We start from the raw sequence: 56,729 nt of genomic DNA, 5'->3' as shown, positions 1-56,729 counted from the left end.
AGCAGGCCGTTATCAACGAAGATACAATGCAGGTTTTTGCCGATGGCCTTGTGAATAAGCATGGCAGCCACTGAGGAGTCCACTCCGCCGGAAAGCCCCATGACCACCTTATCGTTGCCCAGTTTGGCTTTCAATTCAGCCACTGTGGTTTCGACGAAGATGTCTGGTGTCCAGTCCTGGCTACAGCCGCAGATGTGCACCACAAAATTGCGCAGCAGCGTCTTTCCCTCGGTTGTATGCGTCACTTCCGGGTGGAACTGAATACCGTAAACTGGCTCATTCCTCAACTTGAAAGCCGCCACATTCACCGACGGGGTACTGGCAATCACCTCATACTTCTCAGGTATGCTTGCTATCGTATCGGCATGCGACATCCACACTTGCGAGTTAAGCGTAATTTCTTTCAGCAGGTCGTGGTGCGAATCCACCTTACTAAGCTTGGCCCTGCCATATTCTCTGATTTCTGAGGGAAGAACATTGCCTCCACTCTTTTTTGCCATGAGCTGTGCACCATAGCAAACGCCTAACAATGGCACTTTTGAAGAATAAAAATCAATATCTATGTCGGGCGAGCCTTCGTCTCTTACAGAGCACGGACTACCGGAAAGAATGACACCTTTGATGTCGTCGCTCCACTCGGGAAGGTGGTTGTAAGGGTGTATTTCGCAGTAAACATTGAGCTCCCGAACCCGGCGAGCGATGAGTTGTGTGTATTGAGATCCGAAGTCGAGGATCAGAATCATTTCAGCCATCCGCAAAAATAATACGGGGGGTTAGTTTAAACTAGTTTTTGAGTGGGAAAGTCGGGAGGAAAATGGAAGTGGGAAGTGGGAAGTCTGGAGACGGGAGACGGCGTCGGTACCGCTAGTGGGATCGGCGCTGGGGCGGTCAGCCCCCGTTTTAGAGACTGAACCGGTGGCTGAAGGTTCTTACTGAGGAGCCATCGGTCATAGTGCTACCTGCACAAGGCAAACAAAAATCTCCCTTTTATTATAAAATTCTATATTTAAGCATGAAAAGTTTGCTGTTTTTTATTGCAGGTGCCTTGTACATGATGCTTACCTCTAATTCTACACCAGAAGTATATTCCTGTAAGGATGAAGTAAAGAAGCTCATGGTGGCAAATGACTCATTGAGGGCAGAAGTTCAAAAGGCCCAGGCTATTGCCGAGGCCAGGAGACATGAAGCGAAGCAACAAACTCTAATAGCCGAAACGCAAAGAACGATTGCAGACCGGTCTCAGGAAGAAGCAATCATTCAGGCAGAAAGAGCAGTAGAGGCGGCCACTGAAGCCACCCGGCAAAAAGCCTTAGCCAATGACTATAAAAAACAACTTGAAGCTTGTCAGAAGAAAAACTAAAATCAAACCATTATGAAACTCTGGGCTAAAATTGTCATAGGTGTACAAACCCTCATTATCGTATTTTTCTATGTCTTTTCTAGTATTAAAGCAAATGAAGCCGAACGCTCTTCAGTCCTTCTGATAGAACAGGAGGCTCTGGTTATCCAGGCACAGCAGGAGGCTGAGATACAAGCAGAATTGGCCCTGAAGAATGCTGCTGTAGCTCAAAGACAAGCTGAACTTGCCAGGCAAGCAATTGAAGCTTGCGAGAAAAGCAAGTAGAAACATCACCACTAAACCATTAACACAATGAAACTTTGGGCAAAAATCACCATCGGCATCCAAGTGCTCATTATTATCTTTTTTGCTATTTACTCTTCTCTTAAAGCGAATGAAGCATCCACGTTCCTGAACCTATTGAGGGAGCAAGAGGCCCTGCTCGTTCGGGCTGAGCTGGAAGCCGAGAGGCAAACTGAAATAGCAGTAAGTGCTCAAGCCGAGGCCGAACAACAACGAATGATGGCCGAACAACAAGCTGCAATCGCAATGCAGACGCTTGAGGCATGCGAAAGCAAAAAGAAGTAACTTGCCGTCAAAGGACTTTCTCATGAAAAACTTCCCGCTGATCATTATTGTCATCTTATCCGCCGCCCTGATTCTTTTAATCATCTATGCCAAAATGCAGGCTTCCAAAGCTGAGCTTAACTCGCTAATGGCCAACAAATACCAGGAAATGATGTTGCAAGAGAAAGAGGTGAGTGAACAGTTGATGGTGGAGTTGTTGGAGTGTAGGGAGGGGAATAATGAGGAGAATGTAAGTAGTAAGGAGTAGGCAGTGAATCAGTTGGTCAGGCGGCTGATCTTCATGATAGGGATTATGAAGAATAGCAAGGCTTTTGCGACCTGAAGCAGCAGAAACGTCAGGATATTATTGGAGTTATTTGCCATGTCAAAGAGAAAAAATGGGATTATTTAGAAATTTACTAAGAGCGAAGGAAACACCGATCAAGTCGAACAAGGATTTTTGGAGTTGGTTTCAGAATAATGAAAAAGATTTCTTCAAAGTCATAAAGAGCCAGGGCAATATTGAGCGAGATGTGTTTAATAAATTATCTACACAACTCAATCAACTAAGGGATGGATACTGGTTCCTGGTTGGAATGTGTGATGATAACACTGCGGAATTGATACTAACAGCTGACGGGGTTTGTAAAAACATCGTCTTTGTTGAAGAATTGGTGAGCGGCGCCCCTGTACTTGATCACTGGAAATTCACTGCATTGAAACCTGCACTGAATATTAATGACGTTTACATCAGCATGGGTGACCTGAAATTTAATAAGGAGAATTTATTCTTCTATTCGAATGAACGTTCTGAATATCCCGATGAAGTCGACATTACGGTTGTCCATTCGGACTACCAAGAAGCATTGAAGGAGCCAATTACAAATGGGGTGTACATCTTCATGGATAATTATTTAGGTGAACTCAACTCGTTGACTGCTATCGATAATATGCAGATTGTAGGTACAGAAAATGCTAACAAGGAGTTAATCCCTATAGAGAAACTTAAAGATTACCTTGTTTGGAGAGAAAAAGAATTTGTAGAAAAATATGAAGGAACGAGATATGATACTGTTAGTGATAGCTATAACTCGCTTGAGGCAACGTTAAGTAACGGGAAACCTCTAATAGCTATTATAAATTCTGCTTTACTTAGCTGGGATAGCAAAGCATCTCACCCTTGGGTTGTAAAGGTAGAGATTATATATAAAGGCAATGAAAACGGAATGCCTGACAAACAAATTTACGATCTAATGAATACGTTTGAAGATCAGCTAATGCTTGAATTAAAAGACTCAGCAGGGTATTTGAATATTGGTAGACAAACCGCAGATGGCGCAAGAGAAGTTTATATGGCCTGCAAAGATTTTAGACTGCCTTCGACGGTTCTGGATAGATTTCAATATGATTTTAGAGGCAGATTGAATTTTGACTATGTGATTTACAAAGACAAATACTGGCGATCATTCAACCAATTTAGGCCAGAGATTAACTAGAGCCTAATCCAGTGATTATCACATTTAGTCTGTCACAAAAATTGGAAATCATCTATCCCTGGGAAACAAAAAAGTACCCGCCACCATCCCCAAAGCACTGGCCCCAAACCCAATGAACATAGCGGGGAATTCGAAATGAAACACATGTTCGGCTAGGAACCAACTTACCAAACCCAATATCATAGACAATACCGCCCCGCCCCGGGACGACTTCTTCCAAAACAGTGCTGTTACCATCGGCACAAACAGCGTAACCAGCCCCAAAATTGATGATTCTGATACCAGCTCGTAAATATTGGTTCGGAAAGCGGCTAGCCAGGCGGCCAGGATGGCCATTGCCACAACCGATACTCTCAGGATAATCAGGAAGCGCCTGTCTGGCATGTTTTGATCCACCAAGGGCCGGATGATATTCTCCGATAAAATACTGGCGGGTGCCAGCACCGCTCCACTGCATGTACTGAAAATCGCCGACAACAGGGCCCCGAAAAACATCACCTGTACCCACATGTCAGTATGTGCCATCACCATCGTGGGCAGCACCTGTTGTGTATCTCCATCAATCAGTTCCGGGTAAAGCACCTTCCCTGCCAGGCCAATGAACAAGGGTAAAATGGCAATCAGGCCATACATGCCAGCTCCGAGCAAGGTAGATCTTACTGCAGTCTTCTCACTTTCTGCCGAGTTAGCCCGTTGAAAAATATCCTGAGAAGCGAGCGAACCGAGGCCCAGTGTGAGCCATGCCGCCATGTAATGAACCCAGGTCATAGCGTCTCCATCGGTCGGTACAAAGGAAAAGAAGCCCTCCGGCGCACCATCCAATACCGGTGACATTCCTCCTGCTTTGCTAACAATAGTAACCGCCACAATCACCAACCCCACGACAATGATGATACTTTGCATAAAATCGGTGATAGTAATGGCCCACATCCCTCCCATCAGTGTATAAATTGTCACCACACTTGCACTGATTAGGATGCCGTAAATGGTGGGCAGTCCGGAGATGATCTGGATGATTATGCCAAGCGCCACCAGTTGGGCAGCGATGTAACCAAAAAAGGTAAGCAGCATGCAAGCGCTGGCAATCAGCTCCACGCTTTTTCCGTAATGATTGCGGTATAGGTCACCAAGAGTAAGCAGATTTAACCTGTACAACGGTTTGACGAAGATGAGAGCGAATAAAACAAGACAGAGCACGCCTCCGAACGGGTCTTCTATCACCCCCTGCACGCCGTGCTTCACAAACTCGGACGAAGCCCCGAAAATTGTCTCTGAGCCAAACCATAGGGCAAAAAGAGCCGAAGCAGAGAGAAACATGGGCAGCTTGCGGCCCGCAAGCATGAAGTCTGTGGACGTTTTGATATACCTGGAAGCGGCTATACCTACAGCCACAGTCAACAACAGATATATCACTACAAAAACTCCAAGCATTAGCCCCGCTGAAACGTAAAGATGAGCAGCAAAAATAGGAGTAGAAAAATGGAATACAATACCGTTAAAAACACAAGACCCCACGGGCAAACGCTCGCAGGGTCTTCAAAAAGGACTAATCAAAACTATGCTTAATAGTTATTCTCTTTTACACAGTATCTATATCTATACTCCTGAAATATCCCTCAGCCAGCTCGTTAAAAGGCATAATGACTTTCAAGAGCTTTCCTTCACACAGGGCAGTGATGCTATCCAGCTCCACGTCGAATGGGATAGGCATCAAATGTACAATATTTGGTGCTCCCTCCTGTTCATTCGTGTGGTTGGGTGCCATATAGTTGAGGTAATGGAACACACTCAAGTGCCTGTTGTGAATTTCAATTTTGAGATTTTCCACCGAGAGTCCCGGAGCAACCACATCCAATTCGTAGCAATCTTCCAGCTTCCTCATTTTTGTGGAAGGAAGACTCATACCTCCATTGATCGTATTCAGCAAATCGGCCGTCACAACCATGTTTTTTACTAAAGAGTCAGATAACTTCATTTTCATATATCCTAAATTCCCACATTAGTCATCAATCAATGTACCAACGCATTATTCAGGCATTTATGTCATGCTTTCTTAATAAAAATTCACAGAATCGGTCAAATTGTCTTTTTGTCTGACAGGTTAATCCGTAGTTTCGAAAAAAAGCCTTCCGATGTTTCAAACCGAGCTCAACCACTACCTTCAAAGTTTCGACAACCCTGCCGTTTACTGGCTTATGGACGCTACCACCAGGCTCGGGTACAACTCCGCCTTCATTGCCGTGGCTGTTGTGTTGATTTTTGGTGTGCACATGAAGAAGGCCTTCCTCGCCACACATATGCTCATCTGGACAGGTTTTGCAGGTGCACTTTTGAAAGATTTCTTTGCCCTGCCCCGGCCTGAAAACGTCGATTCGTCATTAAAGCACCTTGTAAATGAGTTCAATGCACCCTCTCCTTTTTTTAGGCAAGGAGCGCAAAGCTTTTTCGGTCTGCCTGCACTAGAAGCCATTGAATACTACAGAGAGAACAAGCTTGACTCTCATGGGTTTCCTTCAGGCCATGTGAGTGGCTCGGTGGCATACTGGGGAGGTATTGCGTTGTTGTTTAACCGAACCTGGCTGAAGGTAGCAGCCATCATTATCATTGCACTGATGCCGTTCTCACGCATGTACCTCGGCAGGCACTTCCTGGCCGATGTGCTGGGTGGCCTTGTTCTCGGTGGTATCACCGTTTGGCTGGCATGGTTCTTCCTGATCAAAAAGGACAAACTTTCGGCCTATCTCTCCCTCAGCGGGCTGCGACTTCAAATGAATATGCCTACCCTCATTTTCATTTCTTCCTGCGTTATACTTCCCATCGTTTTTATTTTCCTGGGCAACAGCATAGCCGCTCAATTCCTGGGGCTCAACCTGGCCTTTCTGTTAATTGGTTTACAGGGCTTCCCTTCGGATGAGGGCAAGTGGTTGATTAGGGTTTCAAGGGTGGTATTGGCCATTGCCGTGCTGGTGGGCAGCAGCGTGCTCCTTGATCAGTTGATCAGGGCCGTTGGGTTAAAAGGCAACGACATAGTCCTTCTGGCCAAACGAGCCCTGGAGATGTTTTTACTGATTTGGGGGACTACTGCGATAGCTAAGAAGTTGGGGTGGTATAAAAGCCAAGCAGGGTAATTGATTATTTTTGACTTTTTATATTAGAGGTGCAGAAGTCTCTTTTTGAATAGAAAATCATGCGAACCAATAAAGAATCAATTTAAAAACATCTATAGTAGAAATTACAAAGATTTTCATCCCCGACCGACTCCTTTAATAAACGGATGCTACCAGAAATGATTGATCATAAAAAAGCAAAAGGTCCAAGCGGACGCATTGAACCAGTTTTGCTTTTTTATTGAGCCAAAATCGAAATGTTCACCATCAATTATCCTGCTCTTTGAACACCTTTTTCAGCAACTCCGTAGTTCTGGCACCTGGGTTGTTTCTGATGTTTGCTTCTTCCTGAGCCACCAGCTTGAACAGGCCATCTATGGCTAAGGTTGTCGCATAGTCATTCAAATCGGGGTTGACCTTGTCAACCAAAGGAATCTTATTATAAGTATTGACCAGGTCGCCATAATATTTGGTGGCGTTTACTTTATCGAGCGCCTTCTGAATCACCGGCTTGAATTTGGCTTCCAATTGGCTGGTGGTAGTTTTTTGCAAGTATTGAGTAGCAGCATCTTTGTCGCCTTTCAGTATATTCCAGGCATCATTGATTGTCATTTGCTTAATAGCGCTCACAAAGATAGGAGCAGCCTGCTTGGCCGCTTCTTCAGCTCCTCTGTTCAGTGTTTCGATGAATTGATCCACTTGTTTGTCCATTCCCAACTGACGAAGCTTGGTTTCCACTTTTCTCACATCTGGAGGAAAAGGAATCTTTATCGCTGGATTTTTGAAATAGCCATCAACAGCGGAAGCTTTTTTTGCCCCATTAGTGATTCCTTTTTCCAGCGCCTCTTTCAGGCCAGATGCCACTTCTTCAGTGGTTGGCTTTGCATCTTTCAGGTAACCATCTACAGTTTTCTGTATTTGCTGAACCGAGCAAGCTGAAATTGCAAGGATGATAAAAGCCAATATTGTCGCAGACAAGAATCTCATTATGTAGCTGTTTTAAACTTTTTCAAATAAAACCACTTTATGTGTTTATAGCTAAAAATCGAGGTGACAAATTTGGCAGGAATTTAAAGTAGCTGAACCCGGTTTGATAATACTGCTATCTATTAACTTTCGACCTGACAACGAACAACATTCTATTCATGCATATCAACGCAGAAATACTCACCATCGGCGACGAAATCCTCTACGGACAAATCAACGACACCAACTCCACCTGGATCGGGCAGCAGCTCTCGGAGCGTGGCATCAAGGTCATCCGCAAAACCACGGTAGGTGATGTGGAAAGCGAAATGATGACGGCCTTTGCAGAAGCAGAAAGAAGAGCTGATATTATCATCATCACTGGCGGCCTGGGCCCAACAAAGGATGATCTCACCAAACCACTATTGGCAAGGTATTTTGGTATGGAGCTGGCATTGCATGAAGAAGCATTGGCAGAAATCACTATGCTTTTCGAGAAACGAGGCTTTCAAATGACTGACACCAATCGCCAGCAAGCGTGGTTGCCAGTTGGAAGCACAAAGCTGACCAACCGCATGGGCACAGCGCCTGGGATGTGGTTCGAAAGAGGCAATAAAACCTTTGTGTCGCTACCGGGCGTGCCTTATGAAATGAAGGTGCTGATCAGCGAACAGGTCATACCCAGGCTTAGGGAGAAATATACCCTACCGGTCATCTATCACAAAATGATTCGTACCATCGGCATTGGCGAATCGTGGTTGTCGGACAAAATTGAGTGGTGGGAAACCAGCCTGCCTCCTCATATCAGGCTTGCCTATCTCCCGAGCCCCGGAGAAGTTAAGCTGCGTTTGACAGGCGCTGGCCCCAACCTGAAGTCTCTAATAAAAGAAGTACAGGCTGAAATAGACCGGGTGCTACCCGACATCCAGAAGTATGCGTATGGTTACGACCAGGAAACAATTGAATCAGCCATTGGCAAGCTGCTGCTGGAGCGCAAGCTGACCGTGTCTACGGCCGAGAGCTGCACAGGCGGCTACCTTGCCCATCAGATCACAAGTGTGCCTGGAAGCTCCTCTTATTATATAGGCAGCATTATCTCCTACGACAACCGTATCAAAACCGATGAGTTGGGTGTGAAGCAGCAAACACTCGACACAGTTGGCGCAGTGAGCGAAGAAACGGTGCGACAAATGGCCGAGGGAGTGAGAAAAAGGCTAAAAACGGATATTGGCCTGGCTACCTCGGGCGTGGCGGGGCCTGACGGAGGCACACCTGAAAAACCGGTAGGCATTGTGTGGATTGCCTGTGCTTTCGAAGGCCAAACTTTTACCAGAAAACTGCAACTAACCACCGACAGGCAAATCAATATCCACGCCAGTGCGTTGCACACACTCAATCTTTTGAGGACGTCGCTGATGGAAATGGAAGCACTGGCCTAATAGAAACAAGTGAGATAGCGGTAGTTTGGCAAAGCTTGCGACACTACAAGGAAAAATTGCACATCATTCCCATTAAAATGTTAACTTAGAGGCCGTGAACGCTATTTTGTAAACAAATGATTCTTAGGTTTTCGTCTATTAAAAGACGATGAATTAGAAGAATGTTTTGAAAAGCAACAAACAACAATACAAATAACCTATTACCCAAAAGGATACGAAATACTTAGTGAGATGGCAGTAGTTGAAATGGTGATGCCCAAAATGGGTGAAAGTATAATGGAAGGAACCATCCTTTCATGGTTGAAAAAGCCAGGAGAGACCATTGAACAGGATGAGTCAGTGCTGGAAGTGGCTACTGACAAAGTGGATACGGAGGTGCCCGCCACCCACGCTGGCGTGTTGAAAGAGATTTTGGCCAAAGAGGGTGAAGTAGTGCAGGTGGGCAAAGCCATTGCTATCATAGAAATAGAAGGGAGTGGCGAGAACGGCCATGCTACCGACGCTTCGGAGAATGGGAAAGACGCTGTGGCGCTCGCTACGGAAATGGTCGATGCCGCTGTAGCAGCAGTGAGCCACGCCCCCGTGGCAAAGCCTAGCTCCGACAGGTTCTACTCTCCCCTCGTGATGAGTATTGCCAAAGAGGAAAAGATCAGCACTTCAGAATTAGAAGGAATTCCCGGCACTGGCAAGGAAGGCCGTGTAACCAAAAATGACATCCTCGCCTACATTCAAACCAGAGGAAAAGGTGCTGCTCCTAAAGTAGCCGAACCTGTAAAAATCACCTACAGCGGCGACGATGAAATCATCGAAATGGATCGCATGCGCAAGATGATTGCAGAACGCATGCTAAGCAGCAGGCAGATCAGTGCCCACGTGACCTCGTTTGTGGAAGTAGACGTGACCAACGTGGTGAATTGGAGAAACAAATGGAAGCGCCCTTTCCTGGAAAAAGAAAAGGCTGCCCTTACCTACACCCCCATTTTCATTGAAGCCATTGTGAAGGCCATTAAGGACTTTCCGATGATCAATATCTCAGTGGATGGCACAAAAATTATCAGACACCAGGCGGTACACATTGGCATGGCCGTAGCCCTGCCTTCAGGCAACCTGATCGTGCCTGTGATCAAAAATGCAGACAAGCTGAGCCTCCTCGGCATCACCCATGCTGTGAACGACCTGGCTGAACGTGCCCGCACCAACAGTCTGAAGCCGGATGAGTTATCGGGCGGCACTTATACCATCTCCAATGTGGGCGGTTTCGGTAATATCATGGGCACGCCTATTATCATGCAGCCGCAGGTGGCCATCATGGCCGTGGGTGCAGTGAAGAAAAAGCCAGCGGTAATCGAAACCCCACAGGGCGACTTTATCGGTATCCGCCACATGATGTTCCTCAGCCACAGCTACGACCACCGGGTGGTAGATGGCGCACTAGGCGGCATGTTTGTGAGAAAGGTAGCAGATTATTTGGAACAGTTTGATACGACTCGTTCTATTTGAAGATAACTAAAGTTAAAGAAAGAGCTCGCCGGAAATGGCGAGCTCTTTTCGTTTATTTAAGACTAATCTCCCTCTTCACTTTCCCTCCTTTTTCTGAATCAATCGTAATGGTGGCTTTGGCAGCGCTGCCGGTCACTTTGAATACATACTCAATCGTTCTAGTACGGTCTGCACTTTCACCATCTCTGCGGCCCGCAAGGTTTCCCAGGTCTGTTCTCATCTTGCCACTGACAAGCTCAGCGCCGCTTAACTCAACAATCGCCCTTACCGGCTTGGCTATCTCCAGCTCTATGGCCCGTTCGGTGATGTTGGTCGGTAGGTAACCATCATTTTCTACAGTGAGGCTCACCTTCACCAGCTTGCCTTTTTCCAGCACTTCTACTTTCGGTTGCGAAACGGCAATCTTAGGACTGGTTTCTGCCAGCCATAGCATCCACTCCACATACTTTTCTATTTCTCCCTTCAGGTATTTCGTGGGTGGGTTCTGGCGGGTAAACTTATAGTCCCAGCCGCCTATTTCAACTTTACCCAGTTGCGGGTGATCGTAAGTCTGCCAGTTCACAAAGCCCTTGCCGCCCAGTTCGGCGTCGTTCCATTGCATGCGCTCCAGGTCAGATACCCGGCCGTCTTTATTAGCGTCGGCCTGGAAGGCGCCCCAAAACTCCGGCACAAAGCCCACCACACCATAATCCCAGTAGCCCCAGCTAATAAGTGTGCCATGGCGGTGCAGGCGAGGGTTGCTGTAGCTGGGCACCACCTTCTGGCTGGTGGTAGTAGCATATTTGTCGGAGAGCTCCAAAATAAGTCGCTGGTCTTCCATATTGAAATTATCCCAATTAGTAGTTGAAGGCAATCGGTAAAGGAAGCCAGCCGCTGTGTGACCATGAAAAATACCAGTGATGTTGCTGTGCGAAGTGAGAAACTCGATGGTAGCTCGGGTTTCAGGCTCCGACAGCGGATAGGGCCCGGCTCCCTTTTGCTCCGACTCCAGTCCCCAGTTGCGGGGGAAGTTGCGGTTCATGTCAATGCCGCCAATGCCGTCTTCGTTGTACAATCCGTCGTTGTCATCGTCAATACCTTCGTCATACATGTCATAGAAGTCGCCACTCAGGTCGTTGGGCTCTCTTTCCACCATAATACGGGAATCTTCCAGGCTGATTTTCCATTTGCCTGTCGGGTTCTTCACCCGCATATCGGTGATGAAATTGTCATTGTTCAGGTCGTTGCCCGGATCTTCGTCGAGCAGCCCGTCGCCATCTTGATCGTAGGGTCGGGGTGTGCTGCGCAGCGCCTGAGGCGTTGTCAGGGCAATGTCCGCTCCATCGGGGTTGAATTTGGGCCGGATGTAAATGGTGCGGGTATCAACCAGGTTGGTGATGCGTGGGTCTTTGCCATAGCTGCTGAGCAGCAGCCAGGTGTAGTGCAGCGCTACTTCGGCCCCCGTAAGCTCCCCTGCGTGGATATTGCCATCGTAATAATAAGCTGGCTTGTCTTCAGCAGTACCGGTGCTTTTGTTGGTGATTTCCAGGACCATGAGCTGGGTGCCTTTCAAGGTTTCACCTATCGAATAGAGGTTGGTCAGATTCGGATAGGCTTTGGTCCACTCCTGGAGCAAATAGTAAGCATCGGCAGTGGTGTGATACTTCGCCCAATTAGGGTTTTTAGGATCTTCCTTCTGTGCCTGGGTGAACTGAGCGCTGGCTACGAGGATGGTAATGAGGAGCAACTTTTTAAACATGGCTTTCGGTTTGATTGATGCAATAAGATACCGACGCCATATGAGCCGTTGAAAGGGAATGTGATGGAAGGGAGGTTTCATTGCTGAACGATCAACCCTACATTTAGAATGTTTCACTAGATTGAAGCATGATACGCCCGAAAGTTTTCAAGGTAGTGCTCCTTCTGCTGATCAGCACAGTCATCTCCTCCTGCAAAGAAAAACCAGCAGGGCAAACCACAGCCGGTTTACCCGATCAATTCATTATGGTGCTTGGAGTTGCGCAAGACGCTGGCTATCCTCAAGCTGGCTGCACCAAGCAATGCTGCATGCGATACTACAACGGCGAACATGAGGCCGAGCGGGTAGTTAGCCTCGGCATAGTTGACCGAGCGGTCCGCAAGATCTGGATGATCGAAGCCACGCCAGACTTCAAAAGCCAATGGCACGATTTGAATGAAAAGTCTGGTCTGAACAAAACCGCTCCCGATGGCATTTTTCTCACCCATGCCCACGTGGGCCACTACACCGGCTTGATGGAACTGGGTAGAGAGATCATGGGTACTTCGAATGTGCCAGTCTACGGCATGCCTGTCATGCGGTCTTACTTGACAGAGAATGGCCCCTGGAGCCAACTCGTAAGCCTCGGTAATATTGGTCTGCAAAAGTTGGTGGCAGACTCTACGGTTCAATTGTCACCTGAGATTTCCATTACTCCTTTTCTTGTCCCGCACAGGGATGAGTTTTCGGAAACCGTGGGCTACCGCATTGAGAGCGGAAGTAAGAGCATTATCTTCATTCCTGATATTGACAAATGGAGTAAGTGGGACAGAGACATCCGAAAGGTGGTGGCGTCAGCCGATGTAGCTTTTTTAGACGCCTCCTTCTTTCGCAATGGAGAAATCGACCGGGACATGAGCGAGGTGCCCCACCCTTTTTTAGAAGAATCGATGGTGCTATTTGAAGACTTGCCCGAAAATGAAAGAAGCAAGGTGCATTTTATTCATTTCAATCATACTAACCCGCTGATTTGGGATGAAGAAGTGAGGCAGAGTGTGAGAGCAAAGGGATTTGGTGTGGCCAGTGAGGGGGATGTTATTCCTTTCGGCGATTAAGAAGTCTTCTGGGTCTTCTTAGTGTAAGTATTTTTGAGGCGCTACCTTTATAAAACGGCTAGCTTGTTGATTGAATCTCAAGTTAATGCAATGTTTTGACCGCTCAGAGAAACTGAAATTGTGTTGAAATCGTTACCTTCATACAAAAATCTTATATGACCGAGATTATTTTCATAGTCGAAGAATCTCCTGAAGGAGGATTTGAGGCAAAAGCCTTGGATCATTCTATCTTTACAGACGGCAGTGACATGGATGAATTAAAGTCCAACATCCGTGAGGCCATCCAATGTCATTTCGAAGTTGATGCTCCCAAAATTGTGCGCCTGCACTTTGTTAGAGAAGAAGTCTTTGCAGCGTGAAAATTCCCCGAGATATTACTGGGAAGGATCTAATCAAAAAGCTTGAAATATTAGGCTACACCCCCACTCGCCAGGTGGGGAGCCATGTTCGGCTAACTACACAAGAGAACGGACAGCACCATATTACTATCCCTTATCACAATCCGATTAAAATAGGAACCCTATCTGCGATCTTAAAGGACATCGCCAGCCACTTCAAAGTTTCTAAAGAGAGTATTGCCGAAAGAGTATTTTAATTCAGTGCTTCCTGAAAATTACTCCAAGGGGAATAAAGTAAAGAGGTTACTACTTGCGCTCCCGCAGATAGTAACCTCTTTACTTTCGTTCTACATCTCCTTAGCCGCCATGTACTCGTAGTCGGCAATTACCGTGTACAAAAACTTCACATCAGGCATCGGGGTTTCTATGGACAACAGCCCTTTGATTTTTTGTGACACCAATATCACCGCCTGATCGTTGAGGCCCTCCTTTCGCAGGTTCAGCGCATTTCTTATGATTTCAATCTGACTATCATTCAGCACCCTGGCGGTTGGAAAAGTCACCTGATGATTCTCATCCACTTTCGCTATCAAATCTGCATTAGAAACCTCCTTCTGCAGTCTGATCACCACCGTGCCAGCCGCCAGATCGCCGAGCCTTTGCCCGTTTTTGGTGGCGATGATTGTGATAACAGCTACGCCTCCACTCATGAAGTAAATATCTACGAGTCGGAGTACCCACCTGAGTAAGTAGTTTACAATGCCTGCCGGGCTGCCGTCGGCCTTCACCACTTTGATGTTCATGGCCTTTTTGCCAATACTTTGCCCCTGAAAAAGCGACTCGAAAAGCAGGGAGTAAAACATGACCAGCACCCATGGAATGAAATAGAACTCCGGTCGGTCAAAGCCAGAGGAAATGATCCACAAGCACAGCACCATGAATACAAAAATCACAAACATGTCGATCAGAAAAGCCAGTATGCGTTCGCCAAGGCTGGCCAGCTCAAGGTCGATTTCTATATTCTGACTGGTGACAAATTTGGGCATTTCCCTTCTAGTGATTATGTTAACGCATATTTGGGCGGAAGATAATGAAGCAGTCAATATTTGTAAAAAATAATCAGGCTAAATGGAATGAATTTGAGTCAAAGCTGACAAATACTGGTACACTTTCTTCCGACGAACTTTCGCTTATCTACATCCACCTCACCGAAGACCTTGCCTTTGCCAAGGCGAATTACCCCAACACCAAACTTTTCACTTATCTCAATGCCCTGGCACTGAAGGTGCATACCATCGTGTATAAAAACAAGAAGGAGGAGAAAGGGCGTTTTGGTAAATTCTGGGCATATGAGGTGCCTTTAGAGATCCGGAGGTCATACAAATACATCCTCATTGCCTTCCTCATCACGGCGCTGGGTGTTTCTATAGGAGCCCTGTCATCTGCCAACGACGAAACCTTCGTGCGCCTGATTATGGGCGATGCCTATGTGGACATGACATTGAACAATATCAAAGAAGGCGACCCCATGGGCGTTTACAGTTCGATGGACGGCAACTACATGTTCATGGCCATTACCTCCAACAATATCCGGGTGTCATTTGTGGCTTTCGCCCTCGGTCTTTTCTTTAGTGTTGGAGCTGGCTGGGTGCTGTTCCAAAATGGCGTGATGCTCGGAGCTTTTCACTACCTCTTTTTCAAAGAAGGGCTTTTCGACGATACCATCCTCACCATCTGGCTCCACGGCACTATCGAAATTTGGTCCATTATCGTGGCTGGTGCCGCAGGCATTGTCCTCGGCAATGGCTTTTTGTTTCCCGGCACTTATCCCCGAATTCATTCTTTTCAGCGAGGCGCAAAGCAGGCGATTAAAGTAGTGCTTGGCTTGTTTCCTTTCTTTATCGTTGCGGGGTTTATTGAGTCCTTTGTTACACGGCATACCGAATGGCCACTTTACCTGAAGCTTTTGATCATCAGCCTGTCGCTGCTGCTCATTCTATTCTACTTTTTCTATTTGCCTCTAAAAACCAACCCTCATGACCACGCCAAAAATTGAGTTGTACAAAATGCGTGACTTCGGTCAGAAGCTGAATGCGACCATCGAATTCATAAGAGCAAACTTCAAAAAGCTTTTTACCACGTTGCTTTTTGTTGCTGGCCCCACTGCCCTCATCATGGGCATAGTGATGAAACAGTTTATGGGGTTTTTCATGGGCATGTCCGCCAACCCAGAGAACCCCGCTATACTGGATGATCTCCCCACACTTTTCACCAATTACTTTGTCATGTTTCTGGTGTCCATTTTTGCCAGCATTATGTTATCGCTTACAACATATGCCTTCATGGAGCTTTATAGTCAAAAAGAAGCGTCGGAGTTTAGTGCCATGGACGTGCTGCGCAATGCCCTCAGCAGGTTTGGCTCCACGTTCCTACTGAGCATTCTCGTGGGCATAACTCTTTTCATTTCAGTCTTCTTCTTCTTTCTACCAGCCCTCTATTTCGGCGTGGTACTGTCGTTGGCTATTCCTATTCTCTATTTCGAGAAAGTGAGTCCGGGGGAAGCCTACAAAAGAGCTTTCACTCTTATCAAGGACAAATGGTGGAGCACATTTGGCCTGCTTTTCATTTCTGTAATGATCTCATATGTGGTATCGATGATTTTCTCGGTGCCGTTTTACGCCGTATACATGTTTGAGTTGGTGGGCGTGGTGGACAAAATCAACACCGACCCTACTGCCTTTACCAATATTTTTTCAAGTTGGTACATGGCCATCAGCATGGTAATCCTGGGAGTTGGAGGCTACTTGTCCTACTCCATCCCCCTGATTGCACTCGGCTTTCAGTATTTCAATTTGGCAGAACGAAACAGCGCCCCTGGCTTGATCAACAAAATTGAGGACTTTGAAAATATTCAGTAAAGCGGCGTTTGCTGTTGTCTCAAGCTGCATAGCGTTCGGTAGCACGCTGTACGCCGAAGCCAGATGGTTAGCGGGAGAGAGAGCCTTTGACCAGGTGGCTATGGAAGGTTACAAGGCCGATCCAGCTTTTGACTACGTCAATCTTCGACCGGAAGGCATTTCGCTGTGGGATCAATTATGGCTTTGGATTTTTAGCCTGATCGGCAGGTTGTTTGGTGGGCCCAACGGGCAAAACATAGGCCAAATCCTCTGGTTACTTTTTCTTGTGGCTGTGGTTGTAGGAGCGGCCTATTTGATCATTAAAATGCAATATGGCTCTGTTTTTTCTAAATCGAATGAGGCTGGCAGTTCAGCCTTTACCGTGTACGGCGGCAGCCAGCAGGTTGATTACAATAAACTCATCAATGAGGCACTGGAAGCTGGCGACCTTAAAATGGCCATTCGGTATTTGTATATGAAAGGCCTGACAAACCTGAGTGATCAAAGCCTGCTGAAGATTCGCTCCTGGAAAACTGGCGCCGACTATGCCAGTGAGTTGAGTGGAGACCAAAAATCAAAGTTTATTCAGCTTAAGCAGGTGTTTGAGTATACCTGGTACGGAGAATTTGAGCCGGACGAGACCGACGTTCAACTGTGCAAAGCAACGGTGGCTGACCTGGAAAAGAAAAAGGCATGAACAAAAAGGACAAAATCTTTCTTTGGGTTTTTATCGGCCTTTTTGTTGGCTATGTGATCGTGCAATACACAGCACCCAAGCCGCTCGATTGGACAATCACCTTTCATGAAGATGACAAGAATCCATTTGGAGGTTTTGTGCTGGGAAAAAGGCTGCCTGACATTTTTCCCGAACTGGAAACCAGCTACTACAACTTTACACAGCTTTACACGGACAATGAAAATGTTGTCGTTTTGGCGCAGGAAATGGCGCTAAGCCCGACCGATGAAGAAAGCATCAATGAGATACTGCACGCAGGTAGCTCCGTTTTTTTGGCAGCCCATCAATTTCCCCAGGCATGGCTCGATTCCCTGGGTCTGAAGGTGGCATTCAACTACAGCTTCGTCAATGAGGAGATATTCGGTGAAGATCAGATTCAATTAATCAGCCGCACAGATTCCTCTTCAGCAAGCTACCCCCGACAGATGATACAGGCGGTGTTTGAGGAAGTTGAAGCCGACAAATGGGAAATCATCGCCACCGATGAAAACAGCCAGCCCGTGGTGATAAAAAAGACAATTGGTGAGGGCGAATTGATTTTGTGCAGTTCACCTTTAATCTTCACCAATTTCGGGTTGCTCTATCAGGACAATTACCGGTTTGCAGCGAGCATATTGAACCTGCTCCCTGAACAGCGCACCCAGCTCAGCTACTTCTACCAGCTGGGCCGACCCGAAGTTCAAACCCCGCTACGGTATATACTTTCGCAGGAGGCACTTAAGTGGGCGCTTTACCTGGGATTGGTAGCGTTGCTGGTCTTTCTGATCATCGAAACACGAAGGAGACAACGAGCTATTCCAGTGATGACACCACCAGAAAACACCACATTGACTTATGTGAAAACGCTGGGTAATCTCTACTTTCAGGAAGGCAACCATAAAAACCTCGCAGAAAAGATGATCAGGCACTTCATACACAGGGTAAAGGAAAAATATTATTTAACCTTTGAGCCGACTGAGCATTTTAACCACATGCTGTCGGTGCGAAGCGAAGTACCTATTGAAGAGATCAAAGCTACGTTGGCAGCCTTGATCGCTATCAGGCAAAAGGAACAGATAAAAGGCAACGAGCTGGTGATGCTAGCTGAAAAACTTAACAGGATAGTGAGTTGAACAATTTTAAAAAGGAATCAGAAGTTGATATACAAATAGCATGAGTGAATTTGAAAACAGAATTGATCTGAAGCTTCTCAACGAGAAAGTAGATAAAATAAAAACCGAAGCGAGAAAAGCCCTGGTTGGTCAGGACAAAATGCTAGACCTGATACTGGTAGCTCTTTTGGCGGAAGGACATGTGTTGATTGAGGGCGTGCCCGGCGTGGCCAAAACGCTGACAGCCAGGCTGACAGCCCGAATGATTGACGCTGAGTTCAAGCGCATTCAGTTCACTCCCGACCTGATGCCGGCAGATGTGTTGGGCACCTCTATTTTCAATCCCAAAAAGGCAGAGTTTGACTACAAAAAAGGGCCTATTTTCTCCAACCTGGTGCTCATCGACGAGATCAACCGGGCACCCGCCAAAACCCAAGCCTCACTTTTCGAGGTGATGGAAGAAAAGCAGGTCACCAACGACGGCATCACCTATCCGCTGGATCCCCTTTTCATGGTGCTGGCTACCCAAAACCCCATTGAGCAGGAAGGAACTTACAGATTGCCGGAAGCCCAACTAGACCGATTCATTTTCAAAATCAAGGTAGACTACCCAAAGCTGGAGGAAGAGTTTCAGGTATTGCACCTGGTCAACGGCAACTTTGGATTCAAGCAGCTGAGCTTTATTGAGCCGGTGATCAACCGGCAGGAGGTAATAGAAATAAGAGAAAACCTGCGGCAAATATTGACCAAAAACTCGCTGGTGGAATACATTGCTCATCTGGTGGGCAAAACGAGAAGCCACCCTTCCCTCTACCTCGGTGCGTCGCCGAGAGCTTCGATCGACCTCCTGCGCTCCTCTAAAGCTTACGCTGCGATGCAAGGCCGTGATTTCGTCACACCGGAGGACATTCAGTACCTGTTCAAACCAGTGGTTGACCATCGAATTATTCTGAATCCTGAGGCAGAAATGCAAGGGCTCACGACCACGGAGGTATGTCAGCAAATTATTGAGCAGGTCACTGTGCCCAAATAAGATGAAGCTATTCGCCACCAAACGGTTCTATTACAGCATAATTATCCTCACCATTGGGTTTGTGGCGAGTTACTTCTTTCCCGCCCTTTTTGTCCCGGTTAAGCTTGCCTTCTTTACGTTTTTGGTGCTGTTCTTTGCCGATTTCATGCTCCTTTTCATCACACGAGGCGAGTTAACTTGCGACAGAGAATTGCCGGAACGGTTCTCGAATGGCGACGACAATGCCGTAGTGCTGAAAATCAACAATAGTTACTCTTTCAACTTGCAGGTGACCGCACTGGACGAGCTACCCCCTCAATTTCAGATCAGGGACCTGGCTATCAGGCTTACGGCTAGCAAAGGCGGAAGTCGTATGGCATCCTACTCCGTGCGCCCGACGGAACGAGGAGAGTACGACTTCGGCAATACCAACCTGCTGGCTGCCTCAAAAATCGGCCTGATCAACCGGCGCTTCATTGTGAACCACCAACAAACCGTGAAGGTGTACCCGTCCTTTCTGCACTTGCGCAAATACGAGTTGATGGCCTTTTCACAGCAACAGTCGATAGAAGGTCAACGCAAGCTTCGGAAGATTGGCCACAGCATCGAGTTTGACCACATCAAGGAATACACACCGGGCGACGACCCACGCCACCTCAACTGGCAGGCAAGCGCCAGAAGAGGCCACCTGATGATCAATCATTACATCGACGAAAAGTCGCAGCCTATTTACAATGTGATTGATAAGAGCAGGCCAATGAAAATGCCTTTTGAAGGCATGACACTGCTCGACTATGCCATCAACGCCTCGCTGGCCATCAGCGATATTGCCCTAAAAAAGGGAGATAGGGCCGGTCTTGTTACTTTTCAGCACAAACCCGACACCATCGTGTCCGCACAAAAGGGTACTAAGCAAATGTATGTGCTGATGGAAAGCCTGTACCATGAGAAAACAGCCTTCAACGAGCACAACTTCGGGATGCTCTATGCCCAGATAACTGCGAAGATTGCTTCAAGAAGTCTGCTGCTGCTGTACACTAACTTTGAGTCGTTGTATTCGCTGGAGCGACAATTGAAATACCTGAAGCTACTCAACCGCAAACACCTCGTGCTGGTCATCATTTTCAGAAATACAGAACTCGACGGATTGATCGCCAAAGATGCCGGTGACCTGCGGGAAGTTTACCATCAGGCCATCGCCCAAAACATGCTCAACGAAAAGTTTGCCATCCTGCAATTGCTTCGTCAGCATGGCATCCTGAGTCTTTACACCACCCCACAAAGTCTGACAGCAGACGTAGTGAATAAGTACTTGGAGCTGAAAAGCAGAAGGGCGATTTAACGCACTTTCAAGGGGTTTTCAAAATGTTTTGTCAAATAATAAAGTCTACTTAGAGCTGTATACAATTGATATTTTAATCATACATTGTATTTACAAAATCAACTGGAAGATTATCATGAATAAAATACCACCAGATGCCTACCTGATTCCTGCCATTTTTCAGTTTGCGATTATCCTTACAGGTTGGCTTGAGCCACGCTTTATTACCGATTGGGGAGTAAGCGTATTATCTTCTGTGTTGGCTGTCAGGCTGGTTGCTTTAGTGTTTTACGTAATTCACGTGCGGAGAAATGAAAATTTGAACCTACAAGGAAAGTCGCAGTGGATATTGACACTCATCATTACTGGCTTGGCAGGAGAAATCTTCTACTGGTTCAAGCACGTAAGAAGACCCGAGCTGGCTTAAGCTGGGTCAGTTTGTAATAAAAACTCCTCAATAGCTTCATACACTTTTGCCAACTCATCTTCCTTTACCACATATGGTGGCAATACATAAATCACATTCCCCAGCGGTCTTAGCAAAATGTTTCTTTCCAGAAAAAAGGGCATCACTTTGGTACGTATATTATTGAAATAGGACGTATCACCGGTATTGATATCAAGCGCCAGAATTGTTCCTGTAACTCTTACATTTTTCACTCTCAAATTGCTGCTGATCCTTTCGGTAAAAGCCCGATGACTTCTTTCAATCATTTCACGCTGCCTATGACACGACTCATCCAGCAATAGCTTCATGCTGGCTATGGCAGCGGCACAGGCCAGCGGATTGGCGGTGAAAGAATGCCCATGAAAGAAGGTCTTCGAAAGCTCGGAGGTCGCAAAGGCTTCAACGATAAAATCAGCCACTGCAGTGACGCCCAACGGCAGAAAGCCGCCAGTGATGCCTTTCGACATGCACATCAGGTCGGGCTTATGGGTGGTTTGATCGGTAGCGAAGATAGTGCCAGTCCGGCCAAATCCCGTCATCACCTCATCTGCAATACAGATCACTTTGTTGCGCTGAGCAATGGACATTAGCTCATTCAAAATTGCGGGAGAATACATATTCATGCCTCCGGCCCCCTGCACCAGGGGCTCAAAAATAAAGGCGGCGACCTCGCCTGTAGCGGTAAGCTCATTCAGACGTTCAAACACCTGAAGCTTATTCTGTTCAGTCGGAAACGGAATAAAGTCGACATCAAACAGAAGGGAACCAAACGGGGCTGTAAACCCTCCTCTGTCTCCCACTGCCATGGCCCCAAAGGTGTCACCATGGTAAGCGCCTTCTACGGCGACTAGTCGCTTCTTAGGTGTACCCAGGTTATGCCAGTATTGAAGTGCCAGCTTAATAGCCACTTCTACCGACGTGCTGCCGTCGTCAGAATAGAAAACCTTAGAAAACTTGTCGGGTAATAGGGAAAGAAGGCTTTCAGCCACTCGAACGGCAGGTTCGTGTGTGAAACCGGCAAAGATCACCTGCTCCAGCTTCATGGCCTGGTCGGCTATGGCCTGGGCTATATCTGGCTGTGCATGGCCATGGATGTTTACCCACCACGACGACACAGCATCAAGGATTTTTCGGCCATCTTCGGTGTACAGGTAGGCGCCCTCCCCTTTCGTAACAACAAGTGGTGCAATAGCTCCCTCCAGCGGCGTGAAGGGGTGCCAAATGAGGGATTTGTCTATTTCCTGAAGCGATTTACTCATTTCCAGTTCTTATTCAATTGTGCTGCATACTTCTTCACCACCTCCGTGTCTATTTCCTCTTCCTGATGGATATGAAGTAGCACTGGCCATCCTGTTTTAGCTTTAATGATGTGCTCACTCTCAGGATTAGTGGGGCCATTGAAAATAATACCCGCTACGGGTACCTTGTGAGCCTTGAGGTATTCTGCTGATAGCAAGGTGTGATTGATGCTTCCCAAATAAAGGTTGGCGACAAGGATAACCTCTGCTTTTAACTCGATAATCAAATCGCCTATAAAATCGTAATCATTGAGAGGCACCATAAGACCTCCGGCTCCCTCGATGATCAGGCAGTTGTCAGTTTTGGGGAGCTTAACTTTTGTCAGGCTAATTTCCACGCCATCCGCTTTGGCCGCCGCATGGGGTGAAGCTGGTGTGTTCAGCAGGTATGCCTCTGGATGGAATTGTGTCTTTTCATTGCTCACCAGCGACTGTACCGTATCAGTGTCCCTGGGTAGTCCGGCCTGAATCGGCTTCCAGTAGTCGGCGTGAAGCGCTTCACAAACAATGGCACTCACCAGCGTTTTTCCGCTATCGGTACCGATAGCCGTCACAAAATACCTGCTTAAAATGGCTGGCTTAAAGTCTGACATAGTGCGTTTATTTCTTCTTCTGTGTTGTAGGTATGCAAACAAATTCGCAGCCTCTCCTCTCCTTCTTTCACCGTAGGTGCTAAAATCGGGCGGACGTCAATCCCATTATTCTGTAAGGCTTTTGCCATGGCTTTTGCCTTCTCGTTACCGGGCACAACTATCGGCTGAATGGCTGTGTCGCTTGGTAGCCTCGTTAGCTTGGTGCTTACCGGAAACTGACGCACAAAAGAAACTATTCTCCGCTCCAGCAGCGCCTGCAAATGCTCGTTTTGCGATAAATAGTCGAAGGCCTGCTCAATAGCCACAAGACTATGCAGCGGCATCGCAGTTGTATAAATGAATGGCCTGCCAAAATTCACCAGGTAATCGATCAGCACCTGGCTGCCCACCACCGCTGCGCCGTGAACCCCCATCGCCTTACCAAACGTGTAAACTCGGGCAAAGAAGGCTTCTTCCAAACCAAGAGAGCAAGCCAAGCCGCTGCCACCTTCTCCAAAAACGCCGGTACCATGCGCTTCATCTATGATTAACCTAGCTTCATATTTTTTACAAAGCGTCGCTATCTCCTTCAAGGGGGCAACATCTCCATCCATAGAATACACCGACTCAATCACTACAAAAGTGTTTCCTTCAACAGTTTTCAGCCTTCGTTCAAGGTCAGCAAGGTCGTTGTGGAGAAAGGCAAAAGTCTTCGCTTTGCTCAGCCACGCTCCCTCCTTGAGGCAAACATGGGAAAGCTGGTCGTAGAGAATGGTATCGCCTTTTTGTGCTACAGCAGATATCAAACAAAGATTGGCCTGGTAGCCCGAGTTAAAAACCAGGGCAGCTTCACCTTTAAAAATGCGGGCCAGCTTTTGCTCTAACTCCATGGCAAAGTCACTATTGCCGGAAAGCAACCTGGATCCTGTGCCTCCGTGGGCCGGAGCTCCCAGCTCTCCAAGCCTTCGGGCTATCATTTGTCCAAGCTCCGTTGATCTGGCCAGCCCCAGATAATCGTTTGAAGTAAAGTCGTGTGGCAAATGGATGCCGGGCAGAGCACGTAAATTGCCTTTGGCCTTACGCTCGTCCAACCTTTGCTGCATTTGAGGGGTGATGCTCTTCATAGCCATCACAAAAGTGGATGCTAAAGGCGGCATGCGCAAGAGATTGACAGAATTGTTATTCGTTCACTCCTGTTTCCACAAACACCGGCGCCTGCTGATACAGCGTATCGAATGTTAGTCTTTCAATTGTTTTCTCGTCGTAGTTCATTAGGAAAATATCATAGTTCACTATTGTGTCTGTCCTGATATACCCGTCAAAAACCAGCCACCTGCCGTCGGGTGACCAACTATGCCAGGTAGCATGTAAACTGTCTGGAGTAATTTTCCTCTGGTTCGTTCCGTCAGGTTTGATTTCAAAAATGCTGCTATTACCTTTTTGCACAGAGGCGTAGGTAATAATATCCCTGTTGGGCTCCCATATAGGTGGCGCTGCGTTGTATTGGTACCACATCGACAGTGTATCGTCGGGTGGATAATGAGTCAGCTGCCGAACTCCGCTTCCGTCTACATTGATGATATATAGTTCGTCGACATAACCATTGTCTTTTTTAAAGGCCATATCTGCTCCTCTAAATACAACACGGCCGCCGTCAGGCGAGAAACAGGGGTCATTGTAAGAGCGTTTATCGGTGTAAATTTTACTAATGAGCTCGCCTGTTTGAGTACTTAATATATAGAAAGCACTATCTCCTTCTACTCTGGGGTTGATGATAATTTCTTTCCCGTCGTTTCTGGTGCTCATCCAGCTATCCTTTAGTCTATAATCAGTAATTTTTCGATGGTTTTTACCATAGGCGTCGGTTTCATATAAGAAATAATAGCGGTGCGTCGTGTCCTTATCAGAAATGTAAAAAAGCCGGTCGCCCCAGGCGTCGTAAGTCCATTCAACTCCAGGTTGATTTGTTACGTTCACCCTATTTTCTCCATTGAGGTCCATGGTAAATACCTCATAGTTATCGTTGGGTTCATCGACAAGCACGTTGAAGGCTATTCTCAGAACAACTGCTGTTTTTTCACCCTCAGTTTGTTGATCACTTGCTGATGAACAACCGGTGAGCGTAGTATGCAGTAACAACATTACTCGCAAATATCTATCAAGTCGCATAGTGTAATATCCTTAATAAAATCGACTTTTCATTTGGTAATAAGAGGTTTCTGGTTTCATGTTTGGCAATGGCTATATTAGCCACCAATGAAAACCCGAATATGTCTGCTGCTCATTGGCTTTGTTTGCCTGCTCACCAAAGCCCAATCACAGTCGCTCAGAAGCGAGGTAAACCTCACCATTGACAACGATGCGTTCCTGTTTTCTGCTGTAGACAGGTACTATAGTTCCGGAATATTTGCCACGCTCAAACGAAAAGCGAACCGAAGGTCAGCATTAGCCGCCAGGTTATTTAAAAAGGACAGTACCTCCCGGGAGCACTTCTACTACCAGTTTGCTCATGTATTTTTCACTCCCTATAACCCCAAATGGACGAATCCCGATCAATTTGACAGGCCCTATGCTGGTTGGATCTACCTTCAAACCGGATGGCAGGGCACAGGAAAAAAATCTGTACTCAGGCTATCAGCGGACCTGGGCATGGTAGGACCAGCCACCAAAGTCCAACCGTTGCAGTCATGGTGGCACGACGTGCTCGGCTTCAGAAAACCAAGGGGTTGGAATCATCAAATCAATAACTCACCGTCGCTTCACGCTTCGTTGTACTATCTCCAGCGACTCGTACACCATGAAAACGCCGAGATATACTGGGAAACAACCAACAGACTGGGCACCGTCCTTACCCAATCTATCCAGGGCGTTGCCCTCCGAATTGGGGAGCTGAAGCCAGTAAAGGAGTCGGTTTGGGGAGGCAATAGATTGAGCAATTCGGCAAATCGTCGTCAAGGGATGGAAGAGTTTTTCATCTTCATAAAAGAAAGCTTTCGATACAGATTTTACGATGCTACCGTGGAAGGCAATTTTATAGGCCAGCCAAGCCAATATACCGAAACCCTGGAACCTCTTCTTGTCCACCACCAGGTCGGACTAGGGATGGCTTTCAATACATTCGATCTCTTGATGGCCCACAATGTGACATCAAAAGAAACCCCCGAAGCGACGTTCCATCAATACATCACGCTTGATTTATTCTTCCGCTTCTAATAATGCAGCTGCTTTTGTCGTTATTTGCATTCAGGACAAAAAATTTACGAAAATGATCAAAAAGACACTTTTCCTACTAGCTATTGTTGCCATGGCGGCATCCGCCAATGCGCAAGACATTAAGATTGGGCCAAGAATAGGGCTTACTTCATCGTCCATAAAAGTGGACAAGGAATCAACCGGAGCATCATTGGGTGCTCAATTTGAAAGCGGCGATGCCAAAATAGGCTTCCAGGGTGGCGCATTTGCCCGGCTGGGTATAGCAGGCTTTTATCTGCAGCCAGAACTCCTGTTTTCTGCAACAGGTGGCGAAATACATGTGAAAGACGTTTCTGCATCTTTGGACGAAACAAGAGAGCTTTCCTTTAAAAAATTGGATGTACCAATCATGTTTGGAAAGAAGTTTGCCAAAATTGTTCGTGTCAACGTTGGCCCGTCGTTTAGCTACCTGCTAAAAGCTGAATCAAAAGTAGGTGACATTACGACTGACGTGAAAAATAACTACAGCAACGCCACCGTTGGCTTCCAGGCTGGTGCTGGTCTTGATCTTGGCCCTCTTATACTTGACGTAAAGTATGAGGGCAGTCTCAGCAAACTTGGCGATGCAGTTGGCGGCTACAACACCGACCAGCGTCAAAGCATGTGGGTGGTAGCATTGGGATTCTCTTTCTTATAGAGGAAGAAACGATTTTAGGAACCAAAAGGGGTGGAATTGACAAAGCACTGGTCGATTTCCACCCTTTTCTTTTTGCCTACAAATGAATCTTCAATCCACCATAGTAATTTCTGACTGGTGCTGGCTGGTAATTCCTTCCTCCAAAAGCGTTGAGATCATTTCCCCAGCTAAACTCCTGATCCAACAGGTTGTCCACCCCTGCAAACAATTCCAGACTCCATTTGCCTGAAGCGAGTTGCTTCTTCCAACCCACTCGGCAAGTTACATTGCTGTAAGCATCGGCGTAAACGGTGTTATCGTCCCTCAGCGGTATTTTATCGCTCCAAAACCAGCTTATATTCGAATAGAAGTTGCCCTTAAAAGCAATATCCAATACTGTGGCCATCGTATTTGGTGCCACGCCGGTCAGCTTGTTGCCTGAGAAGTCGTCTTCTCCTTTTTGATAATCTTCAAATCGAAAATGATAGCCTGTGTAGGCCACCTGAAGCTTGGAGGAGGCTATAAATGCCGTCGGATTTTCTGACAAAACGCCATTCACCTTCAACTCTATACCTTTTTGGTTGGTATTCCCGGCATTGTCAAACAGCACCACTCCGTCCTGATTTGTACGGGTCACGATGGTTCCTTTGAGCTTAAAATAGAAAGCAGTAGCATCCACAAACCATCTGTCGGCAATAATCGATGCACGGTAGCCCAGTTCATAGTTAGTACCTTTTTCGGCTGTCAAATTCTTGTTAATACTCCCTTCGTTCGTTCGGACCTCGTCGATAGTCGGCGGCGAAAAACCGTTACTCAAAGAAGCGTAGATTGACTGGCGATCAGATAGCTTTTTAAGTACTGCCAGCCTGGGCACCCAAATCGGGTCAAACGAGTTGCTGTAGGTAAACGCAGGGCCAACTTTCGACTGATCTCTGTCAATATCAAATACCTGGTAGTTTCTGCTCAAGCCACCTGTCACCACCCATTCGCCTGGCAGGTCTACATCCAGCTGGGCAAAGGCAAAGTATTGTTTGATCAACAAGTCGTCGTGAAAGCGCAGTGTGTCGGCCTTCCCCATCACGTTGCCAAAGTTGTAAGCGTTGCTCCACCCCTGCTGCCACTCGCCACCAAACGACAAGTGGGCCTGTGCTTCGCCTGCACTCTTGTGCCAGACAAATTTCGTCCTGCCTCCCAGTCCTGAGTTAAATTCCCTTTTATAGTCGAGGTTGAATGGATTCTGGAAATCGACATAGGAATAAAGTAGGCTCGTTTTATTTTCAAAATTGTCGGAAATGACAATGTCATTCACCACTCCCACATAAACTGACTTCTGGTCAATAGATGCGTTCCTGTCCACACTGCCCGGTCTGGCCTGGCGTCTGTCTTCGTTGAGTTGATCCAGCGTAAGGCCACCCGGAATGCCGTAATTAAGGTCGCTGAAAAATGAATGAACGGAAACTGTGTGGTTGGCCGACGGGAACAAATGCGCCGACACCTGTGCCACTTTTCTGTCGGTAAAAGACTGCTCCCGGTACCCGTCCGACTTAAGAGAAACACCTTTTACCTCTATCAGGCTCTTATCACGGCGAGCGGTTCCGGAAAACTGGTGCTTCCACAGGCCGTAGCTGCCAGCCATGCTTTGCCAGGTCAGGCCATTGCCTTTGATGTCTCTCGGATTAGCACTGCTAAGCAAAAGCGTCCCACCTGTTCCAGCGCCATACACACTTCCCGAAGGCCCTTTTAGCACCTCTACTCGTTCTGTGTTCGACAAGTCTAAGATGTTCAGTGGCGTGGTTCCGTTGGCCTCTGTAAAAGGCAGGTCGTTCCAGTATACTTTCACATTTCTCACCCCGAAAGGTGACCTGATGGAGCTCCCCCTTATGGAAATCCGGTAACTTGACGGTGCCCGCTCTTCCATCCGCACACCCGGTAGGGTGTTGAGCGAAGGCACAAGGGAGGTTTCGTTGAATTTGGCCAGATCGGCAGGCTGTAAGTAGGCTATTGGCGCTGCCTGATCGATCAGCTCCCTTTCAAAATCAAAGCCTGTTACTTCTACAGCTTGCAGCATCTTTTCCAACGGCTGCATGTAGACCGTTTGGCCTGCCTTGCTTATCACCATTTTAGTGGATATATAACTGACATGGGAAAGCAGCACTTCCACAGGTAGTTCAGTTGTGAGTACAGCCTCACCATTTTGTGCTGCGACCGCCTGGCCAGACTTCAGAGTCACTACAGCTCCCTCTATCGGCAGGTTAGTTTCAGCGTCTATCACAAAAACCGTCGACTCCTGTACCTGTTGACGAGCACATACTACTCCCGGAAGTAAGAGAAAAGCCAGATATAGTTGTTTCACTTTTATCAGTTTTAAATTTATCTACTGTTTGTAAGAGGTTTCGTTCAAAAGTAATCACTTGAAGTCCACATTACTCAATAATTTATACAGACGAGGCTTTTTAATTGTCAAAAATTGTTTTTCGCCAGCTCATTGACGGCCATTTTTCGTAATTTCATTGAAAATAGCTTACCACCATAAAACGTATCATACCTATGAAAACATTTTTTACTTTCAACCGCTTTATCGCCACATCAATAGTGATCGTGCTTCTTTCGTCTTGCGCTGCCAACAAAACGGCCTCCACCACAGAAAGTAGTGATGACAGCGATACAATATCTATCAAAATGGACGACTCGTCTGACACAAAAGCCGGCAGTGTCTCGTCGATGAACAATAACAGCATGCAACTGGTGGATTACTTGCGCAGAATTCCGGGTTTGCAAATTGACCAGCGAGGCAGCAGCGTAAATGTAATGGTGAGAGGAATGTCCTCTGTTGGAGGAAACAACAGCCCATTGTATGTTATCAATAACACAGCCATAGGCAACAGCTATGCCGACGCTGTGAGTGCTGTTGATGTGAATGACATCAAAACTGTCAATGTTATCAAAGGTGCTGAAGGCCAGCAGATGTATGGCATGCGGGGATCCAATGGTGTGATTCAGATTTTTACCAAGAAAAAATAAAGCAACGACAAAGTTGACTTCTATTTCAGGACGGTGAATCTTTGTTCTATGCAAAAAGATTCACCTTTCTTTGTTTCCGGGGTTCACCACATCGCCATTATTTGCTCTGACTACCCGGCCTCAAAGAGATTCTATACCGAAATTCTGGGGTTTGAAACGCTTAGAGAGGTTTACAGAAAAGAAAGAGATTCCTGGAAGCTTGATCTAAAAATAAACGGAGTTTATCAAATAGAGCTGTTTTCCTTCCCGAACACACCCGAACGGCCTTCAAGACCTGAAGCTTGCGGCCTAAGGCACCTGGCTTTAAAGGTAAGCAATATAGAGTTGGCCAAAAGCTATCTTGAATCTAGGGGCGTTGATTGCCAAGACCTTCGGGTTGATCCGCACACCGGCAAAAGGTTTACGTTTTTCAGTGATCCGGATGATCTTCCCATAGAGTTCTACGAAGACTGATCAATGCACCTTCTCGTAAAGCTCTCTTTTCACGTCCTCTTTAAGTGGGCGTTCATCCAATAATATCTCAAACACATTGTTCTTTATGTTATGAGCGATGTCGCCGGTGGGTAAGTCATTACAGTCTATACCAAAGGGCTCCTCCACCTCCTCCGCCATTAGCTCAAGGCCGAGCAAAGCGAAGAAAATCACCATGACAAGCCCTATTGTGTGGTAGCCAAAATCGGCGATCATGCCATAGGGAAGCATTACTCCATAAATCGTTATAAAGAGTTTGATATGCACCGCATAGGAAAAAGGAATAGGCGTTTTCTTGATTCGTTCACAGGCACCCAGTATATCGAGCAGAGCGTTGTGATGAATTTTCATATTTATCGCATCAGCCTCCGACAAAACGCCGGATTTTTGCAGCACAACCATTTTCTTGTTCAGCCATAGGGAGATGTGATTAGGCTTGTGCTTCTTAGGTTCCAACTCATTCAATTCTTCACTTGAAAGCATCAAAAGGGCGTCTGTCCGCACTCCGTCTCTGAGATGATCCCTCAAAGCAATACAAAAGTTGGCGATATGCTTCGCAAAGAATTTGCGGGTATCCTTGTCATCCGCCGGCAACAGACTCTCCACCATGATAGCATAATTGCGGCAGTTGTTCACCAGCGCACCCCATTGTTTGCGTCCTTCCCACCACCGGTCGTAGGCGGTGTTGGTTCGGAAAACGAGGAGAATACTCAAAATAACGCCCAGCAGAGAGTAGATGCCCGAATGCAAATTGGATTCCAGCCCATAAAACTGATAGACAAAGCAAACCAAAGCCGTATAGGAACCAATCAGCCCCACACCGAAAACAATTTTCTTCATTGTATAGCTCCTGGTGAAGTTCACCATGTCCTTTACCCAGAAGCGATTCGATTCATATACTATCATAGTACGTCGGGTTTGGCTAAGTAAAACGGTCTGTCAGCAAGCCTTCTTTCAAATTTGGGCTGCTGGCCTTGAGAAGTACGAAGAAAAAACTCGGAGTCTTTTCTTGTCTTGCCTTTGTGATACAATTCGTTTCCTTCAAGCAAACGTTGGGTTGATGGCTTCATCAGTTGACTTTCAGTTTACAATTAATGATTCAAACTAAGCAGAAACACTTTTGATTCAAATAACTAATCGTGCAAACAATTTTTCTTGTGCCCAACCAGTCAAAGCAACACAGAAGCCAAGCCAGCTTTTATGAAACAAAAAGCCAGCCCTTCCAAATAACTCGCAGATGGAAGGGCTGGCCATTCAAAGAAACCAGCTAGCCTACTTTATGTTCATACTCAACACCGGAAAATCGGAATGGTAAACGAGGGTTTCCGTCACGCCAAGCAGATAATGCGGAATATGCCTGTTGCCGTGAGTGACCAATGAAATCATGTCTGGCTTAGAAGTAAGACTGTAGTTAAGTATTCCCCTGTCAGGTAACTGATGATTGTAAACAGCCTTGCTGAATTTCACCCCAGGATACTTCGCTATAAATTTGTCCATTATCTGATTGATAGTGTCGTCATTCTTAAAGTCTGTCGGCGTGTTGATAAACACCATCTCAATCTTTGCCTTCACCGCTTTGGCCACGTCCAAAATCTTCTCAAAGGAAGCATTTACATTCTCAGCAAAATCAGAAGCAAACATAATTTTCTTGAACGTCTTTCCTTTGAAGTTTTTCTTGACTGTGAGCACAGGACACTGCGCCATTCTCATGGTCTTCTGTGCATTGGAGCCAATAAACAACTCCTTTGGTTCATCCGGCCCATGCGATCCCATCACCACAAGGTCTGCCTTAACTTTTTTGTTCGCAAAGTGAATAATCTGCTCATACGTGTTTCCGGTGACAAGGTGAGTGTGGATCTTCAGTCCCTTGAGTAATGGCTTCCACGACTCTTTCTCCAGTTGACTTTCCGCTTTTTCTATATTGGCAAGTGTTTCCGGATACGACCCTCTTTTTTCTATCGGCAAATGCGCCCAATCGATGTTGGTTCTTACTGAGTGAAGCAGATGTATCTCTGCCTTGGCCTGCCTGGCTATGAGTGCTGCTACTCTAAGCGCATTATTGGCACTGGATGAAAAATCGGTGGGAATGAGTATCGTTTTCATGACTGAATGGGTTTTGCGTGAGAATTGGTACTTTGTCAAGCTAGCCAATCAAATTATATCTCCTAAAAACTTTAATCACCTCAATTTCTGATTCTTATCACCTCATTAGCCCATCCCTTTTCGCAGGATACGATGGATTCACCAAGACCCACGTATCATCTTTCCGCTGCCAATACCGATTTTGGTCTAATCTCCTTACCTTTGCCCTCCAATGAAAAAAGTGGCATTCTATACCCTGGGCTGCAAGCTCAACTATTCTGAGACCTCTACGATCGCACGCATGTTCGAAAACCGTGGCTATCTGAAGGTCGATTTCTCTGATTCCCCAGACATTTTCGTAATCAATACCTGCTCGGTGACGGAAAACGCCGATAAGAAGTGCCGCAAAGTGGTGCAGGAGGCCAAAAAGATTTCTCCGGATTCGTACGTAACCATTGTTGGTTGCTATGCCCAGCTGAAGCCCGTGGAAATATCGGAGATTCCTGGGGTAGATGCCGTGCTCGGGGCAGCCGAAAAATTTCAGCTGATCGACTACCTGGATGGTTTTGAGAAGAAAGAAAAACCACAGGTGTTTGCTTCTGAAATCAAAGAAGCGAAACGTTTCAATCACTCCTATTCTTACGGCGACCGCACCCGTACTTTCCTTAAGGTGCAGGACGGCTGCAACTACGGCTGCGCATTTTGCACCATACCACTGGCCCGTGGCAAAAGTCGCAGCGACAGCATAGCCAACATAGTGGCGGCAGCACGAGAAATAGCAGCTACCGACGTAAAAGAGGTGGTGCTCACCGGGGTCAACATCGGCGACTTTGGTGTTCAGGAGGGTCGCCGAAAGGAAAAATTCCTGGATCTGGTAAAGGCTTTGGATGAAGTGGAAGGCATTAACCGTTTCCGTATTTCCTCCATTGAGCCTAATTTGCTTACCAAAGAGATCATCAATTTCGTATCAAAATCGAAAAGGTTCGTGCCGCACTTTCATATTCCCCTACAGTCGGGAAGCAACAAGATTTTGCAGCGCATGAACCGCCGTTACCTTCGGGAGTTGTATGCCGAACGGGTAGCTACTATTAAAAGGTTGATGCCTCATTGTTGCATCGGAGTAGACGTCATCGTGGGCTTCCCTGGTGAAACGGAAGAAGACTTTCTTGAAACGTATCAGTTCCTGAACGAGCTAGACATCTCCTACCTGCACGTGTTCACCTATTCCGAAAGAGCCAACACCGATGCCATCGAAATGGACGGCGTGGTGCCCATGAAGGATCGTAACAAACGCTCAAAAATGCTTCGCTCTCTTTCTGAAAAGAAGCGCCGCAAATTCTACGAAGACAACCTGGGCGGCCAGTTCACAGTGCTTTTTGAGGAAGACATTGAAGAAGGCATGATGCATGGCTTCACCGAGAATTACATCCGTGTAGCTGCCAAATACGACCCCATCCTAATCAACGAAACGAAAAAAGTCGAGTTACGTGAAATCAACAACCGTGGCCTTGTTGAGGTAATGGAGGTTGGAGAAGAGGTCCTGACTCACTAGTCTCTAGCTTACTCCGAGTATCTTCTGAGGAAAAAAGGTATAAATAAGTTTACAATATAAACTAATTTACACTATATTCGTATAACGTTACAAAAACGAAATCATGAAAGACGAACTCACACACCAGGAAAGCTTGTCGCTAATCACAGAGATGATTACACAAGCGAAACGCAACGTGGCCAAGGGCGGAAGTAATCAGATACTCCTCTGGGGCTGGACAGTTGCCTTTGCTAACTTTGGGCACTACGCACTTGCCTTGTCAGGTATTCCCCATCCCTATATGATCTGGCTTATTACAATTCCGGCGGCCATTATTTCTGTCGTTATGGGAATGAAGATGGGACAAAAGGGTGCTGTTGGGCACATTGATCGGGTCTATGGCAGGGTGTGGATGGCAGCTGGAATCAGCATGGTGATCTGCCTCGCTATGATGCACACCATTAATTTCAACCACAATGGTGTTATCCTACTCATCGCTGGAATGGGTATGTTCATCACTGGAAGCTTGTTAAAGTTCACACCAATTGTAGCGGGGAGTTTTGTTTTATGGATAGCCGCCTTAATTTCCTTTAATTTGCCCGAAATACAGCAGTACCCACTCTCAGGAGTTGCTATCTTATTGGGTTACCTGATTCCCGGATACTTACTAAAAAGAGCCGAACGTGGATAATTTTGAGCCATTAGATCCCCTATTGCATTCGCAACTGCGTTTGGCGGTGATGTCGCTACTGATAAGCCTCGAGGACGCCGAATTTACCTTCATCAAGGAAAAAACACAGGCGACTGCCGGCAACCTCAGTGTGCAGCTCGACAAGTTGGAGCAGGCCGGGTACATCAGCATCTCCAAGTCTTTCAAAGGCAAAAGACCCTTAACGACTTGTAAGATTACCACAACAGGTATTAAGGCTTTCGAAGCGTATGTTACGGCTTTGAAGAAGTACCTCCCATAATTTTTTTTATCAATTTAGTTCATAAAATAAACTTATTTATAATCATGAAAACTATCATTCATTTAATACTCGTCATATTACTCGCTCCCTTCATAGGTTGGGCGCAGGCCCCTGAAACAGACGTCATCGCTAAAACGGAAGTCACCAGGCTTGGCTTTATCACCGGAAGGTGGCAAGGCAAAGGATGGATGTACGGACAGGATAGAGTCAAGCGGGAGTTTGATCAGGTGGAAGACATCAAATTCAAACTCGACAGTACGGCCATACTGATCGAGGGAAAAGGCATAGCTGAGGGCAAAGTCATCCACAACGCCATGGCAATCATTTCCTGGAACAAAACGGATAACAACTACTCATTTTACTCCTATCTATCCACGGGGCGGAAAGGTGAATTCAAAGGCGAATTAATTGGAGAGGAATTCTACTGGTACCCCGCTGAAAATATGAGATACATTATCTCCATTAACGACAAAGGCCAATGGTATGAGAAGGGGGAGATCAACATGGGCACTTCATGGTTTCAGTTTTTTGAAATGACGCTTGATAAACAATAAACCGACTTGCTTAGCGCAAGCCTTACCGCCTTACTGAAAGGCAGCATTTTCTCAATCCATTCTTCTACACAAATTTAGCTACATCATGAAAAAGCTGACGATTTTTACAATCACCATTTGGCTAACAGGGTCGATTGCTTTGGCCCAAAACAGCAGAGACACATATCAGGCATACTTAAGCTCACTAACCACGCTGTGGGAAACAAGCGTTAGCAGGCAACAAACAGCTTACAATCAATCGAAAAGTCCCCAAGACCTATTTATGCTGGCCCTTACGCAGTACGGCCTTCTCAACAATACCATGGCTGACTCCGACGAGACCCTATTCGATAAGTACATTGATGCCGCTGACAAAAATCTCGACAAGCTCATTGAACTAAACTACAAGTCAGCCGAAGCGAAAGCCATTCAATCGGCTGTTACCGGCCTAAAAATTGCCTACTCAAGCTGGAAAGGGATGTTCCTGGGGGCTAAGAGCGCCAATTTGATTGATGAAGCTATGGACGAAGCGCCTGGCTCTCCTGTTGTGCGGAAGCTTCATGCCAGTTATTTGTATTTCACTCCGGAGATGTTTGGAGGCGACAAGGCCCTGGCCACCTCGGAATTCACGAAGGCGGTGGAGTTGTTTGAAAAGGGAGACGTGTCAAACAACTGGCTGTACCTCGATGCCCTTGCCTGGTTAGGAATAGCATTAAATAATCAGGGAGAAAAACAACAAGCCAGAGAGGTCTACCAAAAGGCATTGGCCATTGCTCCCGACTTCAACTGGGTAAAATTCGAATTGCTTCCCAATGCGAAGTAACGTGTCGTCACCATCAATTTTTGTGACCATTGTCCTGGGAGCTTGGCTTTCTGGCCCAGTCGTGGCACAGCCGTCTTCTGCTTCCGGCAAAGTGATTGATGCACGTGACGGCACGCCGCTCATTGGAGTTCACATCATTAGCTTTAGCAATTGGCGAACTGGCACCACTACCAACGCCGAAGGTATCTTCACTATTGACATGGGGCAATTTGGATCAGCCGATACGCTCATTGTACAGTATGTGGGCTATGGCGAGAAGCTCGTGACCTTAAGCCAGCTTCAGAAAAACGCTACGGTTAAGCTGGAGCCGAAAACCCAAAGCATGGAGCAGGTCACCATAAATGCGGAGCGAATCATCGCCGAAGAATTTGTAGTAAAAAAGATATCAAAGCTGGATATCTACAAAAACCCGAGTGCCAAGGCCGACCCACTGCTGGCTGTGAATGCGATGCCATCAAGCACAACAGTGGACGAAACGGCATCTGTCAGCTTTCGGGGAAGCAGCCCGGCAGAAACAGGTGTTTTCTTTAACCATGTGCCAACCTACGATGCGGTGCGGTTTGCACAACTCACCGGCATTGGAACTTTCAGCTTCTTCAACACTGAAATGATTGGCTCACTTTACGTTTTTCCTGGCAATCCACCCCTCGAATACGGCAATACCTCATCGGGCCTGATAGCCATTGAGACCTCCAATACCATTGTGGAAAAAAACCGGACAAGCCTCTCACTTTCTCTCGCCAACCTGGGCGTCAACCATCAGCAACGCATCAACGACAAACAGAGCATTATGGTGTATGGTAACTACCAGCCTTCAGGCCCGCTTCGTGCCCTTAACCGAGTGTCGCTCGAAAGGATCAAACGCTTCGAAACCCGTGAAACAGGTGTCCACTATATCAATCAGCTTGCTCCGGGGCTGTCGCTAAAATCGTTTCACTATGTACTCAGCGAACGCTATACCTTCGACTTCAGGGCGCCCACTTTTAGCGGAGACTTCCTCCAGAAAAAAAAACGCACCTTTCACGTGGTGAATCTCATGAAACGTACAAAAAAAGGAGCGATTGGAATTAACGGCGGTTTCAACGCAAGCCAAACCGAACTTGGCTACAGCCGCTTTACATACAGAATCGGCAACACCGACAGCTATGGGTCGGTCACCTATACTGTAGCGAAAAAAAGAGCGGGATGGAAGGCCGGTGTGGCTTATGACGACCGACTACAGAAGTTTTCCGGGCTGGTTCCGGAGTTTCAATACGCTGTTGGGGAAACTGCCCCTGCAATGAACGTCGCATCGGTTACCGGACGAAAAATTTTGGATGCCTTTGCCAGCTACAAATACACGCCTTCGAAGCTGCTTGCTTTTGGATGGGCACTGCGAAAAAACATCCCATTGGCAGGGCAGTCTCACACGCTTTCTCATCAGTCGTCGGTAAGCATTCAGGTTAACAAGAAAAACAGATTCACCGTTGGCAGCGGCACGTTTCATCAGCTTGCATTACTTCAGGGCGAAGGCGTTTCCAAAATCAAATCGCAACAGGTGGCTGTTGATCATTCGCTCTCAGCAGGCAGGCTTTCAGCAGCCAATGCGGTGTTTTTCAAAAAAATTGAAAAAAATGAAACTGCCGCCAGGGTGCTGGGGATAGAATCGTATTGGTCCTATAAACTGGCTGAAAAATGGCTGGCCGATATTTCTTACACAGGTATTGAAGCCACCGAAAAAGAAAACGGAAACACAAAAAAGGCGATATATGATCTCGATTTTTTTATCAGAGGTGGCGCCCAATGGAGCAACCGTGGGTGGACGGTGGGCTGTAGGTATATTTTCAGACAAGGCACCTGGTTTTATCCTGTAGTGGGCTCCACTTACAACAACCGGTTCGACGTATTTGAACCGCTCACATCACCCTTGCAAAGCCGCCAACCGGCCTACAACCTTATTGACCTGAGCTTTTCAAAACTGCTGCCACTGCCGAAGGACGATGGACTGGTATTGTTTGCATCGGTGAGCAATATGGCCGACTTCAAGAACGTGCGAGACCGGGCCTACAGCGCCGACTATTCTTCCTTCGAAAATGAGCTTTTCAACCGCCGGACTATCTACGCCGGGCTGATGTGGGTTATTCAATAGTATTATTTAGTAGCCTGTTCTATGTTCAGTTGCCGGTTTGCATGAAATGACCAGTTTCAAAACGGCATCAATCATTTTGCTCAGTACCATTTAAACACCTTCATGCCTATCGACATGCACACAAGCCCAAGCCCGGCAAGCACGCCCACAGGCAACACAATCTGGCTCCAACCTGCGCCTTCAATAAAGATAGCCCTGGCCGTATCTGCAAAAATGGTGAGTGGAAATAGCCTGATAATGCTGACCGCCCAGTCCGGAAAGCCATGGTAGCTGAAGAATACACCGGAAAGGATCGTCATTGGCATGACCACAGCGTTGAGGATGCCATTGCCAACATACGTATTATCCGTTCTTGAGGCAGTTAGCACGGCTATACCGGCAAAAGCTAAAGTGCCAGAGAGAAATAGCACCACCAGGGCGAGAAAGCTGCCTTCGATGCGGATGTCGAAAAACAGCCACGAAAAAACAACCAGTATCGATGCTTCAATAGCGCTCATGACAGTTCGTGAAATCAGAAGGGCGGTCATGAAGTGGGCTTTTCGCATGGGGGTGGCCACCATGCGCCTCAGCAGCATCTTCGACCTTTTCTCAATCAGGCCATAGCTGATGCCCCACATGCACGACATCATCACTCCCATGGCCATGAGACCCGGCACCAGAAAATCGATGTATCTACTGCCGATCTCCTTCAGTGGCACCACATCTTCGCCGTTTGACAGTGTTTGGTTTCCGTTCAGTGCGGCAGTCAGGTTGATGTAAGCCAGCTGTGCTTCGGGGTTCAGCGGGTCAAAATGGTACTTGTACTTCTCCCCTTCCTTTTTCACGATCAGATCGACCGTTCCCCTTTTCAGCAATACCAGTCCTTCATCAAAACCTACATTCAGGAACTCATAATTGGTAAAACCGGTGGTTTCATTTCCCACTTTCTTGCTCCAGCTTTTTTCCTCAGTTTGCTCATTCCCCACAAAAGCGATCTTTTGATTCAGTTCGCCTTTCTGCGTAAATGCAAGTCCCAACCCGCCTGCCATCAGCACCGGAAAAAAGACGGCCCAAAAAACAGCACCGGGCTGACGAAGAAATTCCCGAAAATTGGTGAGTATCAGAAGTACGATAGGATGTTTCATTGGTTTATTGGTTGATGTGGCGACCCGTCATAGAAGTGAACAAATCGTCGAGCGTCATCTTGCGGCACTCCAGCGAATCGATCCGGATCTTCTCCTTCTGGACATAGAGAAGAAAGTCTGGCAAGAACTTCACAATGTCGGTAACCAAAAGCTCTCCGCTCAATGTATCCTTATCGAATGTGTAGTTTAAAATGGCTTGTTGCCCGGGCAAAACATCTCTCTCCATTGGTCTGTCAACAGTAAAGTCGATGATCTCGCCCTTCACGTGTTTTGAAAGTAGCTGCTTCAACGTGCCCTCGGCCAAAATACTCCCCTGGTCCATGATCACAATTCGGTCGCACAAATAGGCGGCCTCTTCCATGTAGTGGGTAGTCAGTATCAGCGTGGTGCCTTTTCTTTTTCTGAGATCAAGCAGAATGTCCCACAGCTCTCTCCTCGCATTGGGGTCGAGCCCGGTGGTAGGCTCATCCAGAAGCAAAATCTCTGGTTCATTTAATAGCGAGATGCCCAAAGCCATGCGCTGCCTTTGTCCGCCCGAAAGTTTGTCAGTAAATGCTTTCTGCTTTTCCGTAAGGTTCACCAGTTCCAGCACCTCCTCTACTCTTTCGTTGCCCAGCCCATAAAAGCTGGCAAATAGCTCAAGCGTCTCTCTCACCCGCAGTTTTTCGATAAAGCGGGTTTCTTGTAGAGACAATCCTATGATCTGATGTAATTCCTTGGGATGTTCAGCCCAGGTCATCCCTTTTAGCTTGATATCTCCGGCATCGGGCTTTTGAATGCCTTCGATCATCTCAACCAGGGTGGTTTTACCAGCACCATTCGGGCCAAGCAACGCCACAAACTCTCCCTTGTAGATGTTGAGGTCAATGCCGTTCACGGCCTTCACATCTTTAAAATGCTTGGTCACCTGCCTGGCCGCAATCTGTACGTCCTTCATGCTTTTTGATTTTCCCAACAAGTTAAATGGAAAAGTGTTTTTATTAATAGCGAAGATCTTTCAAAATAGAGGCTATCTCCCTCTCCGGCAAGGAAATATCTGTTTCGCTGTCCTTTTGTGCCAGAAAATCTGTACATTACATAACATGGCGTCCGCCGCCATCGACTGGAATAGCTGACTTCTCCTAACTAATTGTGTTGGGCTAATTTTTTGGGATAGTCGCATATTATTAATGTATTTTTCTGTAAACTACATTTTTACTTCATGAAAATTTCCGTACTACAGAAATATAATGGTATCTGCTAATAAAAAAATACCCAAAGAAAAGCATTCCCATATCTTAAATTCCTCTCAGGAAATGATCCTCGGTATCGATCTGGCAGGAAAGATAACCTACTGCAACCCGGCTGCCTGGGAAGCTTATGGCTACACGAAAGCAGAGCTGATCGGAAAAAATTATATGTCCTTATTTCCACGAGAACGGGAGATAGAATTTGACACTATTAGAAGCAGCGTTCTTTTTCTGGAAAAAGTCAGTCCATTTGAGTCGGTTAGGCTTGGCAAAAATGGCAAGTTGCTAAAGGTGGCCTCGCTGGTGTCGCCTATCAAAGACGACAAAGGGAAAATCATTGGCATCTCCAGCATGGAACGGGAAATACGAGAGTTTAGCATGGCCGAGAGCAAGAGCCAGGCGCTGCTGGAAACCGCACCCGACGCAATGGTGATTGTCAACAATTTCGGCCAGATCATTCTCGTTAATGCACAAACTGAATACCTTTTTAAATACACCCGCAATGAATTGCTGGGTAAAGAAATAGAGACCCTGATTCCTTCACGTTTTATCAAAAAACACAAACCACACAGAGACGGCTTTTTCAATGCTCCGAAGACCCGCAGCATGGGCCACGGTTTTGACCTCTATGGAAGGAAAAAGAATGGAGATGAATTTCCGGTTGAGATAAGCCTTAGCCCTCTAAAAACAGAGGAGGGGCTGTTTGTATCGGCGGCTATCAGAGACACCACGGAAAGCAAGAAAGCAGAGAAGCGGTTCAGGGATTTGCTGGAATCGGCACCGGATGCTATGATTATTGTGGACAATGGCGGAGTCATCAAAGTCGCCAACCTGCAAACCGACAAACTTTTTGGCTACAAAAGGCAGGAATTGATTGGACGACGGATTGAAATACTCATGCCTGATCGTTTTCAGAAAGGCCACCCTGGCTTGATGCAACACTATTTCAGCAACCCCAAGACCCGCGAAATGGGATCAGGTCTGGAGCTGTTCGGTATCACAAAAAGGGGCAAGGAATTTCCGATTGAAATAAGCCTCAGCCCGTTGGAAACCCAGGAAGGCTTGCTCGTTTCGGCTGCTATAAGAGACATTTCCGACAAGAAAAGGATGGAAAAAAAATTAAAAGAAGCCAATTTCGATCTGGAAGCCAAGGTAAAACAGAGAACGAGTCAGCTGGAGCGACAAAATAAAGAGCTCGAACAATTTGCCTACATCGCTTCGCATGACTTACAGGAGCCTCTGAGAACCATTTCCAGTATGACGGACCTTCTTGCGAGGGAATACACAGGGAAGCTGGATGCCCAGGCAGATCAATACCTAAAATACACCACCGACGCCTCGCAGAGAATGTCTGACCTGATCAAAGGGCTCCTGATCTACTCCAGAATCGGCAGAATCAAATCAAAAAAAATAGTGGACTGCCATCAACTGGTGGGTGATATTATTCAGGATCTGAATGCAATGATCAAAGAAAGCGGAGCCAGGATAACCACAGACAAACTTCCCAAACTGAAAGGGAGCGAGCAGGAACTCAAGGTGCTGTTCCAGAACATGATAAGCAATGCATTGAAATTCAGGGTGCGACAAAGAACCCCCGAGGTGACTATTGTCGTTAAAGAAAAGAAGGATGAATATGAATTTAGCGTAACCGACAATGGAATAGGTATTGACCCCAAATACTTTAAAAAGATCTTTATCATATTTCAGCGACTACACACGCAAAGTGAATTCAAGGGGTCGGGAATAGGACTGTCGCACTGTAAGAAAATCGTTGAATTACATGGCGGCAGAATATGGATTACATCGACAGAAGGATTAGGCAGTACTTTCCATTTTACGCTGCGAAAACATAAAACAACCCTATCATGAAAAAGAAATTAAACTGTATACTCCTGGTCGACGATGACGAGCCTACCAACTTTATCAATACTATTATTCTTCGCAATGCGGACATTAGCAATCAGGTGATGGCCTTTCAATGGGGTGAGGAAGCGCTTCGATACCTTACCCACAAAAATGGCTACATTCCTCAATCTGAGGAATACCCAACGCCGGATCTCATTCTTCTTGATATCAATATGCCCAAGATGAATGGTTGGGAATTTCTGGAGGAATACAAAAAACTTCCTCATGAACTGATAAATAGAATAAAACTTATCATGCTCACCACTTCCATCAACCCCGACGATGAACAAAAGGCCCGTTCAATTAAAGAAGTAAAAGATTTCTTTACCAAACCACTTACACCCGACGGTGTTGTAGATATCGTGCAAAGGCATTTTTTTGAATAAGATTAGCCGGCACCATTCGGGCCAAGCAAGGCCACAAACTCGCCTTTGTAAATAGTGAGACCGATGCCGTTGGCAGCTTTCACTTCTTTGAAGTGCTTAACAACTCCGGAAACTTCAATTTGAACTTCCTTCATCACACGAAAAAATAAATAAGAATTGCAGCATGCAATTTATGAAGGCTTTCTGAAGGCCGGATCAAAAAAGATGTCGCTCGTTCCCCAACTTGCTCAAATAACTAATGGCTTCCAAAAATAAAGTATTCATACTCGGCGGATGACTTATTTTCAAACGTATTGGAGACAAAGCCAGTATAACTTAGTCCGTCCAAACGTTGGATGCAATTGAGCTCATAGATGGAAAAATCGTCAATCTTCATTCCAGATTCTTTCTCGTAAACAATATTGGCAACAGCTGGTATTCTAACGTTAGCTGCTGCATCGCCGTAAACAGTCCACGACATGCCAGTCTGTCCGTCGGCCGAAGAGTATAGCCACTGAGCACTTTTATAGGTGTAATCGAAAGAGGCGTCGAAACTGAATCCGTTAGTCGTCCTGTCAACTATAGAAAGGGTAAATGACGGAAATTCTACGTTGAGCGCAGGTTCCCCAAGTTTATAGTAGGTGATAAAGGAAGGGCCGTAAAATTCATTGAACTTGGTAGAGTAGGAATCATACCCTTGTATGTAGCCCAGCGACGTTTCGGCACCGTACAAAAACGAATTATAGGAATTACTAAGGAGATAACTTCTCCTGTCATCATAGTACCCTATCGTCATGCCTTCCTCGTGAAACTCAGCAGGAATCTTTATTATTTGATCATACTCCTGAAAAGAGGCAAAATCAACCACAACGTTCTCATTCGGTAAGATTGCCTCCACCTTAAAATAAACTCTGTGGCCACCTCTAAACCCTGTCATCAGTAGCTCTTGCGTATCGTCATAGATGTTAACTGTGGCCAAAAGACCTGCATCAGTAACGGAACGATCACTCAGCGCAAAGGGGCTGGTACCATTGCTGAAAATGATGGACTCATCGGGAGGCATCGATTCATGGTAGTTAACTATTTCAATTGTAGCAGTTCCAATAACCTCTGGTGCTTCGGATCGGGACTGAGCTTTCAACGTCCAGGTTTTTCCTGATAAAACTCCAAGATAGGTAACAGCTAAAGCGACTCCTGATCCACTTGAATGGGGTATAAAAACCGTTACATCAATCGCTTCAAGGGCCACGGGCCCCTTCAATTCAAACACCTCACCTTTTTTGCATTTGTGGCTATCCAACACCTTTCCTAAAGGTTCTGAAATATACACCCACTGCTCCTGCCCTTCATTTATGGCATTTTCCTCTACTATTATAGTAAGCAACGAAAAGCCATCAGACTCTTTTTCACAGGAAAAACATAAAATACCAAGAGCAGAAAGAATACAAAGTGATAACTTCCTTTTCATATAGCTGAATTACGGCAAACTTCAAGTTAATAAAATATCCGATTTCAGGAAACACTCTCCCTTCAGGAACAGGAAAAACCCACACCCACCTGCAACCTTTCACCTTCAACGAGGTACTCTAGGCAAAAGAACCCCAAGGCTATGTTCAAAAACTACTTCCTCGTGGCGCTCCGAACCATCAAGCGCAACAAAATCTATAGCACCATCAATATTTTCGGACTCTCGTTGGGCATCGCCTCCAGCATCCTTATTCTGATGTGGGTCAACGACGAGTTGAGTTACAACAGTTCACACGAGAATCTGTCCTCCATTTTCAGGGTGATGGAAAACCAACACTATTCGGATAGAATTGGCACCACATCTTCCACGCCGGGGCCGCTGTCTCCCTATCTCAAAGCGACCTACCCGGAAGTGAAATATGCCTCCAGGCTCACCTGGCCGACCGAAAACCTTTTCAATGTCGAGGAAGCTTCCTACTACGAGTCGGGCCGCTATGTAGATGCCGACTTCATGGAGATGTTTACTTTCAAATTCATTGAGGGATCTGCTTCAACAGCCTTTAATGATAAAAATGCCGTGGTGCTGACCGAAACCATGGCGAAAAAATACTTCGGCAATGCGCCTGCCATGGATCAGGTGTTTCGCATGAACAACAAGGAAAGCATGAAAGTGACGGGCGTGGTAGAAGACTGGCCAAAAAACAGTGACTTTGGTGGGTTTGCTTACCTGCTTAACTTTGACAAGTTCATGGACGAAAACAAGCAATGGCTTGACCAATGGGGCAACAACAATGTTTCCACATTTGTGCAGCTCCAAAGCGGGCAGGACTGGGAAGCTTATTCCGCCAAAATAAACAGGCTACTTGATGAAAAAAATGACGAAAACAACATCGAGCTTTTCCTTTACCCAGCGACCAAAATGCACTTGTATGGCAGCTTTGAAAACGGTGTGCAGGATGGCGGCCGCATCCGGTACGTGAAGATATTCGCCATCATCGCTATTTTTCTCTTGCTCATCGCCTGCATCAACTTTATGAACCTGTCTACTGCCCTGGCGGTAAAGCGAAGCAAGGAAGTGGCATTGCGAAAGGTAGTCGGTGCCTTCAGAAAACACCTGGTTTACCAATTCCTAACCGAGTCTATTGTGTTTTCGGCGTTGGGCGGTCTGGCAGCGGCAGTGCTTGTCATTGTGCTTATGCCGCTCTTCAATGAGATCTCAGACAAAAGCCTTGTTTTTGAATTCAACACAGCCACCGTTTTGCTTTTTGCCGGCACCATCCTTTTCACAGGTTTTGTAGGCGGCAGCTACCCAGCATTTTACATCGCCCGCTTCGAACCGGCCAAAGTGTTGAAAGGCCAGCTGAAGAGTGGCAAGGCCGCTGTGAGATTCAGAAAAGTGCTGGTCACAACGCAGTTCGTTCTCTCCATCATCATGATCTTCTGCACGGTTGTAGTGTACCAACAGCTTTGGTATGTCCAAAACCAGGACACCGGCTTCAACAAGGAAGGGATCATTTACATGGAAATGCAGGAAAACATGGCTGAAAAGTATGACCTGATACAAGATCAGCTTCTAAAAGACCCCTCCATTCTGTCGGTTAGTGAAAGCAGCTTCTCGCCCCTTTCTATTGGCAACTCCACCTGGGGGCTCGACTGGCCAGGCAAAGATCCGCAGGAGCGTATTCTGTTCAGCAACTTTGCCATCGACGGCTCTTACATTGAAACCATGGGGCTGACCCTTGTCGGCGGTCGCACTTTTGACAAAACCATGGCCACCGATACAGCCAACATCATTATCAATGAATCGGCGGCACGCAAAATGGGTTTCGAGCCCTTGGAAGCTGTAGATCAACCCATCACCGTTTGGGGAGAAAGAAAAGGGCATATTATTGGAGTAGTGAAGGACTACAACTACAGCTCGTCTCACTCCGTCATCCGGCCTATGTTCATGATGTTTGAAAAAGACTGGTGCAGCTATATCATCGTGCGGGCCAAGCCACAGCAGTATACGGCTGCCATCGATGCCCTGAACAGCGTTTACACTACCTACGCCCCTGCCTACCCGTTCGAATACCGCTTCCTCGATGTTGACTGGGAGGAATTCTACGAAAATGAAGAGAGAACAGGCCAGCTTTTCCAGGGGTTTGCCTGGCTGTCGATATTCATTTCTTGTCTGGGGCTTTTTGGTTTGGCAGCTTTTGCCATTCAGCAGCGGACTAAAGAGATTGGGGTACGAAAAGTGCTGGGTGCTTCCACATCGTCTATCATCACGCTCACGGTGAAAGATTTTGCTCTGCTGGTCATCATAGCGGCGGTCATCGGCTCTCCCCTTGCCTGGTACCTGATGGATCAGTGGCTGACCGACTTTGCCTTTCATGTCGACATCAGTGTGCTGGTACCGCTGGCGGCTATGCTGCTTGCCCTGGTTATCGCTATCGTAACGGTCGGCTTCCACTCCATCAGGGCTGCAAGGACTAATCCGGTGGATGCACTGAGGTATGAGTAGTTAAAGAGGTTACTATCTGCGGTACCGCAGATAGTAACCTCTTTAATTCAGCGCAAGAAGCTCTGTAATTCTTTCTACTTCTTATAATACTTCATCGCCTCGGGTATTTGTGCTTTCAGATCGGCAATGCGGGTGGCATGAGAAGGGTGGGTAGACAAAAACTCCGGAGGCGCTCCACCACCACTGTTGGCAGACATTCTTTCCCAGAAAGCTGGTGCCTCATTGGGGTTGTACCCAGCCATGGCCATAAAGATCAGGCCCATTTTGTCAGCCTCAGACTCCTGCAGTCGGGAAAACGGAAGGATGGCACCAACATTAGAGAGAGCACCATACGAAGTCATTAACAGCTGTTGGGTGGCTGCAGGTTTCTCCTGTAACGCATAGGAAAGTGCTACGCCACCAAACTGCTGGATAAGCCCCTGCGTCATCCGCTCATTGCCATGGCGGGCAATGGCGTGAGCTATTTCATGCCCCATTACCACGGCTACACCCTCATCTGTTTTGCATATTGGCATAATGGCCGTGTAGAAAGCCACTTTCCCGCCAGGCATACACCAGGCATTGACGGTTTCGTCATCCTGAATCAGGTTAAACTCCCACTTATAACCCTTCAGTTGGTCGCTGAGACCATTGGTGGCCATGTACGACTCAACAGCCTTCTGAATTTTCTGGCCAACCGATTTGACTTGGTTCACCTGGGCCTTGTTGGTGGACAGTTTGGACTCCTTGAGTACCTGATCATACTGTGTGAAACTCATGGAATTGAGCTCCGAATCGGGCAAGGGGGCGAACTGCTTTCTTCCGGTAATGGCTACCGTTGAGCAGCTATAGATAAGCACTGTAACAGCAATGCCTAAAAACGATACTATCCTCTTCATATATTCTCGGTTTTGATATAAGATTTAACAAGCATCTTGCCAAAGCAAGTTTGCCAGTCCTTCAGTCGCTGGAAATTCAATCGTTGGTGAAAACCCAAGACAACTGTGGAATTTTCCAGCACCGTGGCAAACAAAAATAATGGTATTGAAGCTATTTCTTTGCACGTTGGGCGGGCTATCATGCCACGCCTTGTGCGTGTTAGGTGAGTTACTTTTAGCTTTAACGGAATATGTTTGAAAACGAATGGAATTTCTGAAAATTATGATCCTTTGTTCAAATAATAATGACGCAGATCAAAGATAGGTTGCGGAATCGCTGACTATCAGATATTTTGGCATCAAACATCACTACTATGAAAATCCTTTGCATCGGCCGCAACTACGTAGAGCACATCAAAGAACTCAATAACGAGACTCCCGATGAGCCGGTTATCTTCACCAAACCTGACACTGCGCTGTTGCTGAACAACAAGCCGTTCTACTTTCCCGATTACACAAAGGAGATCCACCATGAGTTGGAGATTATTATCAGGATTTGTAAGGAAGGGAAAAGTGTTGAGGAGAAATTCGCTTCGACCTACTACGACGCCATTGGCCTTGGTATCGACTTCACGGCACGGGATTTGCAGCAGAAAGCTAAAGCCAAAGGGTTACCATGGGCGCTTGCCAAGGGATTCAATGGATCTGCTCCGATTTCCAAATTTGTTCCGAAGGAGAAGTTTGCGGACATGAAGAACATTAATTTCAAACTGGAACTCAATGGTCAACCTGTTCAGGTCGGGAACACCGGCCTTATGATCAACACTATAGAAGCCATTATAGCCTACATCTCAAAATTCATTACACTTAAAAAAGGAGATATTATTTTCACAGGAACACCGAAAGGAGTTGGGCCTGTTAAAATAGGAGATCACCTGAAAGGATACCTGGAAAGTGACGCACTACTCGATTTTGAAATTAAATAAACTAGCACTTCTATTTTTACTAACAGCAAACACAGCCATAGCCCAATATGGATATGACTCTGCCTACCTGATGTTTCCCATCCGGCCGGGAGAGCGCAACTACCTGGCCGGTACTATGGGTGAAATCAGGGGCACCCATTTTCACGCTGGAATTGACATACGCACCAGTGGCATAGAAGGCTTGCCAGTGTATGCACCTGCCGATGGCTATATCAGCAGGGTAAAAATAAGCACTGGCGGCTATGGCAATGCCCTGTACTTGACGCACCCCAATGGCCTGACCACCGTGTACGGTCACCTGAAGTCGTTCAGTAAGCCGCTGGCCGAATGGGTGCGGGCACAGCAGTATGCCAAAGAAAGCTTTGACGTGGAGCTTTTCCCGGCTCGCAACCAATTCAGCTTCAAGAAAGGAGAAGTGTTTGCCGCCTCGGGCAATACAGGCGGCAGCTCTGGCCCGCACCTGCACTTCGAGGTGAGGGATCAGGAGCAGAAAATCCTTGATCCGATGCGTTTCCATTTCAAAGAGTTGATTGATGAAGCACCGCCGCTGATCCGCAAAGTGGCCTTTACTACCATGGACATCAAGTCGAGAGTAAATGGCCAGTTTGGTAGATTTGAATTTGATGTAACAAAGGAAGGTGAAAGTTTTGTGATGCGTACGCCCATCACTTTTGAAGGAACCATTGGCGTGGAAATATACGCTTACGACCGTTTTGATGGCACATGGAGCAAAAACGGCATCCCGTGCATTGAGGTGATGCTTGACGACAAGAAGATGTTCAGCCAAAGCATTACCAAGCTGAGCTTCGACGAAATGCGCAATGTGGCTGTGCATATGAACTACGGAGAGTATTTGACTAGCGGGCAGAAGTTCACGAAGCTGTGGGTAGACGACGGCAACTGGCTGAAGGTTTATGAAGCCAAGGACTGGCAGGGTATGTTGAAGATCAAAGACTCCAGCAACCACGAGCTTGAAGTAAGGACCTGGGACAGCTATAACAACTACTCGTATTTTAAAACTACCCTCAGCGACAAAGGGAAGCGCAGCAATGCCACCATCAAAAGTCTCAGCAAGCTAAGGCGGGAGGGCTACGAAATAACCGGCAACGTAATGGAATTGATGAACCCCAATGGTGTGGCTCGCCAGAACGTTCTTTTGTATTCAGCGGGGCAGGCGTATGAACTTCCGCCGGTCTACCACGTGGGCGCCAACGACTTCTACCTCTGGGATTTGAGAAATGGCTTACCCGACTCTGTCGATTTGTGTGGCACAATGCAAAAATTTGACTTTAAGGCAACAGTATCGCCTCATCATGAATACAGCTATTTTGACAAGGACTTGGACGTGGCCTTCAACAGGTACAGTCTGTTTGACACGCTGTACCTGGCGGTAAAGGACAAGCAAATAGAAAACGGCCGGGAAGTGTTTGCTGTCGACAATGTGCTGGATCCGCTTCGTCGCTCGGCGAAGGTGACGCTGAAGCCTGTGCAGCTTTACGACAAAGAGAAGTCAGCTGTTTACTCCTACAGCGCCAAAGGCAACCTTGGCTATGTGGGCGGTGCCTGGGACAAAGATGGCATCAGCTTTCTCACCACCTCGCTGGGCACCTGGACCATCGCCACCGACTCCGTGCCCCCTACCATTAAACCGGCGGTGATCAACAAAAGTGAGTGCCGCCTGATCATTCAGGATGACCTTTCTGGCATCAAAAGCTGGAAAGGCACCATTGATGGCGAATGGGTGCTGCTAAATTACGAATACAAGAAAAACCTATTGTGGACAGAAAAGCTGGAGGCAAGCAAACCTTTCGACGGAGAGTTTGTTTTGGTAGTGACCGACAACGCCGGTAATGAAACTGTGTACAAAACAAAACTCTGACAACCAATGGCATTAAAAGCAGGCGACAAAGCACCAGACTTCGAGGTAAGTGACCAAAACGGAAAAACAGTAAAACTGTCCGACTTCCAGGGCAAAAAGGTAGTGCTCTACTTCTACCCGCAGGACAATACACCTACTTGCACCGTGGAGGCCTGCAATCTGCGTGACAACTATAGCGTTCTGAAAGCCAAAGGCTACGAGGTGCTTGGCGTAAGCCCCGACTCCGCCAAGAAGCACACTAACTTCATCAAGAAATTCAGTCTGCCTTTCACGCTGCTGGCCGACACCGACAACAAAATCATTGAAAGCTACGGTCTGTGGGCGGAGAAGACCACCTTTGGCCGAACCTACATGGGCGTCCTAAGAACTACTTTCATCATTGACGAGAAGGGCATCATTGAACGCATCATCGACGACGTGAAGTCGAAGGAGCATGCCGAGCAGATTTTGGGGTAATTTGTCCCTAAAACTTCCTATTTTGCTGGACACCTAAACATCCAGCAAATGAAAATACTGCTCATTATCATTTTCCTACTTTCATCAATAGCTTCGTTTTCCCAATCAGCCAAAAAACCTCTCAAAATCGGGGTGGCCGGCCTCATCCATGGCCACGTAGGCTGGGTGCTTAATAAGGCCAAAGCGGGCGACGTGGAAATCGTGGGCATTGCGGAATCCAATAAGGCATTGGCAGAAAAGCTTTCAAAACAATATGGCTTCTCCATGTCGCTGGTGTACCCTACCCTCGACGAAATGCTGGCCAATACCAAGCCCGAGGCAGTCACTGCCTTCAACGACATTTATGGCCACATGGAGGTGGTGGAGAAGTGCGCTCCCAAGGGAATTCACGTAATGGTAGAAAAGCCGCTGGCTATGAGCTACGACCATGCGAAGCGCATGAAAGCGCTGGCAGACAAACACAAGATTTTTCTGGTGACCAACTACGAAACCACCTGGTACGCCACCACGCAGGAAACCCTCACCAAGGCCGCAGCCGGCGACCTGGGCACGCTTCGCAAAGTGATGGTGAACGACGGCCACCAGGGCCCTAAGGAAATTGGCGTTGGCAAGGAGTTCCTCGACTGGCTCACTGACCCTAAACTCAACGGCGCCGGTGCTCTGATCGACTTTGGCTGCTACGGCGCTAACCTCCTCACCCACCTGATGAGCAACGAACGGCCGTTGTCGGTGACGGCAGTGACCCAAACCAACAAGCCGGATATTTACCCCAAAGTAGACGACGAGGCCACCATACTGGTGAAATACCCCGGCACCCAGGGCGTCATTCAGGCGTCGTGGAACTGGACGTTTAGCCGCAAAGACATGGAGGTGTTTGGTACCAACGCCTATATCAAAACGGTAGATGGCACCCGCATGAGCCTGCGTGCAAAGCAATCAGACCCCGAGCAGTCCATGACACTGGAGCCCATGAAAACACCGTTTAATGATCCGTTCGACTTTCTTACGGCTGTCATCAGGGGTGAGACTAAGCTCAACGACACCGTGCAGGGTCGGCTATCGTCACTGGAAAACAACATGGTGGTGGTAGAAATACTGGACGCTGCTATCCGCTCGGCGAAGGAGGGGAAAACGGTGGTGCTGGAAAGGTAGGGTCACGCAGGAACTGTCTCTTTGGCTTCGTTAAAGTGGGTGTCACGCAAAGCCGCAAAGCTCGCAAAGGCTTGTCTTGTAGAGATTCTTTGCGCCTTAGCGTCTTTGCGTGAAATAAACCACCCGGCGAAGCCGGAGAGACAAAGAAAAGAGCGAGCGAGAACTATTCCCCGCACCTACCTGTTTTGTTCTTTTTTAAACCACAATGAGCCAATCAATCATCCAACCGTCTACCTTCCAGTTTCTCACTGATCTCTCTGCCAACAACAACCGGGACTGGTTTGCCCAGCACAAAGACCGGTATCAGGCATCGCTTGAGAATATGGTGGGCTTTGCCGATGCGCTGCTGGCTGAAATGAACAAGCACGACCTAATTGAGACGCCATCAGGCAAGAAAGCACTATTTCGGATCTACAATGATGTGCGGTTCAGTAAGGATAAGTCGCCTTACAACGCCCGCTTTGCCATGTCGTTCCGGCGGGCGACCAAAGAACGGCGGGGCGGTTACTATTTTAACCTCAAACCGGGCAACTGTTTCCTCGCCTGCGGGTTCTTTAACCCCAATCCTGAAGACCTGAAGCGCATTCGATTCGACATCGATGACAACTACGAGGACTGGCAGAAGATACTGGAATCAAAAACCATAAAAAGCGCTTATGGCGGCATGCAGGGAAATACCGTCGCCACTGCGCCAAGAGGCTACACAGTCGACCACCCTGCCATTGAATTGCTACGACACAAGTCCTTCATTTTCCGGCACACCTTCACCGACCAGGAGGTGTTTTCAAAAGACTTTCCACAGGAAGTGAGCTTGGTTTTCAAAACCATCAGGCCCTGGCTCGATTATATGAGTGAAGTGCTGACTACAGACCGGAATGGGGTACCGCTGCCGTAGCCGATCACTTTTCTAGTTCGTTTCCGCAAACACAGCAGTACTTCGCTTTCCTGATGTGATCAGTATTGCCGCAATGCTGGCACTGCCTGCTGGTATGCCCAGAAGTATTCAGGGCATTGGCGCTCCCCTTGGCAAGCTCCACGGTCACTAGTCCGGTAGGCACTGCAATCAGGCCATAACCAGTTACCATTAGTATGGTGGCTAGAAACTGCCCCAGGGTAGTTTGCGGGGCTATATCGCCATAGCCAACGGTGGAGAGCGTTACAATGGCCCAGTAGATACTTCGGGGAATGCTGGTGAACCCATGCTCTCGCCCTTCGATAATATACATCAACGTACCAACAAAAACACTGACGATAATGACGAAAAAAAGAAAGACGACAATCTTTCTGGAGCTTGATTTCACTGCTTCACCCAGCTTGCTGGCCTCACCCATAAACTGCACCAGCTTCAACACCCGGAATACCCGAAGCAATCTCAGCACCCTGATAATAGCAAGTGCATGACTACCTACGAAAAAGATGCTCAGGTAGGTGGGTAGAATAGAGAGCAAATCGATGATGCCAAAAAAGCTAAATATATATTGAGTCTTCTTTTCCGACGTCCACAGCCGAAGGCCGTATTCAATAGTAAACAGGCCAGTAATGATCCAATCAAGTTGGTAAAAAAATGCAGCCCACTCCCGATTGATCTCACTTACACTCTCCAGCATCAGTATGGTGATGCTGGCCACAATGAGGATAAGGAGCGCTATGTCGAAACCCCTGCCAGCGGGTGTGTCTACCCCGAATATGATCCTGTGGAGTTTTTGTTTGGTTGATTGCATACTAAAGAAGGTAATGCCAGGAACTAGTGATGTGAAACTAGCAACTTTTGAGAAATAAGTTGTTTATTCAACTCTCCTATTAGTGGTTGTAACCTAAGAACTTGTTCCTCTGTCTAACCAATTGTATACATCGTAAAGCTATTCGGAGTTGTCGCAAACTGTGGCATTTCATGGCCTAAGGGTTATCCACTTTAAACAATTTACGCATGCAAAAAATAGTGCCCATTTTCATACTGACATTGTTGACTTCAGTCAGCGTCGCCCAGACATACACGGATAGTCAGGTGAAAGAAGACTTGCAATTTCTTATCGGCAAAACCGAAGAATTTGAACCGGCGCTTTATCTCTACAACCCGGACTTTAAGGAAAAGGCGGATGCCATTGTAAGTTCGGTAGTAAACGACATGTCTGTCCTGGCTTATTTCAGTCTGGTTTCCAAAATCGCATCTCTGGCAAACGAAGGGCACTTTAACCTTGGCGACTGGAACGACGTAGCACACAAAGGATTTGTGGACAACACCTACAAGTACATGCCGCTGTCCGTCAAAATCATTGGTGACCGTATTTTTGTTTGGATCAACAGCGCCAACAGCGAAGAACTCCAGCGAGGAGATGAGATACTGTCAATCAACGGACGGTCTTCTGCCGATATCATCGCAAGCATACTGCCCTGCATCCCCTCCGACGGCCACATAGAGACTTATCAGCTAAAAAACCTAACCATCGGCTTTCCGTGGATGTATTACCTCTATGTAGAGCAGCCCGAAAGCTTTGCTGTCGAGTATAAAAGGCAAGGACAACGCAGCACTGCAACCATCGAGGCATTGACCAGGGAGGGGTGGACGGCCAACTACCAGCAGCGAAAGTCTGCTACGCCAGAAGAAGCGACTGGAGTAAAACAGGTTTATGAGTTTGACATAAAAGGCAATGTGGCAGTTTTGACGCTAAAGGACTTTACCCGATCCCTTGTTGAAAAATATGACCTTGAGGCAGGTAAGCTATACGAGGAAATATTTGAGCAACTAAAGACTTCCCAGGTCTCCAGCCTGATCGTAGACCTCCGGGACAACACAGGCGGCAGAAATGAATTCGCTGACAACCTGATCCCCTTCATCATGAAAGAGCCAAGAAAAGGGCATTTCAAAACCACTGAATCGTGGAAGGGCAAAAAGAAGGACTACTCTTTGCCAAAAATGGATAAGCTGGCCTTCGACGGAGCTATCTATGCGCTGGTCAACGGTCGAACCTACTCTGCCGGAGCGGAAATTGCCAGGTATTTGAAAGAGTACGGAAATGCAACGGTTATTGGAGAGGAAACGGGCACCCGGTACGAGGGGTTTGCAGCGGGCTCCACCCAAAGCATCGTTCTCCCAAATTCAGGCATCAGAATCGGCATTCCGAGATATCATTTGGCCTTCCCGTCGTCTTCCAACCAAAATACCACCAACAGGGGGCTACTGCCAGACCATGAATTACGTTATACAATCGAAGATTTGATGAACGAAAAAGACCTGGAGATGGAGGTAGCGCTTGGCCTCATCAAGTAACAGATAGCAGCGATCAAAATGACTGAGGATTACAACGCCGACATCGCCCACCATTACAATGCCTACCGCCCACCTCTGCATCAGCTGATCCTTGCAAAGTGCCTGAAGCCAGGAGGGGCTTATAGCAATGGGCTAGACATCGGGAGCGGCACCGGGCAGTCGAGCATTGCCTTGGCTGGCTTTTGTGAAAAAGTAACGGGAGTTGAACCCAACCAGGAGATGTTGATGCAGGCTATCGCCTACCCCGGAGTGAGTTATGTACATTATGATGGCAAAAAGTTGCCTTTTACCGATAGCTCGTTCGACATCATCACCTTTGCGGGCTCGTTGTTTTATGCCAGGTCGCAGAGAATGCTCAACGAGGTGGTGAGGGTGTGCCAACCAAAAGCGACGATAATAGCTTACGACTTTGAGTTGCTCTTTCAGCAGCTCCCTTTTGGGTTTCATCTGCCCGTGGAAGCGGTTGACTATGATCACCGGGCCAATTTTTCCGGCCTCGAAATGAATGGTCTGAGGGAAACCAACTCTTTTGTCAGTGACTACCAGCTTACGGTGAGCACTGAGGAGCTTGGGCATTTGCTGTTGTCGGCAAGAAGCTTTTATGAATATTTTGCTGAAAGGTATTCTAGTTCCGAGCCATTTGTTTTGCTTGTGAAAGAGCTGAGCAATCACGCCGACACGCACTCAATTGGTGCCAGGTTATATGCAACGAACTACATAGTCAGCAAAAAGTAAGTTTGGGCTCCAACAGACTACAAAAGTTTGGAAGAACGGAGACAGCTGAGTGTTAAATTAGTCTCGCCTGGGCTCGGATGCCTGTGCCACTGCAAAACTTTTGTAGTCTTCCCTCTCGGACTTCTCTTTATTCCCGGCGGCTGGCTTTTGCCTCCTTCATCAAGATGTGGCTTCACCACCATCCTGGGTTTATTACGCCATTTCAGGGCTCGCATACATCAAAGCCCTGAAAGGACGGTATAGTTTTGAACAGCGCTTTGCTCAATGCTCCCAGAGACTGTTCAGAAAAGTGTGTCATAAGTATAAGTAAAAATAAAATGAGAACTTATGACAGAAATGGAATCAAAGAGACCACCTCGGAGTGAGTTGGAGCAACTTTTCGAGGAAGCATTACAGACACTTAAGTCGGGCAA

Annotated in this window: 57 protein-coding genes (1 of these 57 running past the window's edge); 38 read left to right on the top strand and 19 right to left on the bottom strand. The window is 47.0% G+C overall.

Translation table 11 applies throughout. The features are described from left to right. Positions 1-752: the beginning of a glutamine-hydrolyzing GMP synthase gene (guaA, locus tag RIG68_RS15445; RefSeq protein ID WP_350124003.1), read on the bottom strand. Its footprint begins 778 nt before the window's first position; 752 of the gene's 1,530 nt are visible here — the first part of the coding sequence; it begins with the start codon at positions 750-752; its stop codon lies off the left edge, out of view. A gap of 260 nt (positions 753-1,012) precedes the next feature. Here guaA and RIG68_RS15440 point away from each other — a divergent pair, with 260 nt between their 5' ends. From RIG68_RS15440 to RIG68_RS15420, 5 genes are all read left to right on the top strand, one after another. After that, on the top strand, positions 1,013-1,360 hold the full coding sequence (locus tag RIG68_RS15440) for a hypothetical protein (RefSeq protein ID WP_350124000.1): 348 nt from the start codon (positions 1,013-1,015) through the stop codon (positions 1,358-1,360). Between the two features lie 12 nt (positions 1,361-1,372). Next, positions 1,373-1,624 carry a hypothetical protein gene (locus RIG68_RS15435; protein WP_350123997.1) on the top strand — a complete coding sequence of 84 codons (252 nt, stop codon included), beginning with the start codon at positions 1,373-1,375 and terminating at the stop codon, positions 1,622-1,624. Between the two features lie 27 nt (positions 1,625-1,651). Then, complete coding sequence (locus RIG68_RS15430; RefSeq protein ID WP_350123995.1) at positions 1,652-1,927, top strand: hypothetical protein; 276 nt, start codon at positions 1,652-1,654, stop codon at positions 1,925-1,927. A gap of 22 nt (positions 1,928-1,949) precedes the next feature. Next, positions 1,950-2,174: a hypothetical protein gene (locus RIG68_RS15425; RefSeq protein WP_350123992.1), complete on the top strand. Its 225-nt coding sequence runs from the start codon at positions 1,950-1,952 to the stop codon at positions 2,172-2,174. A gap of 130 nt (positions 2,175-2,304) precedes the next feature. Further along, positions 2,305-3,402, top strand: coding sequence for a DUF695 domain-containing protein (locus RIG68_RS15420; protein ID WP_350123990.1), 1,098 nt, complete (start codon positions 2,305-2,307; stop codon positions 3,400-3,402). Positions 3,403-3,450: 48 nt separating this feature from the next. Here the strand turns inward: RIG68_RS15420 and RIG68_RS15415 are convergent, their stop codons facing one another. Together RIG68_RS15415 and RIG68_RS15410 are read right to left on the bottom strand one after the other, a co-directional pair. Further along, a complete protein-coding gene (locus RIG68_RS15415) occupies positions 3,451-4,833 on the bottom strand; it encodes a high affinity choline transporter 1 (protein WP_350123987.1) in 1,383 nt (460 codons plus the stop codon). Between the two features lie 148 nt (positions 4,834-4,981). Continuing rightward, positions 4,982-5,383, bottom strand: coding sequence for an Hsp20/alpha crystallin family protein (locus RIG68_RS15410; RefSeq protein ID WP_350123984.1), 402 nt, complete (start codon positions 5,381-5,383; stop codon positions 4,982-4,984). A gap of 151 nt (positions 5,384-5,534) precedes the next feature. Between RIG68_RS15410 and RIG68_RS15405 the strand changes: the two genes are divergently transcribed. Next, a complete protein-coding gene (locus RIG68_RS15405) occupies positions 5,535-6,530 on the top strand; it encodes a phosphatase PAP2 family protein (RefSeq protein WP_350123981.1) in 996 nt (331 codons plus the stop codon). Positions 6,531-6,776: 246 nt separating this feature from the next. On the opposite strand, the gene RIG68_RS15400 is transcribed toward RIG68_RS15405, so the two are convergent. Then, complete coding sequence (locus tag RIG68_RS15400) at positions 6,777-7,496, bottom strand: DUF4197 domain-containing protein (protein ID WP_350123978.1); 720 nt, start codon at positions 7,494-7,496, stop codon at positions 6,777-6,779. Between the two features lie 158 nt (positions 7,497-7,654). On the opposite strand from RIG68_RS15400, the gene RIG68_RS15395 reads away from it, so the two are divergent. Then, on the top strand, positions 7,655-8,914 hold the full coding sequence (locus tag RIG68_RS15395; RefSeq protein ID WP_350123975.1) for a competence/damage-inducible protein A: 1,260 nt from the start codon (positions 7,655-7,657) through the stop codon (positions 8,912-8,914). A 231-nt stretch (positions 8,915-9,145) separates the two neighbouring features. Next, positions 9,146-10,414: a dihydrolipoamide acetyltransferase family protein gene (locus RIG68_RS15390; protein ID WP_350123972.1), complete on the top strand. Its 1,269-nt coding sequence runs from the start codon at positions 9,146-9,148 to the stop codon at positions 10,412-10,414. A 52-nt stretch (positions 10,415-10,466) separates the two neighbouring features. Here RIG68_RS15390 and RIG68_RS15385 read toward each other — a convergent pair whose 3' ends face one another. After that, complete coding sequence (locus RIG68_RS15385) at positions 10,467-12,152, bottom strand: M14 family metallopeptidase (protein WP_350123969.1); 1,686 nt, start codon at positions 12,150-12,152, stop codon at positions 10,467-10,469. A gap of 128 nt (positions 12,153-12,280) precedes the next feature. Between RIG68_RS15385 and RIG68_RS15380 the strand changes: the two genes are divergently transcribed. The 3 genes from RIG68_RS15380 (at position 12,281) to RIG68_RS15370 (ending at position 13,841) form a co-directional block, all read left to right on the top strand. Then, positions 12,281-13,246, top strand: coding sequence for an MBL fold metallo-hydrolase (locus RIG68_RS15380; RefSeq protein ID WP_350123966.1), 966 nt, complete (start codon positions 12,281-12,283; stop codon positions 13,244-13,246). Between the two features lie 155 nt (positions 13,247-13,401). Then, positions 13,402-13,605 carry a 2-oxoisovalerate dehydrogenase gene (locus RIG68_RS15375; protein ID WP_350123963.1) on the top strand — a complete coding sequence of 68 codons (204 nt, stop codon included), beginning with the start codon at positions 13,402-13,404 and terminating at the stop codon, positions 13,603-13,605. Further along, positions 13,602-13,841 (top strand): type II toxin-antitoxin system HicA family toxin, encoded by a 240-nt coding sequence (locus tag RIG68_RS15370; protein WP_350123960.1) that lies wholly within the window; start codon positions 13,602-13,604, stop codon positions 13,839-13,841. The genes RIG68_RS15375 and RIG68_RS15370 overlap by 4 nt, the downstream gene beginning before the upstream one ends. Positions 13,842-13,931: 90 nt before the next feature. Here the strand turns inward: RIG68_RS15370 and RIG68_RS15365 are convergent, their stop codons facing one another. Further along, positions 13,932-14,630: an RDD family protein gene (locus tag RIG68_RS15365; protein WP_350075597.1), complete on the bottom strand. Its 699-nt coding sequence runs from the start codon at positions 14,628-14,630 to the stop codon at positions 13,932-13,934. Between the two features lie 44 nt (positions 14,631-14,674). Here RIG68_RS15365 and RIG68_RS15360 point away from each other — a divergent pair, with 44 nt between their 5' ends. The 7 genes from RIG68_RS15360 (at position 14,675) to RIG68_RS15330 (ending at position 21,068) form a co-directional block, all read left to right on the top strand. Continuing rightward, the gene (locus RIG68_RS15360; protein ID WP_350123957.1) at positions 14,675-15,640 is read left to right on the top strand and encodes a stage II sporulation protein M; all 966 of its coding nucleotides are present in this window, start codon (positions 14,675-14,677) and stop codon (positions 15,638-15,640) included. Then, on the top strand, positions 15,621-16,502 hold the full coding sequence (locus tag RIG68_RS15355; protein ID WP_350119018.1) for a hypothetical protein: 882 nt from the start codon (positions 15,621-15,623) through the stop codon (positions 16,500-16,502). Before RIG68_RS15360 ends, RIG68_RS15355 begins: the two co-directional genes overlap by 20 nt. Then, the gene (locus RIG68_RS15350; protein ID WP_350123954.1) at positions 16,486-17,178 is read left to right on the top strand and encodes a hypothetical protein; all 693 of its coding nucleotides are present in this window, start codon (positions 16,486-16,488) and stop codon (positions 17,176-17,178) included. The genes RIG68_RS15355 and RIG68_RS15350 overlap by 17 nt, the downstream gene beginning before the upstream one ends. After that, the gene (locus RIG68_RS15345; RefSeq protein WP_350123951.1) at positions 17,175-18,329 is read left to right on the top strand and encodes a DUF4350 domain-containing protein; all 1,155 of its coding nucleotides are present in this window, start codon (positions 17,175-17,177) and stop codon (positions 18,327-18,329) included. The genes RIG68_RS15350 and RIG68_RS15345 overlap by 4 nt, the downstream gene beginning before the upstream one ends. Positions 18,330-18,369: 40 nt before the next feature. Further along, complete coding sequence (locus RIG68_RS15340) at positions 18,370-19,341, top strand: AAA family ATPase (protein WP_350092486.1); 972 nt, start codon at positions 18,370-18,372, stop codon at positions 19,339-19,341. Position 19,342: 1 nt separating this feature from the next. After that, on the top strand, positions 19,343-20,662 hold the full coding sequence (locus RIG68_RS15335; protein ID WP_350123949.1) for a DUF58 domain-containing protein: 1,320 nt from the start codon (positions 19,343-19,345) through the stop codon (positions 20,660-20,662). Positions 20,663-20,777: 115 nt separating this feature from the next. Then, positions 20,778-21,068 (top strand): hypothetical protein, encoded by a 291-nt coding sequence (locus tag RIG68_RS15330; protein ID WP_350123946.1) that lies wholly within the window; start codon positions 20,778-20,780, stop codon positions 21,066-21,068. On the opposite strand, the gene bioA is transcribed toward RIG68_RS15330, so the two are convergent. The 4 genes from bioA to RIG68_RS15310 are packed head-to-tail and all read right to left on the bottom strand — an operon-like array spanning position 21,065 to position 25,101. Continuing rightward, complete coding sequence (gene bioA, locus RIG68_RS15325; RefSeq protein WP_350123943.1) at positions 21,065-22,348, bottom strand: adenosylmethionine--8-amino-7-oxononanoate transaminase; 1,284 nt, start codon at positions 22,346-22,348, stop codon at positions 21,065-21,067. The two genes, RIG68_RS15330 and bioA, sit on opposite strands and share 4 nt — an antisense overlap. Then, positions 22,345-22,980: a dethiobiotin synthase gene (gene bioD, locus RIG68_RS15320; protein ID WP_350123940.1), complete on the bottom strand. Its 636-nt coding sequence runs from the start codon at positions 22,978-22,980 to the stop codon at positions 22,345-22,347. The genes bioA and bioD overlap by 4 nt, the downstream gene beginning before the upstream one ends. Next, on the bottom strand, positions 22,953-24,116 hold the full coding sequence (locus RIG68_RS15315) for an aminotransferase class I/II-fold pyridoxal phosphate-dependent enzyme (RefSeq protein WP_350123937.1): 1,164 nt from the start codon (positions 24,114-24,116) through the stop codon (positions 22,953-22,955). The genes bioD and RIG68_RS15315 overlap by 28 nt, the downstream gene beginning before the upstream one ends. 22 nt (positions 24,117-24,138) lie before the next feature. Beyond that, positions 24,139-25,101 (bottom strand): TolB family protein, encoded by a 963-nt coding sequence (locus RIG68_RS15310; RefSeq protein WP_350123934.1) that lies wholly within the window; start codon positions 25,099-25,101, stop codon positions 24,139-24,141. 114 nt (positions 25,102-25,215) lie between these two features. On the opposite strand from RIG68_RS15310, the gene RIG68_RS15305 reads away from it, so the two are divergent. Together RIG68_RS15305 and RIG68_RS15300 are read left to right on the top strand one after the other, a co-directional pair. Next, positions 25,216-26,172 (top strand): lipid A deacylase LpxR family protein, encoded by a 957-nt coding sequence (locus RIG68_RS15305; RefSeq protein ID WP_350123931.1) that lies wholly within the window; start codon positions 25,216-25,218, stop codon positions 26,170-26,172. 52 nt (positions 26,173-26,224) lie between these two features. After that, positions 26,225-26,848, top strand: a complete 624-nt coding sequence (locus RIG68_RS15300; RefSeq protein ID WP_317487202.1) for a porin family protein — start codon at positions 26,225-26,227, stop codon at positions 26,846-26,848. Between the two features lie 76 nt (positions 26,849-26,924). Here RIG68_RS15300 and RIG68_RS15295 read toward each other — a convergent pair whose 3' ends face one another. After that, the gene (locus RIG68_RS15295) at positions 26,925-29,180 is read right to left on the bottom strand and encodes a TonB-dependent receptor (protein ID WP_350123928.1); all 2,256 of its coding nucleotides are present in this window, start codon (positions 29,178-29,180) and stop codon (positions 26,925-26,927) included. A gap of 194 nt (positions 29,181-29,374) precedes the next feature. On the opposite strand from RIG68_RS15295, the gene RIG68_RS15290 reads away from it, so the two are divergent. Beyond that, positions 29,375-29,848: a TonB-dependent receptor plug domain-containing protein gene (locus RIG68_RS15290; RefSeq protein ID WP_350123925.1), complete on the top strand. Its 474-nt coding sequence runs from the start codon at positions 29,375-29,377 to the stop codon at positions 29,846-29,848. 48 nt (positions 29,849-29,896) lie between these two features. Continuing rightward, positions 29,897-30,301: an SMU1112c/YaeR family gloxylase I-like metalloprotein gene (gene gloA2, locus RIG68_RS15285; protein WP_350123922.1), complete on the top strand. Its 405-nt coding sequence runs from the start codon at positions 29,897-29,899 to the stop codon at positions 30,299-30,301. Here gloA2 and RIG68_RS15280 read toward each other — a convergent pair whose 3' ends face one another. Together RIG68_RS15280 and RIG68_RS15275 are read right to left on the bottom strand one after the other, a co-directional pair. Further along, complete coding sequence (locus RIG68_RS15280) at positions 30,302-31,225, bottom strand: bestrophin family protein (RefSeq protein ID WP_350123919.1); 924 nt, start codon at positions 31,223-31,225, stop codon at positions 30,302-30,304. Between the two features lie 366 nt (positions 31,226-31,591). After that, positions 31,592-32,422, bottom strand: coding sequence for a universal stress protein (locus RIG68_RS15275; RefSeq protein ID WP_350123916.1), 831 nt, complete (start codon positions 32,420-32,422; stop codon positions 31,592-31,594). Between the two features lie 211 nt (positions 32,423-32,633). On the opposite strand from RIG68_RS15275, the gene mtaB reads away from it, so the two are divergent. From mtaB to RIG68_RS15245, 6 genes are all read left to right on the top strand, one after another. Beyond that, on the top strand, positions 32,634-33,953 hold the full coding sequence (gene mtaB, locus RIG68_RS15270) for a tRNA (N(6)-L-threonylcarbamoyladenosine(37)-C(2))-methylthiotransferase MtaB (protein ID WP_350123913.1): 1,320 nt from the start codon (positions 32,634-32,636) through the stop codon (positions 33,951-33,953). A gap of 103 nt (positions 33,954-34,056) precedes the next feature. After that, positions 34,057-34,623 (top strand): hypothetical protein, encoded by a 567-nt coding sequence (locus tag RIG68_RS15265; RefSeq protein WP_350123910.1) that lies wholly within the window; start codon positions 34,057-34,059, stop codon positions 34,621-34,623. Beyond that, positions 34,616-34,903, top strand: a complete 288-nt coding sequence (locus tag RIG68_RS15260) for a winged helix-turn-helix domain-containing protein (protein WP_201568274.1) — start codon at positions 34,616-34,618, stop codon at positions 34,901-34,903. The genes RIG68_RS15265 and RIG68_RS15260 overlap by 8 nt, the downstream gene beginning before the upstream one ends. A 44-nt stretch (positions 34,904-34,947) precedes the next feature. Continuing rightward, positions 34,948-35,457: a hypothetical protein gene (locus tag RIG68_RS15255; protein ID WP_350123907.1), complete on the top strand. Its 510-nt coding sequence runs from the start codon at positions 34,948-34,950 to the stop codon at positions 35,455-35,457. 85 nt (positions 35,458-35,542) lie between these two features. Next, entirely contained in the window at positions 35,543-36,259 is a 717-nt protein-coding gene (locus RIG68_RS15250; protein WP_350123904.1) for a tetratricopeptide repeat protein, read from the top strand. Beyond that, positions 36,249-38,387 carry a TonB-dependent receptor gene (locus tag RIG68_RS15245; protein WP_350123901.1) on the top strand — a complete coding sequence of 713 codons (2,139 nt, stop codon included), beginning with the start codon at positions 36,249-36,251 and terminating at the stop codon, positions 38,385-38,387. The genes RIG68_RS15250 and RIG68_RS15245 overlap by 11 nt, the downstream gene beginning before the upstream one ends. An 80-nt stretch (positions 38,388-38,467) precedes the next feature. Here the strand turns inward: RIG68_RS15245 and RIG68_RS15240 are convergent, their stop codons facing one another. Then, a complete protein-coding gene (locus tag RIG68_RS15240) occupies positions 38,468-39,511 on the bottom strand; it encodes an ABC transporter permease (RefSeq protein ID WP_350123898.1) in 1,044 nt (347 codons plus the stop codon). 4 nt (positions 39,512-39,515) lie between these two features. Next, a complete protein-coding gene (locus RIG68_RS15235) occupies positions 39,516-40,448 on the bottom strand; it encodes an ABC transporter ATP-binding protein (protein ID WP_350123895.1) in 933 nt (310 codons plus the stop codon). Between the two features lie 292 nt (positions 40,449-40,740). Between RIG68_RS15235 and RIG68_RS15230 the strand changes: the two genes are divergently transcribed. Further along, positions 40,741-42,609, top strand: coding sequence for a PAS domain S-box protein (locus tag RIG68_RS15230; protein ID WP_350123892.1), 1,869 nt, complete (start codon positions 40,741-40,743; stop codon positions 42,607-42,609). Then, positions 42,606-43,031: a response regulator gene (locus tag RIG68_RS15225; protein ID WP_152001064.1), complete on the top strand. Its 426-nt coding sequence runs from the start codon at positions 42,606-42,608 to the stop codon at positions 43,029-43,031. The genes RIG68_RS15230 and RIG68_RS15225 overlap by 4 nt, the downstream gene beginning before the upstream one ends. A gap of 2 nt (positions 43,032-43,033) precedes the next feature. Here RIG68_RS15225 and RIG68_RS15220 read toward each other — a convergent pair whose 3' ends face one another. Both RIG68_RS15220 and RIG68_RS15215 read right to left on the bottom strand, forming a co-directional pair. Then, positions 43,034-43,165 (bottom strand): hypothetical protein, encoded by a 132-nt coding sequence (locus RIG68_RS15220; RefSeq protein ID WP_350123889.1) that lies wholly within the window; start codon positions 43,163-43,165, stop codon positions 43,034-43,036. A gap of 101 nt (positions 43,166-43,266) precedes the next feature. Next, complete coding sequence (locus tag RIG68_RS15215; RefSeq protein ID WP_350123886.1) at positions 43,267-44,478, bottom strand: hypothetical protein; 1,212 nt, start codon at positions 44,476-44,478, stop codon at positions 43,267-43,269. 141 nt (positions 44,479-44,619) lie between these two features. Between RIG68_RS15215 and RIG68_RS15210 the strand changes: the two genes are divergently transcribed. Next, positions 44,620-46,983 (top strand): ABC transporter permease, encoded by a 2,364-nt coding sequence (locus tag RIG68_RS15210; protein ID WP_350123883.1) that lies wholly within the window; start codon positions 44,620-44,622, stop codon positions 46,981-46,983. A 74-nt stretch (positions 46,984-47,057) separates the two neighbouring features. Here the strand turns inward: RIG68_RS15210 and RIG68_RS15205 are convergent, their stop codons facing one another. After that, entirely contained in the window at positions 47,058-47,861 is an 804-nt protein-coding gene (locus tag RIG68_RS15205; protein ID WP_350123880.1) for a M48 family metallopeptidase, read from the bottom strand. 353 nt (positions 47,862-48,214) lie between these two features. Here RIG68_RS15205 and RIG68_RS15200 point away from each other — a divergent pair, with 353 nt between their 5' ends. From RIG68_RS15200 to RIG68_RS15180, 5 genes are all read left to right on the top strand, one after another. Then, entirely contained in the window at positions 48,215-48,826 is a 612-nt protein-coding gene (locus tag RIG68_RS15200; RefSeq protein WP_350087889.1) for a fumarylacetoacetate hydrolase family protein, read from the top strand. Continuing rightward, positions 48,813-50,705, top strand: a complete 1,893-nt coding sequence (locus RIG68_RS15195) for a M23 family metallopeptidase (protein WP_350123877.1) — start codon at positions 48,813-48,815, stop codon at positions 50,703-50,705. Before RIG68_RS15200 ends, RIG68_RS15195 begins: the two co-directional genes overlap by 14 nt. Before the next feature lie 6 nt (positions 50,706-50,711). Beyond that, positions 50,712-51,161, top strand: coding sequence for a thioredoxin-dependent thiol peroxidase (gene bcp, locus RIG68_RS15190; RefSeq protein ID WP_350123874.1), 450 nt, complete (start codon positions 50,712-50,714; stop codon positions 51,159-51,161). 48 nt (positions 51,162-51,209) lie between these two features. Continuing rightward, positions 51,210-52,313: a Gfo/Idh/MocA family protein gene (locus RIG68_RS15185; protein ID WP_350123871.1), complete on the top strand. Its 1,104-nt coding sequence runs from the start codon at positions 51,210-51,212 to the stop codon at positions 52,311-52,313. Positions 52,314-52,518: 205 nt separating this feature from the next. Continuing rightward, complete coding sequence (locus RIG68_RS15180; protein WP_350123868.1) at positions 52,519-53,208, top strand: DUF2461 domain-containing protein; 690 nt, start codon at positions 52,519-52,521, stop codon at positions 53,206-53,208. A gap of 4 nt (positions 53,209-53,212) precedes the next feature. Here the strand turns inward: RIG68_RS15180 and RIG68_RS15175 are convergent, their stop codons facing one another. Further along, positions 53,213-54,034, bottom strand: coding sequence for an ion transporter (locus RIG68_RS15175; RefSeq protein ID WP_350123865.1), 822 nt, complete (start codon positions 54,032-54,034; stop codon positions 53,213-53,215). 206 nt (positions 54,035-54,240) lie between these two features. Between RIG68_RS15175 and RIG68_RS15170 the strand changes: the two genes are divergently transcribed. Together RIG68_RS15170 and RIG68_RS15165 are read left to right on the top strand one after the other, a co-directional pair. Further along, positions 54,241-55,581 carry a S41 family peptidase gene (locus RIG68_RS15170; RefSeq protein WP_350123862.1) on the top strand — a complete coding sequence of 447 codons (1,341 nt, stop codon included), beginning with the start codon at positions 54,241-54,243 and terminating at the stop codon, positions 55,579-55,581. 18 nt (positions 55,582-55,599) lie between these two features. Next, positions 55,600-56,316, top strand: coding sequence for a class I SAM-dependent methyltransferase (locus RIG68_RS15165; protein WP_350123859.1), 717 nt, complete (start codon positions 55,600-55,602; stop codon positions 56,314-56,316). Positions 56,317-56,729 lie beyond the last annotated feature (413 nt).

Source organism: Imperialibacter sp., assembly GCF_040222385.1.
Classification (GTDB): Bacteria; Bacteroidota; Bacteroidia; order Cytophagales; family Cyclobacteriaceae; genus Imperialibacter.
The sequence above is the reverse complement of the archived record's forward strand: the minus strand, read 5'-3'. Positions and strand labels throughout refer to the sequence as shown.

Bases quoted from the DNA above. Each gene is read 5' to 3' on its own strand.
- RIG68_RS15275 (WP_350123916.1), bottom strand. From the start codon at position 32,422: ATGAAAACGATACTCATTCCCACCGATTTTTCATCCAGTGCCAATAAT.
- RIG68_RS15165 (WP_350123859.1), top strand. From the start codon at position 55,600: ATGACTGAGGATTACAACGCCGACATCGCCCACCATTACAATGCCTAC.
- RIG68_RS15380 (WP_350123966.1), top strand. From the start codon at position 12,281: ATGATACGCCCGAAAGTTTTCAAGGTAGTGCTCCTTCTGCTGATCAGC.
- RIG68_RS15200 (WP_350087889.1), top strand. From the start codon at position 48,215: ATGAAAATCCTTTGCATCGGCCGCAACTACGTAGAGCACATCAAAGAA.
- bioD (WP_350123940.1), bottom strand. From the start codon at position 22,980: ATGTCAGACTTTAAGCCAGCCATTTTAAGCAGGTATTTTGTGACGGCT.
- RIG68_RS15175 (WP_350123865.1), bottom strand. From the start codon at position 54,034: ATGCAATCAACCAAACAAAAACTCCACAGGATCATATTCGGGGTAGAC.
- RIG68_RS15230 (WP_350123892.1), top strand. From the start codon at position 40,741: ATGGTATCTGCTAATAAAAAAATACCCAAAGAAAAGCATTCCCATATC.
- RIG68_RS15280 (WP_350123919.1), bottom strand. From the start codon at position 31,225: ATGATAGTATATGAATCGAATCGCTTCTGGGTAAAGGACATGGTGAAC.
- RIG68_RS15340 (WP_350092486.1), top strand. From the start codon at position 18,370: ATGAGTGAATTTGAAAACAGAATTGATCTGAAGCTTCTCAACGAGAAA.
- RIG68_RS15300 (WP_317487202.1), top strand. From the start codon at position 26,225: ATGATCAAAAAGACACTTTTCCTACTAGCTATTGTTGCCATGGCGGCA.
- RIG68_RS15315 (WP_350123937.1), bottom strand. From the start codon at position 24,116: ATGCCGCCTTTAGCATCCACTTTTGTGATGGCTATGAAGAGCATCACC.
- RIG68_RS15395 (WP_350123975.1), top strand. From the start codon at position 7,655: ATGCATATCAACGCAGAAATACTCACCATCGGCGACGAAATCCTCTAC.
- RIG68_RS15375 (WP_350123963.1), top strand. From the start codon at position 13,402: ATGACCGAGATTATTTTCATAGTCGAAGAATCTCCTGAAGGAGGATTT.
- RIG68_RS15335 (WP_350123949.1), top strand. From the start codon at position 19,343: ATGAAGCTATTCGCCACCAAACGGTTCTATTACAGCATAATTATCCTC.
- RIG68_RS15245 (WP_350123901.1), top strand. From the start codon at position 36,249: ATGCGAAGTAACGTGTCGTCACCATCAATTTTTGTGACCATTGTCCTG.
- RIG68_RS15185 (WP_350123871.1), top strand. From the start codon at position 51,210: ATGAAAATACTGCTCATTATCATTTTCCTACTTTCATCAATAGCTTCG.
- RIG68_RS15385 (WP_350123969.1), bottom strand. From the start codon at position 12,152: ATGTTTAAAAAGTTGCTCCTCATTACCATCCTCGTAGCCAGCGCTCAG.
- RIG68_RS15255 (WP_350123907.1), top strand. From the start codon at position 34,948: ATGAAAACTATCATTCATTTAATACTCGTCATATTACTCGCTCCCTTC.
- RIG68_RS15390 (WP_350123972.1), top strand. From the start codon at position 9,146: ATGGCAGTAGTTGAAATGGTGATGCCCAAAATGGGTGAAAGTATAATG.
- RIG68_RS15330 (WP_350123946.1), top strand. From the start codon at position 20,778: ATGAATAAAATACCACCAGATGCCTACCTGATTCCTGCCATTTTTCAG.
- RIG68_RS15355 (WP_350119018.1), top strand. From the start codon at position 15,621: ATGACCACGCCAAAAATTGAGTTGTACAAAATGCGTGACTTCGGTCAG.
- bcp (WP_350123874.1), top strand. From the start codon at position 50,712: ATGGCATTAAAAGCAGGCGACAAAGCACCAGACTTCGAGGTAAGTGAC.
- RIG68_RS15360 (WP_350123957.1), top strand. From the start codon at position 14,675: ATGAAGCAGTCAATATTTGTAAAAAATAATCAGGCTAAATGGAATGAA.
- RIG68_RS15435 (WP_350123997.1), top strand. From the start codon at position 1,373: ATGAAACTCTGGGCTAAAATTGTCATAGGTGTACAAACCCTCATTATC.
- RIG68_RS15235 (WP_350123895.1), bottom strand. From the start codon at position 40,448: ATGAAGGACGTACAGATTGCGGCCAGGCAGGTGACCAAGCATTTTAAA.
- RIG68_RS15310 (WP_350123934.1), bottom strand. From the start codon at position 25,101: ATGTTGTTACTGCATACTACGCTCACCGGTTGTTCATCAGCAAGTGAT.
- RIG68_RS15225 (WP_152001064.1), top strand. From the start codon at position 42,606: ATGAAAAAGAAATTAAACTGTATACTCCTGGTCGACGATGACGAGCCT.
- RIG68_RS15205 (WP_350123880.1), bottom strand. From the start codon at position 47,861: ATGAAGAGGATAGTATCGTTTTTAGGCATTGCTGTTACAGTGCTTATC.
- RIG68_RS15180 (WP_350123868.1), top strand. From the start codon at position 52,519: ATGAGCCAATCAATCATCCAACCGTCTACCTTCCAGTTTCTCACTGAT.
- RIG68_RS15400 (WP_350123978.1), bottom strand. From the start codon at position 7,496: ATGAGATTCTTGTCTGCGACAATATTGGCTTTTATCATCCTTGCAATT.
- RIG68_RS15415 (WP_350123987.1), bottom strand. From the start codon at position 4,833: ATGCTTGGAGTTTTTGTAGTGATATATCTGTTGTTGACTGTGGCTGTA.
- RIG68_RS15240 (WP_350123898.1), bottom strand. From the start codon at position 39,511: ATGAAACATCCTATCGTACTTCTGATACTCACCAATTTTCGGGAATTT.
- RIG68_RS15210 (WP_350123883.1), top strand. From the start codon at position 44,620: ATGTTCAAAAACTACTTCCTCGTGGCGCTCCGAACCATCAAGCGCAAC.
- bioA (WP_350123943.1), bottom strand. From the start codon at position 22,348: ATGAGTAAATCGCTTCAGGAAATAGACAAATCCCTCATTTGGCACCCC.
- RIG68_RS15305 (WP_350123931.1), top strand. From the start codon at position 25,216: ATGAAAACCCGAATATGTCTGCTGCTCATTGGCTTTGTTTGCCTGCTC.
- RIG68_RS15430 (WP_350123995.1), top strand. From the start codon at position 1,652: ATGAAACTTTGGGCAAAAATCACCATCGGCATCCAAGTGCTCATTATT.
- RIG68_RS15290 (WP_350123925.1), top strand. From the start codon at position 29,375: ATGAAAACATTTTTTACTTTCAACCGCTTTATCGCCACATCAATAGTG.
- RIG68_RS15410 (WP_350123984.1), bottom strand. From the start codon at position 5,383: ATGAAAATGAAGTTATCTGACTCTTTAGTAAAAAACATGGTTGTGACG.
- RIG68_RS15345 (WP_350123951.1), top strand. From the start codon at position 17,175: ATGAACAAAAAGGACAAAATCTTTCTTTGGGTTTTTATCGGCCTTTTT.
- mtaB (WP_350123913.1), top strand. From the start codon at position 32,634: ATGAAAAAAGTGGCATTCTATACCCTGGGCTGCAAGCTCAACTATTCT.
- RIG68_RS15220 (WP_350123889.1), bottom strand. From the start codon at position 43,165: ATGAAGGAAGTTCAAATTGAAGTTTCCGGAGTTGTTAAGCACTTCAAA.
- RIG68_RS15405 (WP_350123981.1), top strand. From the start codon at position 5,535: ATGTTTCAAACCGAGCTCAACCACTACCTTCAAAGTTTCGACAACCCT.
- RIG68_RS15420 (WP_350123990.1), top strand. From the start codon at position 2,305: ATGGGATTATTTAGAAATTTACTAAGAGCGAAGGAAACACCGATCAAG.
- RIG68_RS15170 (WP_350123862.1), top strand. From the start codon at position 54,241: ATGCAAAAAATAGTGCCCATTTTCATACTGACATTGTTGACTTCAGTC.
- gloA2 (WP_350123922.1), top strand. From the start codon at position 29,897: ATGCAAAAAGATTCACCTTTCTTTGTTTCCGGGGTTCACCACATCGCC.
- RIG68_RS15250 (WP_350123904.1), top strand. From the start codon at position 35,543: ATGAAAAAGCTGACGATTTTTACAATCACCATTTGGCTAACAGGGTCG.
- RIG68_RS15365 (WP_350075597.1), bottom strand. From the start codon at position 14,630: ATGCCCAAATTTGTCACCAGTCAGAATATAGAAATCGACCTTGAGCTG.
- RIG68_RS15215 (WP_350123886.1), bottom strand. From the start codon at position 44,478: ATGAAAAGGAAGTTATCACTTTGTATTCTTTCTGCTCTTGGTATTTTA.
- RIG68_RS15265 (WP_350123910.1), top strand. From the start codon at position 34,057: ATGAAAGACGAACTCACACACCAGGAAAGCTTGTCGCTAATCACAGAG.
- RIG68_RS15440 (WP_350124000.1), top strand. From the start codon at position 1,013: ATGAAAAGTTTGCTGTTTTTTATTGCAGGTGCCTTGTACATGATGCTT.
- RIG68_RS15425 (WP_350123992.1), top strand. From the start codon at position 1,950: ATGAAAAACTTCCCGCTGATCATTATTGTCATCTTATCCGCCGCCCTG.